Origin of the sequence: Amycolatopsis kentuckyensis, from assembly GCF_041679295.1 — a bacterium.
Lineage (GTDB): Bacteria > Actinomycetota > Actinomycetes > Mycobacteriales > Pseudonocardiaceae > Amycolatopsis > Amycolatopsis kentuckyensis_A.
Genome location: NZ_JBGDMD010000001.1, coordinates 1 through 55051, shown reverse-complemented (window position 1 = coordinate 55051; position 55051 = coordinate 1). Strand labels below are relative to the sequence as shown.

Here is a 55051-nt window from a genome sequence, read left to right as displayed (position 1 = left end):
CTGGCGGCGACCACGGCGGCACCGGCGCTCGCGGCCGGTTCGGTGCAGGCGAACTTGGACGTGCTCACCGCCCAGGACGGCGTGCCGGGCGCCGAAGCGGTGATCCAGGACGGCCACCGGACGCGGGTGGTGCGCAGCGGCGCGGGTGACGTCACGACCGGGAAACCGTTCCCGCGCAACGGTTCGTTCCGGGCGGGCAGCGTCACGAAGTCGTTCGTGGCGACCGTCGTGCTGCAACTGGCCGGCGAGGGCCGGGTGAAGCTGGACGCGCCGGTCGAGCGGTACCTGCCGGGGCTGCTGCCCGACCGGCGGATCACCGTGCGGCAGCTGCTGCAGCACACGAGCGGGATTCCCGATTACCTGCAGGAGTTCGACCTGAGCGACCCGGAGGCGTTGCGGCACCGCGGCGCTTCGCCGGAAGAGCTCGTGACGCTGGCGCTGAAGCACCCGGCGCTGTTCCCGCCCGGGACGAGCTGGTCGTATTCGAACACGAACTACATCGTCGCCGGGATGCTCGCCGAGAAGGTGACGGGGCGCGCGCTGGGCGACCTCATCGCCCAGCGGATCACCCGGCCGCTCGGCCTGCGCGACACGTATTTACCGCGCCGGGGCGACGAGAAGCTGCCGGACCCGCACGCGGTCGGCTACACGCCGGACCTGGTGGATTTCAGCGACTTCGACGCGACGATCGCGGGAGCGGCGGGCGGACTGGTCTCGACGCCGGCGGACCTGGACCGGTTCTACGGCGCGCTGCTGGGCGGTCGCCTGCTGCGCCCGGCCGAGCTGGCGGAGATGAAGCGCACGGTCCCGGCCGACCTGGGTGTGCCCGGCGCCCGCTACGGGCTCGGGGTGGGGAGCATTCCGTTGTCCTGCGGGGAGTTCTGGGGGCACGAGGGCGGGATCATCGGCTTCACGAACCTGGCCGGAGTCGGTCCGGGCGGCCGCCGGGTGACGGTGGTGCTGAACCAGAACCCGACGCCGGCCGAAACGAATGCGCACCTGCTGGCCGCGACCGACGCGGCGGTGTGTTCGTAATTCGCCGTTCGCGAGCGGCGCCCACCGGCAGCGTGCGCCGCTCGCGGCCCGGAACTGTCGGTGCCGGCCGGTAACGTGGAAAACGGGGGGCGCCCCCGCGGCCGGGCTCAGGGCAGCAGGTCCAGGGCCTCGGTCCACGGGCGCCCGACATCCAGGCGGTGCAGCTTCACGCCGGCCTCCGCGAGGAGCTCCTCTACACCGCCGGCCTGATCATGAAGCTGCGAGCAGGCAGCTGTCGCTCGCCTGCACGGAGCGATGCAGGAAAACGTCACGCCCGCGACCATCGAGCAGCTGCACGCAGGGCTTTCCCACGCCTCCGAATGGATACGAACGCTCAGGAACCAAGCGGCCAGTGGAGCCTTCCGCCGTGGCGGGCTCAGGGCAGCAGGTCCAGGGCCTCGGTCCACGGCCGCCCGACATCCAGGCGGTGCAGCGTCACCCCGGCCTCCGCGAGGGTGTCGAGGTGGCGCTGCCACGCCGGGTGGAACACCCGCGTGTCCTGGATCTGGTACGCCACCACGATCGTGATCCCCGGCGCGCCCAGGACGTCGCCGAGCACCGTCAGCGCCTGGTTGTCCGCGATTCCCAGCGCCAGCTTGGCCACCGAGTTCGCCGACGCCGGCGCGAACAGGAACACCGCCGGGTCCGGGTGCGGTCGCGGCTCCCCCGGCAACCGGGAAACACTGCGCACCGGCAGGTCGGTCGACAAAGCCACCTCGGCGAGGCCGCCCGTCGACTCCAGCCAGCGGTGGGCCGTCGGCGTCAACGTGATCGCCGGGCGCCAGCCGCGCTCGGCCGCGGGCCGGACCAGCTCGGCGGCGAACCGGGTGTCCAGCCCGCCGCACGAGCCCGCCACCAGCCCGAGGTCCCTCATGGCTTGCGCAGCACGGCGCAGAACATCGCGTCGGTGCCGTGGCGGTGCGGCCACAGCTGGACGTACGGCCCGTCGCCCAGCTCCGGCACGCCCGGGAACAGCTCGCGCGCGTCCAGCACCTCGGCCTTCAGCCGCCGCGCCGTCTCGCCGATCACGCCTTCGGTCTCGGCCAGGTGCGGCGAGCAGACGACGTAGGTGAGCGCCCCGCCCGGCCGCAGCAGCCCGTACGCCGCGGTGATCAGCTCGCCCTGCAGCTTCGTCAGGTCCGCGACGTCCGACGGCTTGCGGCGCCAGCGCGCCTCCGGCCGCCGCCGCAGGGCGCCGAGCCCGCTGCACGGCGCGTCGACCAGGATCCGGTCGTAGCCCGGCTCCAGCCCGGACTCGCGGCCGTCGGCGACGTGCACCTTCACCGGCAGACCGCTCGTGGCCTTCTCGACGAGCTTCGCGCGGTGCGGAGCCTTTTCGACGGCGTCCACGGTCGCCCCGCTCAACGCCGCCAGCGCGCCCAGCAGCGCGGCCTTGCCGCCGGGACCCGCGCACAGGTCGAGCCAACGCTCGTCGGAGCCCTCGACGGGCACCTTCGTCGCGGCGATCGCGCACAGCTGGCTGCCCTCGTCCTGGACGGCGGCCAGCCGCTCGCGGACCGGCTCGACGTCGGCCGGGTCGCCGGCGCCCGCGGGCAGGCGGACGCCGTAGGGCGAGTACGGCGCCGGGTCGCCGCCGGTGATCGCGGCCAGCTCGTCGGCGCTGATCTCGCCGGGCCGGGCGACCAGGTGCACCTCGGGCCGGGCGTCGTCGGCTTCGAGCGCGGCCTTGAGGCCCGCGCCCTTGTCCCCCAGCGCTTCGGCGAACGACCGGGCGACCCAGCGCGGGTGCGCGGTGCGCAGCGCGTAGGCGCCGATCGGGTCGGTGGCCTCGTCCGGCGCGAGCTCGTCCAGCCACGCCGCTTCATCCTTTTCGGACACCTTGCGCATGATCGCGTTGGCGAACCCGGTGGCCCACGAACCGGCTTCCGCGCGGACGAGGTCCACAGTGGACGTCACGGCGGCGTGCTCGGGGATGCGCGTCCGCAGCAGCTGGTAGGCGCCGAGGCGCAGCGCGTCGAGCACCGCCGGGTCGGTCTGCGAGAGCGGGCGCTCGGCGCAGGCCGCGATGACGGCGTCGAGCAGGCCCTGCGCCCGCGACGCGCCGTAGGCGAGTTCGGTGGCCAGTGCCGCGTCGCGCCCGGTGATCCGCCGCTCGCGCAGCAGGTCGGGCAGGACGAGGTTGGCGTAGGCGTCCTTCGTGCGCACGGCCGCGAGGACGTCGAACGCGGCCTGCCGGGCCGGGTCCACCTCCGGCGGGCGGCGCGGCCCTTCCTTGCGCGGCGCGGGGCGGCCCCGCTGCGGCCGTGACGGACGTCGTTCCCTGTGGTCGTTCACCGGAGGCGTTCTCCCTGCTCGATGCGTGATCCGCGAGCCCAGTCGGTGGCCGCCATCCGTTTCTTGCCAGGCGCCTGGACCTCGCCGAGCCGCAACGGCTTCGTCGCCGTCCCGACCAGCACCCGCTTGCGTTCGACCACGATCTCGCCCGGCGGCGGGCCGGGTTCGTCGAGCACCGTGACCGGGCCGAGCTTCAGCCGTTCCCCGCGGAACTCCGCCCACGCGCCCGGGTCCGGGGTGACCGACCGGATCTGCCGGTCGACCGCCGAGGCCGGGTCGGCGAAGGACACGCGCGCGTCCTCGACCGTCACCTTCGGCGCGTAGCTGGTGCCCTCGGCGGGCTGGTCGCGGGCGACCAGGCTGCCGTCGGCCAGACCGTCCATGGTGGACAGCAGGAGCTTGGCCCCGGACTCCGCGAGCCGCCCGAGCAGGCCGCCGGCGGTGTCGGTCGCGCCGATCGCCTCGGTGACGACGCCGTAGACCGGGCCCGCGTCCAGCTCCTTGACGATCCGGAACGTGGACGCGCCGGTGATCTCGTCGCCGGCGCGGATGGCGGCCTGCACCGGCGCCGCGCCCCGCCACGCGGGCAGCAGCGAGAAGTGCAGGTTCACCCAGCCGAGGCGCGGGATGTCGAGGGCGGCCTGCGGCAGCAACGCGCCGTAGGCGACGACCGGGCAGGCGTCCGGCGCCAGTTCGGTCAGACGCGCGAGGAAGGCCGGGTCGCCGGCGCGCGCGGGCGTCAGCACCTCGATGCCATGCTCGTCGGCGAGGGCGCCGACCGGCGAGCGGACGACGCGGCGGCCGCGGCCGGCCTGCGCGTCCGGGCGGGTGACGACGGCGGCGACCTCGTGGCGGCCGGAGTCGAGCAGGGCGCGCAGCGCGGGGACGGCCGGCTCGGGCGTGCCGGCGAAGACGAGCTTCATCGGCCCACCCCCGGTGGGGAGGGTTCAGGTGGCTGGAACATCGGGCCCGAGTCTAGAAGGCCCCCGTGATCGCGGCGCGCCCGCGCCCGCCGGAAAACCCGGGCGACAGCGCGCGCGAGCCCGGTTAGCGTCGCCGGCATGCCCACTCCGACGTGGCGGCCCCTTGCCGTCGAGGACGCCCAGGCCGCCGCTGACCTGCTCAACGCGATGGAGGCGGCCGACGGGATCGGCGAGAGCTACACGGCCGAGGACACCCGCCAGGAGCTGGTCGACCCGTACACCGACCTCGAGCGCGGCAGTCTCGCGGCCTTCGACGGCGACACGATGATCGGCTACATGAAGATCCGGTTCAAGCCGTCCGCAGAAGACGTCCACCGGGTCTTCCTGGACGGCGGGGTCCACCCGGCCCACCGGCGCCGGGGCATCGGCACCCGGCTCGTCGAGGCCGGGGTGGCCGCGGCGAAGGTCCTCCACGAACTGCACCACCCGGGCCGGCGGCTCGCGGTGGACGTCCACCGCCCCGGGCACATCGCCGGCCTGGCCGAGCTGATGCGTTCGCGGGGCTTCGAGCCGGTCCGGTACTTCCGGCGCATGGAACACCCGCTCGGGGACATCGCCCCGGTGGAAGCCCGGATCGAGCCGTGGTCGGCGGAGACCGACGAAGACTTCCGGCGGGTCCGGAACGCGGCGTTCGAGGACGCCTGGGGCGCGGTGCCGATGCCCGCGGACATGTGGCGGAACAAGATCGTCAACCAGACGTTCCGGCCCGAGGTCAGCTTCCTGCACCGCGACGCCGCCGGCGCTCCGGTGGGCCTGCTGGTGACGATGTCCTGGGACGCCGACACCGCGGCCACCGGGATCCGCGACGCGCACTTCATGATCGTCGGGACGCTGCGCGAGCACCGGAAGCGCGGGGTCGCCACCGCCCTGCTGGCACACGCGTTGCGCACCGCGGCGGAGCGCGGTTACGACCGGGCGAGCCTGGTCGTGGACTCGGCGAGCCCGTCCGGCGCCTCCGGGGTGTTCGAGCGGGCCGGGTTCGTCCCGGAGACGCGCTACATCCGCTGGGCGCTCGAACCCTGAGCCGGCGGTCGCCCGCCGGCCCGGAGCCTCCGCGCTACCAGTTGAACGGCCACACCACCTGGGCCGCGCCCTGGCCGCGGCGGACCGGTTCCGCCGCCGCCAGCCAGCGGCCGTCACGCAGCCGCTCCACGCCCGTCGCCGCGCCGATCTCCGCCGGCGCCGTCGAGAAGCCCTGGCCCCTCGCCTTCAGGTCCGCCGTCTCCGGCTGGTCCAGGAACGCCTGCTCGACCTGGGCGGCCGCCGAGTTCCGCTGCGACGCCCGCGGCGCCGCGATCGCGTCCTCCAGGGACAGCCCGCGGTCGAGGCGGCCCAGGATCACCTGCAGCACCGTCGTGATGATCGACGCGCCACCCGGCGAACCCGTCGCGAAGAACGGGCGGCCGTGGTCGAGGACGATCGTCGGCGCCATCGACGAGCGCGGCCGCTTGCCCGGGCCGGGCAGGTTCGGGTCGGGCACGCCCGGCGTCACGGGCGTGAACGAGAAGTCGGTCAGCTCGTTGTTGAGCAGGAACCCGCGGCCCGGCACGACGATCCCGCTGCCGCCCTCCTGCTCGATGGTCAGCGTGTAGGCGACGACGTTGCCCCACTTGTCGGCGACCGTCAGGTGCGTGGTGTTCTCGCCCTCGTACGGCGTCGGCGCGGCGGTGGTGCCCGCCGCGCACGGAGCGGGGTGCTTCGGGTCGGCCGGCGCGACCGGGCTGGTCGCCGCCTTGTCCTTCGAGATCAGGCACGCCCGCGAGTCGGCGAAGCGCTGGCTCAGCAGCTGCTTGGCCGGGACGTCGACGAACGCCGGGTCGCCGATCCAGCGGTTGCGGTCGGCGAAGGCGAACCGCGTCGACTCCAGGAAGTACTGCAGGTAGTCGGCCTTGCTGGCGTGCTTGAGGTCGAAGTTCTCGAGGATGTTGAGCGCCTCGCCGACGGTGAGCCCGCCCGAGGACGGTGCCGGCATGCCGTAGACGTCCAGGCCCTCGTAGGTCGCGTGGGTCGGGGTGCGCTCGATCGCGCGGTAGGCGGCGAGGTCCGCGGTGGTCAGCTTGCCGGGGCGCACGTTCAGCGTCGAGGCCGGGTCCTTCGGCGGCTGCTGGACGGTCTTCGCGATGTCGGCGCCGATCGGGCCGTCGTAGAGCGCGTCGACGCCGTGGCGCTCGAGCTGCGCGTACGTCGCGGCGAGGTCGGGGTTGCGGAAGACGGTCCCGGGCACCGGCGGGGCGCCGCCGGGCAGATACAGCGACCGCGTCGAGGGGAACGCGGAGAACCGCGCGGCGTTGTTCGCGATCTGCGTCTGGAACGTCGAGTCGACGACGAAACCGTTGCGCGCCAAGTCTTCCGCGGGCTTCAGGGACTTCGCCAGCGAGCGCGTCCCCCACTTGCGCAGGGCCTCGGACCACGTCGCGGGCGTGCCGGGCACGCCGACGCCGAGCCCGCTCGTGACGGCGTCGGCGAACGGCAGCGGCCGGCCGTTCTCGACGAAGAGGTTCGCGTCGGCGGTCTTCGGCGCGGTTTCCCGGCCGTCGAGCGTGTGGACGCGGTGCGTCTTGGCGTCGTAGTAGACGAAGAACCCACCGCCGCCGACGCCGGCGGAGAACGGGTCGGTGACGCCGAGGGCGGCGGCGACCGCGACGGCCGCGTCGACGGCGTTGCCGCCGTCGCGCAGGACCTTCGTGCCGATCGCGGTGGCGTCGGCGTCGATGCTGGCCACGGCGCCCCCGAACCCGACGGCGACCGGGGACTTCGGCGTCGGAGTGGCGGCGACGGCGGGCGCGGCTACGCCGGCGGTGAGCGCGGCGGCAGCGGCCAGGACGAGCGTGGTTCGGCTCCAGTGCGCGGGCATGCGGGCGAGTCTGCCCTTCGGATCAAGCGCCTTCAAGACGCCAAAGGGCGCGGATCGGCCGATTCGCCCGGTTTGCCAATGTTTCACATGTTTCCCCAGACTTCGAAATTGCTTCACATGGAGCAGTGACGTTGCGGTGCTCGCTGTAACAGAATCATGCGGCGCGGCCTGCACACCGCGCATCGCGAGGGCAACCCGAAAGGAACAACCGAAGATGACTGCACCACGGAGGTGGCGCCGCCTGCTCGGCGCCGCTGTCGCGGTCTCGGCCTCCCTGCTGGCCGTGACCGCCCCCGCCGCCTCGGCGGCGCCGGACCCGGACAACCACGAGATGGGCGCATCGATCCGCGCCCACGACGGGGTGGCTTCGGGAGGGCTCCTGCCCGCGTCGGTCGACGCGAGCGTCCCCGGCATCGACGTCAGCTCCTACCAGGGCAACGTCAACTGGGCGTCGTACTGGAGCGCGGGCAAGAAGTTCGCCTACGTCAAGGCGACCGAGGGCACGGGTTACCAGAACGCGTACTTCAGCCAGCAGTACACGGGGTCGTACAACGTGGGCATGATCCGCGGGGCCTACCACTACGGCCGCCCGGACACGTCGGGCGGCGCGGCCCAGGCGGACTACTTCGTCGCCCACGGCGGCGGCTGGTCGAAGGACGGCAAAACGCTCCCGGGCACGCTCGACATCGAGTGGGGCCCGAACAACGCGTGCTACGGCAAGACACCGGCCCAGATGGTGGCGTGGATCAAGGCGTTCAGCGACGAGTACCACGCGAAGACGACCCGCTGGCCGGTGATCTACACGGCAACGAGCTGGTGGAGCCAGTGCACCGGCAACACGGGCGACTTCAGTTCGACGAACCCGCTGTGGGTGGCGCGGTACGCGTCGTCGGCGGGGACGCTGCCGTACAACTGGGGGTTCTACACGTTTTGGCAGTACAGCTCTTCGCCCATTGACCAGGACCAGTTCAGCGCGGACATCACGCGGTTGAAGGTGCTGGCGACCGGCTGATCCCGACTTCCGCGGGTTACGTGAGTGGCGCGGTCGGCGGAAGACTCGACCGCGTCACCCACGCCGTGGAGGGAAACCCGTGCGCCTGACCGCCCTGCTCCCCCTGCTCGCCGCCCTTCCGCTCGTCGCCTTCCCCACCGTTGCCGCCGCCACGACCGGCTGCTTCGACTCGACCGTTCCCCTGACCGTCGAGGAACAGCGCCTGACCGCGACCCTGCCCTCCGGTGGCCCCGCCGTCGGGCCCGAACTCGTGCGGCTGGCCGGGCTCGATCCGTTCGTCGCCGAGGTGAAGCACGACCTCTGCGAAGCACGGACCCCGCGCCGGGCCGAGCGCGTTGTCACGCAGGCCGGGGCTCGGCTGTGGCGGACCGCCGTCGATCGCGCGCAGGGGCGCCGGCCGGATCTCGGCACGCTCGACCGGTTCGACGACCGGCCGCTCTACTGGGCGCGGCTGCAGCTCAGCAGCGCCATCCGGCAGCTGAAGTCGTTCCCCTCCGGGCGGAACGCGCTGCTGACCGCGTTCGACCGCGGCTCGCGCGGCCTCGACGACGTCCGGTTCCCGCTCGGGAACACGCGGCGCGTCCTGGTGAGCGGCTTCGACCCGTTCCAGCTCGACGGCTCGGGCATCACCATCTCGAACCCGGCGGGAGCGTCGGCGTTGCAGCTGGACGGACGTGTCCTCGACACCCCGGCCGGCCCGGCCGTCGTGCAGGCGGTGAGCTTCCCGGTCGTGTGGGGCTACTTCGACGAAGGGATCGTGGAAGCGGCCTACGGAACGGCGTTGCGCGACCGCGCCCGGCGGCCGGACGTGGTCATGACGATCAGCCAGGGCCGCCCGGGCCGGTTCGACATCGAGCGCTGGGCGGGTGCGTGGCGCGGCGGTTTCCCGGACAACAACAACGTTTCCGTGACGGGCGGGGTCCCGCCGGCCGCGGGCTGGCCGCAGCCGGACGTCCAGTTCATCGAGACGACGTTGCCGTACCCGCGGATGCTGACGGTGGCCGGCGCGTACCCGGTCAACTTCAACCAGGCGTTCTGCGTGTGGCCCGCGCAACCGGGCGCGGGAACGCCGGTGTGCCGCTCGGACGCCCCGTTGCCGGGCGAACACGCGCAGGCCGGCGGCGGTGGCAACTACCTGTCCAAAGAGACATAGTGACAGTAGAGACTCAGGATTGACCCTCTGAGCTGCGAAAACCTTCCCGAACCTCTCCAGGAAGTTCACCCGGTCAGGCCAACTCGGCGAAGAACCTGCCATGCCAAACTCAGCCGCCCGGGCAGCCTGAAGTGCGGGCTACATCACGCGCCCTTCCTGCACCACCGTCGCCAGTGACCCTCGACTTTGGGATTGGAGGGTCGCAGGTTCAAATCCTGTCATCCCGACTCGATTTGCGGCTTTGAGCAGCGAAAAAAGCGGGATTCCCACGAGTGCAGGAATCCCGCCGTCTCAGTTTTCGTCTCAGTACAAGTCGTTATACGGCGTCCAGATCGCCACGCGCAGCTCAGGCGGGTCGTCGTCATCCGAGCCGCTGCCAGACGCTTTCGGGGTGAGCCGGACCGTGTTCTGGCCGGCGTTGGGCGGGGTGACGGTGATGCGCTCCATGAGCTCCACTCCCGTGGTGTCCTCGGCGGCCTGGTCGCCGCCGTTGGTGGGGGCTGGGTCGACGCCCGGCCAGTAGTCCGCGACCGCGGAGACGTCGATGCCCGGAGCGATGTCCAGCAGGTACTGCGCGGCGATTGCGCCGTCGGGGATCTCCGGTCGGCCGCTGGCGGTGGCGATCCAGTAGAGCGGCGGCTCGACGCCCTGGGCGGAGAACGCGGCCTTGACCTTCGGCCAGGGTCGAGCGGTTGCAGTAGACGACGGGGTATACGAAGCCGGGGCGTCGTCGCATCACGGCCCAGCCGGGCGCCTGCTCAGGGCTCGCGTTCCCGGGCTCGACATCGAGGGCGTGGCCCGCGTTCGTCGACGCCTTATTGACGATCTCGACCTTGCGCGCGCTTGGAAAGCGGCCCAGTCTGCCGCGGACCGGGGTTCGAGCTTAATCTTGTCGCCGCAGCCAGCGACCATCTCGAGCCGAGAATTCGCCCTAGCGATGTGGGCGGCCGTGACGGCGTCGTACATCGTTCGCATGGCAGCCATGCTGCACGCAAGGTGTCACCTCGACCTGTAACACCGCCGTCGTGCGAGTCGACTTAGATTCACCTGGAGAAGGGACTCGACCATGGACGAGAAGAAAAGGTCACAGGCAGAACACGCGAGACTAATTCGCGAAATGCACGACCTAAATAACGCCATCGGCAGCCTGGAAAATATGGTATCCGATTACCATAAGATGGGCATTAGCTCCATATCAGATCTCCTGCCAGAACTCGCCGACACAATCGATCAAATGGCCTCGGTTATAAGATTTGTAGCCAACTTCTTCTCGTCGAGACATGAAGTTAACTACTCGCTGATCGAAAACATAATTCGATCGTCAAGGTTGCAAAATGGGTTCCGTTCCATGTTACCATTACCCGTACACCTATACCAAGAGCGTGGCATGCAGTTCAATCTCAGCAACCCGCCCGGCGCAGAAACTTCCACACTTCAACCTCCGGCAGGGGACGATCGAATTAGCGTCGACGCGTACCTCGACACCGATGACCAAGACACCATAGATAACGTGCTACGCCACTTGGACGATGTCGTTTTGGCGCTCGGATACGGCAAGCCGGAAGGGATTACAGTCGAGCACGGTTCAATATTTCGACGCTCTTTCTCAAAGGCGAAGGAGACTCTTACTTCGGCGGAGATGAAAGAGCGACTCGAAAAGGTAGAGCGAGCAGTTGAAGTACAAGGACTCCTGCTCCCTCAAGCCGAAGTAGACTTCAAGATATCGCAGGCAATTAGCGGAATTATCGCAAACCTGGCAAACACTCCCTCGGCCTGCATCCGCGCAGGATCCATTCTGCTCATCAAGTATCAGACCAATGACGGTCCGGTGATCCTAACAAGAAATTTGTCAGTTCACGAGATCAGAACCCTCGAACGCTTCCCGGGAATAACAAAGGAACCATCGAAGGCACTCGACTTGCTGGCCACGACGATCCAGTCACTCGAAAGCGAAATCTCAGCCCAAGTTGACAGCCCCGACGCCTAGTACATCAACTTGAATCTGCAGCTAGGCCCAGCTCGGGAGGTGACTCCGGTGCTGCAATACCTCGGTCGGCGAGCGTCGCGCGAAGCTGCCAGATGTACATGCGGGCGGCGAGCTGCCAGCCCTGGAGCACGTTCACCTGGCCTTCGAGCGTCTTCATGTGCTCGGTCATCGCCTTGACGTCGTCCGCGGCGCGCTTGCTGCGCGTCAAGGCGAAGGTCGCGATCCCGCCGAAGATGGCGGCGGCGAGTGTGCCGAGCCCGGACAGCACGGCCAGCACGGTCTGTGCGACATCCACGGGTCAGCCGCCGAGTTCGTCGTCGACGGGACCGTCGTGTCCGCGCGCGACGTCACGTTTGGTCGCGCGGCGCGGGTCGGACGTCTCGGTATGCGCCCCGCCGCCGGCGCCGGTCTGCTCGTCGCCTTCGGCCTGCCCGACGCCTTCTCCGGGCTGCTCCAGCACATCGGCGCCCGGGGCGGGAACTTCGACGTAGTCGAGCCGCAGGAGGACGGCCTCCAGCTCGGAGCCGCTGTCGGCGTGGTTCGGGTGCCCGGCGGCGCGCTGCGCGTACCACGGCATGGTGTGTCCTCCAGAAGGTCAGTGTAGGTGAGACCCGGGCCGCGCCACCTTCCCCGGCGTATCCGACCACCACAGCGGACCTCGCGGCCCGGCCTCGGTCTTACTCGGCGAGCTTCGCGTCGATGCGCGCCGTGATCTCCTCGTCGGAGCCGGTCGCGTCGACGCCGAGCTCGGCGGCCTGCGTGAGTAGTGCCCGCCGCTTCTCGACTCGCTCCGTGATCTCCGGGACGGTGCCGGAGTCGTCGACGCCGAGTTCACGCGCCGCGGCCTGGAGCTTTTCCTTGGCCGTCAGCCTCGCGGGCTCCGCGTCCTCGACGTACGGGCTGCCGTCCGCGTTGACGCGCACGAGTGCCTGCCTGTCGTACGCCTTCGCGATGTCGGCGGGGAGCGGGAGCTCGAAGTTCAGCACCCCGCCGCGCTCGCCGCGGAGGTGGACGACCTCGGTCTCGGTCGACTCGGTCACGATCAGACCGCCTTGGGGAGCAGGAACGGCGTGATCGTGCCAGTGTGCCCGGCGGCGAGGTCGACGTTCAGGCTGCCGTCGGAGGTGCCGAAGCGGCCGGACTCGAACGGGCCGAGCCACGCGGTCTCGCCCGCCGCGACGGCGACGACCAGGTCGCCCTGGCCGGCCGCCATCGCGGGCGGGTACGTGCCTGCCTTGACGGTGACGTTCTTCGACGCCCCCGACGTGTTGGTGACGCGCAGGACCGTCCGGTCGAACTGGGCGGAGGCGATCGTGTGCCCGTTGGTCGGTCCACGTTGGTGCCCGCCGGATCGGCGATGCTGCCGTTCCCGACGAACTTGCTGTAGGTCAGCGCGGTACGTGCCATGGCTGGCGGTTCCTCCTATCAGGCCTGCTGCGCGGTGGCGACCGCGAGGCAGTCGGGGCGGATGACCTTGGCGCCGTACACGGCCAGACCCTTGACGGCGTCGGAGAAATCGTCGTGCGGACGAAACCCTCGGTCTTGTTGATCTGCTCGGCGAACGTGATCGCGGCCGCGGTACCCGCCTGCACGACGTTCTGGCTGGCGCCCGGCGAAACGGTGTTGTTCGACGTCAGGATGTCGAACCCTGCCGCACGACCGATCTGGCCGTTGCGCAGGGCCTGACCGCCGTCGCCCGACTCGTTGACCTTGATGAGCCGCGGGTCGAGCAGAAGACGGGACTCCAGCCACGCGGGCAGGATCACGTACCGGCCGACCTTCGGGACGTTGGACTCGTTGAGGCGCTGGCCCAGCGGAACGAGGATCTTGTCGTAGCAGTCGGTCGGGGTGCCGATGGGCACGGTGATCGTGCCGAGGTTGTTCGCCGCGGCGACCTGCGTGTACAGGCTCGCGATGTACTGGTCGACGGTGTCGGCCAGCGCGTACGCCGCTTCGTCCATCGTCGGCTGGATGATGTTGCCCTGCGCCTGACGCTGGTTGATGTCGTCGACGTCGAAGGCGAAGTACTTCTGCTCGGTGATCGTCAGCACGCGCTGGGCGTCCGACAGGTGCTCGCGGACAATCGGCTGACCGGGGACGTAGTCCTTGACGGTGGGCCGGCCCACGGAGTTGATGCGGACGGTGTCGCCCTGCTGGCTGATCTCGCCCTCGTAATCCTTGTTGATCACGTTGGGCTGACCGAAGACGAGGGTCTTGCGCAGCGCCTTGAGCAGCGCCGCCGACCAGACCTCGGGGATCATGCGGTCGTATACCACGGTTTCCTCCTGCGTGGCTCGAAACTGACGAGCCCGCGGAGTTCGGGCGGCTACCTCCGTCCCCGGTGCGCTACTTCCGGGCCTTGGTGCTTGCGCAGTGATGAGGGTGGCCGGGCGGTGTCACCACGCCCGGCCACCCTGGCTCAGCTGATGCGGCCCTCGGCGGCGGCCTGGGCAAGTTCGTCGGCGTGCTTCACCAGGTCGTCCTGCGACAACTTGGCGATCTCGTCGCGGGTCCAGGTCTTCTTGCCGCCCGCGGCCTGGGTGCGGTCTCCGCCGGACGCTGCCGGCGGTGCGTCGGTCTTCCACTCGGGGAACTCCGCGGCCTTGGCGTCGACGGCGGCCTTGATCGCGGCCTTGATCGCGGCCTTGACCGCGGCCGCGTTGTTCTGGTCGACGTCCTTGAGGACACCGGTGAGGTTCGCCAGGCCGATGAACGTCTCGATCCGCTCCGGCTTGATGCCCGCCGCGGCGGCGAGCGCTTCGGCGGTCGCGGTGTTCGCCGTGGTCCGCGCGCTGGTGAGGATGTCCTCGGCGCGCTTGAGGACGTCTTCGGGCTTGACCGCGGGAGCGCCGTCGCCGGTCTGGTCGCCGAACAGGCCGGCCAGCTTGTCCGCGAACGACTTCTCGAACCCGGTCATACGCTTCTGGATGATCGAGTCCAGCTCGGCCTGCGTGAAGGTCTTGCCGGGCGGCGGGCCGGGCTTCGGCGGCGTGCCCTGCTGGCCGTCCTGCGGCTGCGTGCCCGGCTGCGTCGCGCTCGACAGCGTGCCCGCGGTCGTGCCGTTCTGCGGCTGCCCCGCGCCCGGCTGCGTGCCTGCGGGGTCGGTGGTGGCGGTGCCGGCCTGGCCGCCGTCGGCGGGGCCGTTCGTGGGGGAAGGCTGCGTCATGCCGATGAGGGTCGAGCGGCCGTGTCACCACATAGGACGGCCCCGTCCCGCGGAAAGCGGGGCGGGGCCGTCGATCGGTGGGTTGTGATCAGGAGGGCAGGCGGAGCACGGCGGCGGTCATCTGCGTCGCGCTGTCCCAGTTCAGGTACACGCTGCCGTCCGCCTGCCGGTATTCCGGCCCGAACGGGCCCGCGACGTACGTCGTGCCCGCGGGCACGACGACCTGGCGGGAGGTGACGGCGAGGCCGTCCGGCGCGGCGGCCGGGTTGACGGGGATCGTGCACGTGTGGCTGGCGGCGTCGGCGTTCTTGATGACGACGACCTCGCGGCCGTTGGTCGGGAACGAGTTGCCGTTCGGCGACGCGGCGGCGTCGACAGCGCCGAGGATGAGCTCGGCGCCGGCGCGGGTGAGCGCCTGCGGGGTGAGTGCGGTGCGGGCCATGGCGGGTGTGTCCTCCTAGGACGGTGAGATAGCTACTCCTGCCGAGGGTCGCGCCGCGCTGTCACTCGTCAGACGCGCTCCGGCCAGTGCCAGGTGCCGCCCTGGTGCTCGGTCTCGTCGTTCATGCATCCGCCGTCGGCGAGCGACTGGAACGCCTGGCCGGTCGGGTTGGTGATGTGGAGGCCGACATTGAATGGCTCGGCGGCGTCGACTTCGGTCACGGTCGCGGCGCGGCACTGCGAGGTGTACGCCTGCGTTCCGTCCTCGCGCGGCGGGGTGCCGTAGCTGACGTAGTGGACTGCGCGGCCGATGGTCGGGCGCTGAACGGGAGGGACGCCTTCGGTGAGATTCGACATGCGGTCACGATGCAGTTGCTCTGTCACCCAGAACCGACACATTCATGACTCGGTGCAGACACTCTGAGAGTCTTGCGCAACATGCTTAGATAGGGCCATGACAACGCCCGTCAGAGCGACAACGCGCAATCAGGTGCTTCGCCTAGAGATTGATCTTGGGCAGTACCCAACGTGGCGCACATACGAACGAAGAGTTGACGATCTGAGCGTAGTCGTCAATTACACGACACGCGTCGCTGCCACGTTTTTGCCGGACGGCGCGCGAGCTCGTCGCATCGCCAGAGGCGAAACAATCACACTCGTAAGAACAAGTCTCGCAAGTCCGTGGATCACCGTCTTGGCAGACACCGCGCAACGCTCAGCTCCAATCGGATACAGCGTATCCGCCTTATACTGCCTCCACAAGTTACTACGGATGATTATGGAATGGCAGCGACACAGGGTTGAGCTTGAAGAGCGCCGAACCGAGAGCGCACTCCGACTTCTCACCGATTTCACAGAGCAGTGCGAAGGCGAACAAGTAAACCCTCATAAAAGTCGAGCCTCATGGCGACGCGATATTGCCGATGCCATCAAACCTCAACAGGAGGTTGCGCTCGCAAAAAGACTAGAAGATTTTCCCGAAATTAGTTCCGCCGAATTCATTGACGAGGACGACCCTCGGAGTCACGAGTAGTGGCATATTCGAGCTTTACAAGCGGATTGCCCGATTGATAGCCATGGCGCCACATCTTCGCCTGCACTCGCTCGGCGACGTCGTCGCTCGTGCCGCTCCAAGGGTTAGTGTCGGAGCGTTCGCCGCGCTCGGCGGCTGCCCTGCCAGCATGGAGCGCGGCGCGAGCGAGGGCTGCGGGTGTACTCATCGGAGCCAGTCCTCCCCTCCGGTCCGGAATTTCGCGTCGCGTGCGGCTTGCGAGTCGCCGAGCAGGTCGGCGGCATACGCATCGTACGTGATGCGACCGTGGTTGTCCCACCAGAGTTTCAGCTCGTCAGACGCGTATTTCCTTGCGCGGGAGGAGGTTCCGGTGAACAGACTCAGCGGGTCGACGCCGGCGGCCTGGCCCGCGGCGTTGAGCAGGTGACCGCGCGTCTCGTCCTCGGCGGCGAGGTACCGGTCGTACACGAAGTCGCGGAACGCGGCGCGCGCGAGCTCGTCGAAACCGCGGCCGGTGTAGCCGCGGGCCCGTAGCGACTCGATCGCGCGGTCGCGGTTCTGCTGCTCGACCGACCGCCCGTACGCCTCGGCGGCCGCGCTCTCTTCGTCCCAGCCGGCGTCGATCAGCCGCTCGAAGTGCTCCCACTGCTGCTGTTCGCGCTCGTCGGCGGCGCGCTGCCGCTCGGCGTCCTTCTCCGCGGTCTTCGCGGCCGCGGCTTCGCGGAGTTCGAGTTCACCGATGATCGCGTCCATCGCGTCGAAGTCCTCGGCGTTGGTCGCGTGGGTGAGGTAGGCGTCGAGGTCTTCGTCGGACATCGCGCCGAGGTCGACGGCCTTGGCGTTGACGCGCTCGACGGCCTCGCGCGCGGCCTGCCGCGCCTCGTCGCGGTCAAGGCGGAGCCGGGCCGTGGTGGGCGGCTCGGCGGCGGCCGCGGGGGGCCGGAGCGCGGGGGCGGGCTGCCGCTCGGCGACGGGGCGCGTGGTGGTCGGCGCGACCGGACGTTCGCGGTCGCGGCGTCGGTTCTGCCCGGTGGCCTCGGCGTGCTGGCGGATCGCGGCGGAGTTCGCGCGGATGTCGGCGCGGAGCTTGCGGGAGCGCGCGGCGTTCGAGCCGGCGCAACTCCTGCTGCTGCTTGTAGCCCTCGGGGTTCGACTCGGCCGGAAAAACTCGAGATAGGCCCGGGACGAAGGGGTCGGCGCGGTGAGTGCAGTTCGGGTGCCAGAGCCCACCGGCTCGGGCGGCTGCGACGGTCGCGCCGACGTGGTGCCCGTCGAGCTCCTGTCCGACTGACGTGCCGGTGATGGATAGCAACCGGCCTTCCCACGGTCGGCAGAGCTTGCACTCGCGCGGGCTGTCGGAGATCTTCACGACGTCGCGGCCCTCGGCGACCATTTGGTCGAGCTGGCCCTGTACGACCGCCTGGCCGGCGACGGTACGGCCGGCCATGCGCGCGTAGGTGTCGAGGTGCCACTCGCGGCCAGCGGCGTCCGGGAACCGGTCCTTGCCCTGGGCGAGCAGGCGGTCGACGACCTGGGCAACGGCGTCGCGGCGCACGATCGTGCCGGTCTGCATGAGCAGTTCGGCGTCACGCACGACGCGCTGGTAGAGGTCTTCGTGCGCGCGGATCACGGGCAGGTGGGCGCCGGTGAGCTGACCGACGAACCGGCGGGCGAGGGTGTCGACGAGCTCGGGCCGGGACTGGAGCGGGCGGCCGAGGGTGGCGGCGACACGCTGGCCGATGGTGTACGCCTCGGCGAGCGCCTGCTCGGCGAGGTCGGGCGCGGTGATGTCGAGGCGGCCGGTGATGGCGCGGAGCTCGTCGCGGAGGCCGAGGACTTCGCGGGCCTTGCGTTCGGCCCAGCCGTCTTCGGTGATGCCGCGGACGAGGCGCCGCGCCACGGTGATGATCATGCGCTCGGCGGCGACGTCCCAGACGTCGAGGAGGGTCTTGAGCGTCGCGGCGCCGTCGGCCGGGCTCGCGCCGAGCGGAACCGCGGCGGTCACTGGGCCGGCTCGCCGCTACCCGGCGGTTGCTGCTGGCCGTGGTCCGGCGGGCCGAACGGCTCGCCGCCGGTGAGCGGATCCGGCGCGGCCGGCTTTTCGGCCTTGATTCGCTTTACCTCGTCGTCGACGTCGCGCTGTTCCCACTCCGGGTGCGCCATCTTGACCTTGATCTCGGTCGAGACGGCCTCGGCCTGGGCAAGCAGGTTGATCGTCTCGGCCGCTTCCTTCGGGTCCGCCTGGTCGACCGGCCACTCCAGCGCCGGCCGTCCGTCGGGCTTCGGGCCGCCGAACACGTGCGCACGGATCAGCATGAGGGTTTCCGCGGCCCGGCGGGTTCCCGGCTTCCAGTACTGCCGCTTGCGGCCCTGGGTGCTGTTCGAGCGGCGTTCGCGGCGGGACATTGCGGTACCGGAGAGCTGGCCTTCGACGTGGCGGCCGAACGTCTGCGGCGCGTAGCCGGCGCGGGAGACGATGTTGTCGACGAGCTCGTTCGCGGTGTCGGCGTGCTCCTGCACGCGCAGGGCGAACTGGGCGACGGTGATCGGCGACGGCTTGCCGGCGTCGTCGCCCGGCATGCCGGGCAGCGGGGTGAACGCCTCGGCGTCGACGTCGAATCCCTTCTCGCGGCCGCCGCGGACGAGCTTGCCGAAGAGCTGGCGCGCAACACCGCCCGTCGTCGAGACCGGTTCGAGCATTTCGGCGGACGCGAGGATGCGGCCCTTGCCGAGCCGGATGTCGCGGATCCACGAGTCCCAGACCTCGTCGAGCGCGTCGAGGTCGGTCTCCAGCCCTTGGAGGTCCGAGCGGCCGTGCGGGGTGTGCACGAGCGGCTGCGGCAGGTCGTTCGGGACGTAGTCGACGAGCAGTTCGCTACCGCGGATGGCCTTGGTGTTGACCGGCTCGCCGGACAGACCGGCCGTGACGGGGTGCTCGGTGAGGGGCACGGCGCGGCCGACGTTGGTCGAGCTGCCGAGCCACAGTTCGTGCCGGATCTGGCCGGGCTCGTGGTGTTCCAACCAGCGCAGCGTGTTGTGCGGGTCGTCGTTGAGCACGGTCACGAACGTGACCTCGGCAAGCCGGCCGAAGCGGAACACTGGGATCGCGTCGTCGTCACGGACGACGGTCAGGATCGGGCGGTCCGACAGCTTCTGGTCCCACAGCGGGCGCAGGTAGACACCGCCGAGCGCGGCCGCGGTTTCGGCGCCTTCGAGCAGGGTGTTTGTCCAGCCGATCTCGTCGGCCATGGTCTCCCACGCGTCCGTGACGGCGGTCGACTTGTCGCCCCAGTCGAGCCGCGGCGAGTCGCCGAAGATCAGCTCAGCAGAGGTCCGGGCAATGTCCGCGGCCAACGGCATGTGCATCTGCCGGATCTCGCCCTTGCCGGACTTGGCGGCGTGCCGGGCCCAGTAGCCGCCGGGCGCGGTGTGCGCGGCGGTGGTGCGCAGCCGGTGCAGGTCACCCGACCACCACGCCGACCACGACTCCCAGCGGTGACGCATGGTGTCGTAGTAGTTCTGCGGTGGCGGCCACGCGGAGCCCTCGGCGATCAACACCCGGCGAGAGTGGGCCCGCGGTGTCACGGCTGGTCGTAACGCGTGCGTGGGCGCAAGCGACGTAGGCGGAGCACACGCACCACCGAGGGGACCACCATGATCAGCATCCGGGGCAGGCTGGCACTTGCCGCCGTCGCGCTCGCCGGCGTCGGGGTCGCGGGCTGCTCGCCCGGCACGCCGACCGCTGCTCCGCCGGTCACCGTCGTCAGCACGGTGACGGTCACGGCGACGCCATCCTCGCCCGCGCCGACGTCGGCCCCAGCGCCGACCACCGCGGCGGCGGCCGCGGAGTTCCCGAAGTTCGTGCCCAAGTCGAAGATCGACAAGCGGTACGCGTCGAGCATGGCCGGCGACCAGGTCGTTCAGCTCGCGCCCGGTGTCTACGCCGAGGCTGTGCCCGGCGGCGAGCTCGGAACCCTCGACGACTACAGCGGGCTCACCGGCAATTGCGCTGCGATCAAGCGGTACACGGAGGCGCACCCGAAGGCCGGCGGCTCTACCTGCTGGTGACTGCTCACGCGGCCTGGTCGAGCTCGCTGGCCGCGGACAGCTCGGGCAGCCACGCGCGCCAGACCGGCCTGGCGGCCATGATCCCGTAGCGCTCGGCGTCCGGGCCGTGGTCGTCCTGCTTGACCGGCTGCTCTTCCCCGCGGGCAAGCGCGGTGTCGTCCCAGACGTAGCCGCACATCTCGTCCCACAGGTGCGGGCACGCCTTGTGGTCGATGATGAACCGGCCGCCGCTGATCAGCGACGCGGACGCGCGGATGCCGACGTCGACGCGGTTGTCCGCCGAGCGGATCCCGGGCCAGCCGTCCGAGCGCATCTGGACCCGCAGCGACGCGGCCGACGGGTCGAGGATGACGGGCGGTGCCTCGGGCAGGTGCTCGACCAGCGGCGCCGCCCACTCGGCGAGCCGGCGGGAGATCTGCGCGTCGGTGAGCTGCCCGGCGGCGCGGCCGTCGTGGCGCCACTCGGCGACGACGTGCAGGCGCTCGGGGACGGCGATGCGGCCGTCGGCGATCACGGGGGCGGTGAGGACGATCAGCAGCGCATGCGTCGGGTTCGAGGTGCCGTAGTCCAGGGAGATCCAGCCGCGGCGCCAAGTCGACGGGTGCGGCGCGGCCGCGGTGTCCCTGGCCTCGTCGAGCATGTCGTAGATCGCGCCCTCGGCGGCGACCCAGTGGCCGAGGATGAAGCGCTTGTACCAGAGCCCGGTGAACTCGGCGGCGAGCGCGTCCTTGTACTCCTGGGAGAGGCCGGGGTTGTCGTAGAGACCGAAGTGCCACGTGGCGAGGTTCAGCTCGTCGGCGCGGAGCAGGTACTTTTTCCGCAACCAGTGCGCGGGGTTGTCGGGGTTGGTTGTCGCGAACAGCTTCGCGCCGGGCACGGACAGGCGGCCGAGCAGCTGCGTCCAGAACTCCTCGGGGATGACGGTGGCCTCGTCGACGTACGCGCCGGCCAGGGTGAGGCCGCGGAGGACCTTCTCGGCCTTCTTGTCGTTGGCGCCGATGACGTGGATCAGCCGGCCGAGAATCCGGGCCCGGGGCGCGCCGGCTGTGAAGCTGATGGCGCTCGGGGCCATGTCGGCCATGTCGGCGATGACGTCGAGGACGTTGCGGGCGATGGTGTCGCGGGTGCGGCCGATGACGGCGAGCGGGCCGGGCGGCGCGGTCCGGACGTAGGTGAGCCACCGGACGATGGACGCGATGGTCTTTCCGGACCGGATCGAGCCTTCCCAGATGTTCAGGCGCGCGTTCGCGTCGAGGATGCTGTCCTGCTGCTTGATCGACAGGAACGCCCGGGTGTCGGTCACCCGGCGCCGTTCTGCTCGGCGGCCGCGGCGGCTTCGCGGTCGCGGCGCGCGGCGGCGAGCGACTGCTCGAACTGCTCCAGCAGGCCCGACGCCTGGCCGGCGCCGGCGGTCTCGGCGTCGAGGCGGGCGAGGTTTACGGTCTGCTGTGCGGCGGTGCCGATCGCGCCCATGGTGGCGCGCCAGTCGGCCGGGCCTGCGTCCAGGACGGTCTGCTTGACCTCTTCGCCGAAGTGGTCGACCTTGACCACGTGCAGGTGAACGACCTCGCCGAAGAGGCGGCGGCGTAGCTCGGCGATGTCGTCGAGCAGGCCGGCCTGGAGCTCGATTCGCCGCTTGCCGAGGTCGGCGGCGCGGGCGGCGGTGGCGGCTCGGTCTGCTCGCGGCGGTCTTCCCAGGCGTCGGCGAGGTCGTAGTCGGCGGCGACCCGGTACACGGTGGAGACGGACACGCCGAACTCGCGCGCAATGGCGCGCTGTGTCGGGGTGGGGGTCCGGCGGATCGCGTCGGCGATCGCGTCGCGGACCTCGGGGGCAAGGGGCGGGCCGGGCACGGAGTCAAGGTGACTCCCGACTGTCACCTCTGTCCGCACCGGATGTAGTCACGACCAGCCCTTTCCCCGTCCTCGGAAGTCGACAAATACCCCGTCCGGTTGAGATAGCGTGGAGGTGCGCGACAATTGGTACGCCGTGGCGTATTGTGGCGACATCTAGCAGTTCCCCTCACAAGCAGTCATCGGGAGGTAACCCTCTGCGGTCCCGCACACCCTCGGAAGCTCGAGTTCCCCCAGGTCAGAGGCTCTAGAGGACACGAAGCGCAGTACAGATGCGAAGTTTCACCGCGTCCATCGGGATCCGCATAATCGCCAGATACTCAAATACTTAAATCCTCAAATCATCAGATCCGTAAGTTCCACAAGTTACGTGGATTAGAACTCAGGATCTTACGGATTCTACAGAGAAGTAATTAGCGAAGTTCAGACCGAACGAAGAGCGCCCGACTTGCGCTAACAAGCCGGGCGCGATCGAAACAAACTCCATCGATGCCGCTAAACACGGAAGGTAGTTCGCTTCAATGAGTAAGAGTACAGGCCAGAACGGCAGACGTCACGGCGACGACGGCAGACATTCCCGCTGGTCACGAGCCTGGCGACGCGCAGTGGAGATCATCTCGCATCACGTCAGGCCGACCGCGACCGCGGACCCAGGCCGGCTGCCGGACCGGATCGCCGACCTCCTGTCGGACCCTGGGGCAGGCGAGCGCCTACTCCGGTTCACACGGTGGCTCGTCGTCGGCGCAGTGCTCGTCGTCGCGATCATGGGCGCGGTGCTGATCGTGCACCCGGAGGTGCTTACGGCGTTCGCTAGCCGACTCCACTCCGGTAGCTAAATCCTCCCCCGTCGCCGCTACTACCCGTAAGTAAGTTGTAGCAGGTGACGGCAGGCGGGCCGGCGCGCCGAGGGGGAGGGAGCGCGCCGGCCCGCGGGCTCGACGTTACCGAGGCCGGTACCGCTCCGCGCGCTGCTCCAGTCCCATCGCGCGGAACAAGTTGATCGACGCCGCGGTCAGGTTGCTGTCGGCGGTCCCGGTGGACATGCGCCACAGCAGGTCGGCGAGCGAGACGCCGGCGTGCTTGTTCATCGCGGCCAGGTACCGGGCGAGGTTCGGCGCCCACATGCCGTGCAGGGTCGCGACGGGCTGGCCGAGGTCCTTGCCGATGAGGACGAACTCGGGGCCGCTGTCGTCGATCTCCCAGAACGGGAGCGCGGCCGCTGCGCGGCGCCACTCCTCGGCGAGCTCGGCGATCCGGCGACGTGTCTGCCGGTCGCGGTCGTCGCGTGGTGTGGACATCGGTTCTCCCTGGTGATGTGGTGTCGGGCGGGGTCTTCCCCACCCCGCCCGACACCACATCACCGTAGAACACGTGTTCGACTCACGGCAAGTCGGGCTACTCCGCCGACGGATCGACCGGCGTGGGGTCGGTCGCCGGCGGCTGCTCGGCGGCGCCTCCCCCACTCGGCGTCACGGCCGTGACGGTGGCCTCGAACGTGGTGCCGCTCGCGGTCACGGTCACCTGGTCTCCGACGGCGAGCACGGGCCCGGCGGGCGGCTCGGTGCTCGGTGGGGGCCCGCCGAGGGGCCACTCGACCCGCGGCGGCGTGGGCACGTCGCTCGGCGGCCCGGGCTCGTACTCTGTCGGCGGGTCGACGAGGGGCACCGGGGGCGGGCCGCCGGGCACCGACGCCGGCGGCTCGGCGGGCGGCTGGATCATCCGCAGCGACGCGAGAGTCGCGGCGACGTCGGGCAGCAGGACGGCGCTGAGGCGTTCGGCGGTCGGCGACCGGTCGACGAGGGGCATGGGCACCGGCACGGGCTCGGCGGCTGGCTTGGGGGTGTCGGGCACGGGCGGGGTCTCCTGTTCAGGCGGCGAGGTCAAGGTCGGACAGGCGGGTTTCCGCGGCGTGGTGCGGCGGGAGGCCGGGCAGTGGTAGCAGCAGCTGGCCGGGGCCGAGGACGTGCCTGCCGATGCGGACCGGGCGGTCGAGGGCGAGCGGGGAGATCCAGAGGCCGCGGGCTTTCGCCTTGCGGCGCGTGGTGATCCGGCGCTGGGACTCGTAGAGGGTGTGCGCGGCGCGGCAGTCCGCGCACTTGCATCGCCACTTGGCGTAGCGCGAGTTGGTGCCATGCTCGGGCATCACGGCGGGCGTGGGGTAGCCGAGCTCCCGCGCCACGGCCCTTGCGGGTCGAGGCGGTCCAGGCCGCCCCAGATCCCCCACGGCTCGCCACGCTCGAGGGCGTCGGTCGCACACTGGAGCCGGACGGGACAGGCCCGGCAGATCACGCGGCAGGCATCGGCGGCCGGGCCCTTGGCGTCGATGAAGTCGAACTCGGGGAACAGGTTGCGGGCGCCGGACGCGTGCCACTCGGGCACGATGCGCGGGAGCCGAGGCGGCTCGTCGACGACGGTCACGCGGCCACCCCTTCCCGGGCGAGGTCGAGCGCGAGCGCGACCTCGCCCTCGGCGACGATCCGGCCGAGCTCGTCGAGCAAGCGCGCGGCCTCGCCCTTGCCGAGCTCGTTCATGGTCGTGACCCGGGTGCTGAGCAGGTGCGAGATCAGCGCGAGCCGGTCGATGCGGCCGGTGATGCGCTGGCCCGTGATGACGGTGGCCAGCGCGGTCCGCTGCTGCGGGCTGATGAGGTCGCCCTCCCACGACTTCATGGCCGGACCTCGATCTTCAGCCAGAGGCGCCGCTCCCCCGCGCCCGGGTGGATCACCGGCATGTGCATCGTCATGTATCGCGGTGTGTCGTCCGGGACGAGCTCCAGGCCGATCCAGTCCCGGCGGGAGCCGCGCGAGGCATCGCACGCGGCCTTGAGCGTCGGGCCGAGGTTGTCGGCGTCCCAGCGGCGGTTATCTCCGGGCGCGTACTGGAGGGTGACGGTGAGGTGCGAGCCGGCCTAAACGCTGGCGCGGCGGGCGCCGTCGCGGACTCCGAGGCGGATCGCGGCGGTGCGCTGGCTGTGGTGCCAGCGGTCGTTGGCGGAGAGCGGCGGCTCGAGCGGGCCGCCAGCGCGGCGCCGCATCATCGGGACGTCAACGCTGTAGGTCCTCCGGTTCGAGATCGTCACCCTTCGATCACCCTCCCTTCCATGTGTTGCACTACTGCCGGTCGTCGCGATCTACACGACATGACCACGTACGTGACATCGCCGGAGCTATCAGTCCACCTGGCAGTCGACGGCGCGGACGTCGACGCGGTGGCCGCCGAAATCAGCCGCCTCAAAAAAGCCAGCAGCCCGTTGTGCAGATCCGCTCGAAGACTCGCCAGGGAGAGGCCGCTTCTCTCCTGATCAACCTCAGCCAGTTGAAATGGATCTCCGTCGCACCGGAGGATCCGGCCAACTGGGACGACACGAATCGACCGGTCGTCAAGATCGACTGGGTAGACCTCAACGAGTGGTAGGAGGCAAGATGCCGACGTAGTTGCAGATCACGTTGCCGATCTTCACTGCGGTCATCGGCGGCTTCCTCGGCTTAAGCTTCGGTCGGCTCAATAAGGCACTCGACCGCCGTCAGGAGCGCAAAGACGCCGACGCTAAGCGAGCACCGGACTTCCAGATCACTCCCGAGCTCAGTCGCCAACTCCGACTGACGAACGTGGGCACATACGACGCGACCGGCGTCGTTGTGGACTTGGGTGACTTCCCGAAAGGGTTCGTTCGCGACCTTCCGAACGGCATCGATCTCGCTAAGGGTGCGTCGGTTACGTTCCTGGTTATGGGAACGATGGGCGTTAAACCGCCTGACGATGCCCTCGTGAGCTGTGATCAGCTCGCCTCCCCGAGGCCAGTAGCGCTGCCTCGTCCGGCACCTCGTCGGTAACACCGTGTGGTTCATCCGCGTCCTGCAGGGGGGTGTCCCTATGTGGTTGTCAAGCCGCGGCGGGAGCGGGTTCGGGGTGTCGGTAGTGGGTGCCGTTGCGAAGCATGGCGTAGAGGACGTCGCAGCGGCGGCGGGCCAGGCAGATCAGCGCAGCGTGTGTTTCTTGCCCTCGGCCCGCTTGCGGTCGTAGTAGGCCCTGCTGGTCGGGTCAGACAACGCGGCGAAGGCGGCGAGCAAGAACGCCCGTTTGAGCTGGCGGTTGCCCGTCCGAGCGGGATATTCGCCCTTGATGCTGGTGCCGGAGCTGCGGGTGACCGGGGCGATGCCCGCGTAGGCCGCCAGATGCCCCGAGCTGGCAAAGTTCGAGGCGTCGCCGACCTCGAGCAGGATGCGGGCTGCGGTCCTGACCCCGACGCCGGGCATCGAAGTCAGGACCCCGGCAAGAGGGTGCGCATCAAGTATCCCCTCAACCTGCTCAGCGACCTGTTTCCGTTGCTGGAGAACCGTTTTGAGGCTGTCGGCCAGCCGCGGCAGGACCGTGTCCGCGGCGGCGGTGCCCGGGACGGTGACGGTCTCCTCGCCCAGGGCGGTCATGATCGCCTCGACCAGCTTGTCGCCGAGGCGGGGCGCGTGGACTTTGGCGATGGCGGTGAGTTTGCGGCGGCCGGCCTTGGCGATGCCGACCGGGCCGCCGCAGCGGGAGAGGATCTCCAGCACCGCTGGGTGGCTGATCCGCGGGCCGATGGCGTATTCGAGAGCGGGGTGGATGCCGGTGAGCAGCCCACGGATCCGGTTGCTGATCCGGGTGGCTTCACCGGCCAGGTCGTCGTCGAACCCGACCAGCACCTCCAGCTGCGCCAAGGCTTCGTCGCCGACATCGACCGGGCGCAGGGTGTGCGGCAGGGAGCGGGCGGCATCGGCGATGACGAACGCGTCCCGGGCATCGGTCTTCGCGCGACCCGGATAGAGGTCGGCGATGCGGCGCATGGCCAGGCCAGGCAAATACGCCACCTGGTGCCCGGCGGCGCTGGCGACCGCGACCGGCAACGCCCCGATCGTGGCGGGCTGATCGACCACGCCCAGCAGCGGTCCGTGCGCGACGAGCTTGTCGAACAGGGCCTTCAGTTTGGGTTCGGTGTTGGGCAGCGGGCCGTCACGCAACCGCTTGCCGTCCGGGGCGAGGCCGACCGCATGATGGGCTTCCTTGCCGACGTCCAAGCCGAGGAACACCCCGAAGCTGCTGCTCATCCACCAGCCGTTCGTTCGTCGCGTCGTGGTCACCGGGTTGGGCATCGATGGCCGGCACCCACGTTACGACGAGACCTACCTGGTGGTGGCCGTGTCCCTATTCAGCGGTCGGTCGATGCCACCAGGCCCGGTGCCCCCCCCCCCCCCCCCCGGATCATGCGTGCGACTGGGGGCGTTAGTCATGCCGGGCCTGGTGACCACAACTCCCTGGTCGGGAGCCACGAAAAAGGTAACGGGGTTCCGGGCGTGGCACGGGGAGGATGCGTCGATCGAGGTGCGCGATCCGGGTCGTGCTGTGGGGGTGGGTGGCCATGGAGTGCGCGAAGTAGCCGCAGCGTGCACACGGGACGCCGCCGAGCGGCATGCTGATGGTCTGACTCGTCATCTTCTGCCCACCTGGCTACCGTCCCTGCATGGCAATCGCTGCGTTCGCGGTCTCAGTGCTGGCCCTGCTGGTGGCAGCAATATCGGCCTGGTACAGCCGGAAGTCAGCCAACGCCGCAACCAAATCCGCGGCTGCCGCCGTCAATACCGACAAGCGAGGCCAGGTCGAGGCCGACGCCAAGCGCGTCACCTGGGACGTGTCAGGGACCGCCTCACGGCCCGTCCTATCCAACTACGGCACGCACACGGCGTACGAAGTGGTCATTGACCCCGCGCCCGGACCAGAGTTCCTTGTGAACGGCAAGCCGATGGCGACGTTCAACACCTGGTCATCTGGTGAGTCCAAGCCGTTGGACTTGCGCCCTGTACCGGGGTTTCTGAAGATCTCCTGGACAAATAGCCCCGGCGACACTGAACGGCGCCGGAAGGACATCCAACTCCCGCGAGGCTGAGTGACAGTGGCCATGTTTAAGTAGCTGGTCAGCCAGCGTCGCCGAGGATTGCGCCGAGCAGGAAGCGATCACGAGCGTCGTGCGCACCGCGGTGGCGACGACGTCGACGTCGTGCCCGCCATCGTCGGCGTGCTTCGCGACATCGTGTACGGCCCGCCGGACCGCTAACCTGCGGTGCGCGTCGGCGGCGTGACGGCCTCTGCCTCTGCCAGAGCAGGCCAGCGGCGTCGTCGTAGGTGCGGGTGACGGTGCCGGTCTGGCCGCGGTCGGCGACAGTGGTCTGGTTGCCGTCGTCGTAAGTGTAGCCGACCGTGGCGCCGGAGCCCTGGGTTCGCGTGGTCTCCTGTCCGAAGACGTCGTAGACCCAGGTGGTGGTCCCCGTGCCGTCGGTCATCGAAACCTGGCGGCCGGCCGGGTCGTAACTGTACGTCGCCCCGGCGGTGTGGCCACGAGTAGGCGACGGAGGTCGTCCGGCCGGCAGCGTCGTAGCCGAGGGTGGCGACCCGGACGACGTCCGGGTCGGTGGTGGTGAGGACTCGTCCGGCAACCCGAAGGAACGTAGTCCCGTCGTGGGCTGTCATGTCGTCGTGGCGCAGGCGAACGATCGTGGTGATCGGGATGCCGACCAGCACGGTGAGCGCGCCGGCAACACGCAGGTGCACCGGCATCCCGGGCGTCGTAGCGCTGCTGGGGCGTGTCGCCGTCGAGGCTCTGGTGGCGGCGGTTGTTGTAGGTCTGCCGGTAGTGCACGAGCAGGTCCTGCAGCTCGGTGAGGGTGTCCGCGGATGGCCGGGCGGCGAGCCATTTCTGCAAGGTCTGGTGGACGCGTTCGTATTTGCCTAAGGTCTGCGGGTGGTGTGAGGTGGCGGCGATGCTGGTGATGCCGAGTTCGGCGAGGTGGCGTTCGAGGGCGACCATGCGGCCGCGGTGTTTGCCGGTGAAGGCCAGCCCGTTGTCCGAGAGCAGCCGGACTGGCAGGCCGTAGATGACTGCGGCAACCGCAGACCAGCGCAGACATGCCAGTGCCGCCAAATCCATATCCGAAGCCTTCCTTGACTGCGATATGACGCCCACAAGGAGCCAGCGCACTCGAATTCAGCACGCCTGGCACGGCCGGACCGAACACAGTCGCCAAACCATCACTTTTGTCAACATCTTACAACTTCCCACCAAGACTAGGCCAGGACGGTGATCTTTCTACCACCGGCTCGAAACTGGCATACACTGCAACCGGGAGGGGCCAAATCAATGCATTCTGCGGTTCTAGCACCGCAGATCGACCAGAGCAATCTAAATTTATACTCGCAATAGATATTCAAGGTGTACCCCTCTCGTAGCCCAGAGCCAGCGGGGAAATGGAGAAAGCCTTGCAGGAAACCCGCCTTATCCGGAGACGCAGGTCAAGAGTTACTCGCTTCTCTATCGCAGCCACCTTGATTATGGCAACGCTAAGCATCAATTCAGAACCCGCCTCGGCCGCCATTGAAGACAGCGGGCCTGACACTCTCTCAATCATGACAGGCAAGATGCCTGATCGACCAGACACCTGCATACAGAAATCTCGCGAGCTACGCAACGCCGGAAAGCCCGGTAATTTCACATGCACTCGACCACCGAGCACGGAGTTCTCACAAAGCCACTCCGCAAAGACGTCAGCTGCAGGACCTGGCAGCCACCTCTGCCAACTTCTTGGCGACAACATGTTCGGGCAGCTCAAGAAGCGAGAGCAGTGCGTCAAGCTCAATCAGGGCATCCTGATCTTCGAGAAGGATAAACCTGTCGGAGAATATGATTTCCATATCACAATATATTCGGCGACGAATAACACCAGCCTTCGGTCAACCATGAGCTTCTATATCACCCCATACGCCGCCACCGGCACCGCCGCAGCGAAGCTATGGCGCGTAAACGGCTCATCTTCTTGCGAGGGTGACTGCACAACGCAAGGAAGTTTTGGCTACACCACGCTTTTTATGAATCAAACCGCGCAGGGAGATTTTATCGTCGATTCCTTACTGTCGCCGACAGGTGGGCCACAAGTACGCGAAGGCGCTCCTGACGTGAATTACTTTGTCGGATCACTTGGAGAAGCCCCCAATTTCTTCAGCGATGGCCTCGTCATCCCGATTCGCTGCGACAACATCTTGAAAGGTAACATCGGACCCGGGTGCGTATACCGCGGAAATGGCCTCTTGGTTTACCAGCCGACCGAACTACCTGAGCTCGTAGATCATATTCAGTACGCCCAGAGTATCGGAATCGCGGGAAGCCCGGCGGCCGGCCCACTACATCGCGAGACCAACGAGATAAGAAGGCAGCAAAATCGCGATAAGGCATGCCCTACCAGCTTGCCAAGGCCTGCCGGAAAAGACTGTGACGAGTACGCTTTCGCAAGCACTAAAGAAGGTGCCGCAAGCGGCGGCCCTTATGACATCAGAATGATCGACAGTACGCAAAACCAGCTTGGTGGCACCCAGCTAAACTCGATGTACCTGCAGCAACGTATGCTCGACAACGACAACTTCTACGTTGTCTTTCAGGAACCATAGATCAGCATACGAGCGGGGCGGCTTCCATGAGTCTAAGACTGAACGCCGAGGACAACGTACACGTCAGCTACCACCAGCTGCAGATCGTCGACCGCGGAATCGTCGATGATGGCGCAGCGCTCTCGTGGAAAAGTAACGGCCTTATAGATGTTCACCGAATCGGCCTTGCCACGGTCGCTTGCGGCGTGCACACAGGATATGTCTCGGTCCGAGTTGAACTGCACGATGACGAGCCGCCCGTATCGGTCGACGAGTGGGACGACGTCGTGGAAGTCTCTCTAACGGCGCCCCGCGGTCAGCTTCGCATAGTTGGCTTGATGTCGGACATTAGCCACGAGCTGCCGGTGATGAGCCATCGTGGGCCCGGTAATTATCGCCTGCGGGTACACGCTCGCGGCAGAGATGAAGCCGCCTACCCAACGGTCAGCGATGGGTCGTCAGTGCCGCCCGAAATTCTGCTCGTGCAGAGCTGGCCACATGGTGCATCGGCGCAGCACGTGCATAAGACCACAGATCGATATGGAGCCGAGTTGCGCAAATTCGCAAGTTGACCGCCCTTGGGCCGGCTGGCGGACTGAGCAATGCCGGTCCGCCAGCCATGGCACCCGCCGTGACGAACCGCGGCCTGCGGAGACCCACGCTGCTCGACGGCCTTGAACTACAGCTCGCTCAGCCGTCGCTGGGCGGCATCGTGCTCGGTAGCGCGGGCCACCCGGCACTGGTGAGCCATCGTGGCCGCGTGGACCTCTTGCTGATGAACGAGAATGCGCTCGGTGGAACCCTGGCGGCGCCAGGACAGGTACAGCGCGACGCCGCCGCCGCTGCCCACCCCGATGCTCAACCCGATCTTCAGGCCGTCCAGCCGCACGGTCACGTGCGCGGCGCCGGTGAGCGCCGCCCTCGCGCCCAAGCTCGCCGAACTCCGGGCCGCTGTCAGCACCCACCGCAGCATCTGAACCACAGATTCCTCTGCCCGTTCGCATTTCCACGCGGTCATGGACGACAACCTGGTCCACTTATCGTCGCCGTTACCTGAGGCCTCCGCGAGGACCCCGCCCGCTACTTCCGGCTACGCATCAAGCGATGGTCAACGCGACGCGCCCCCATAGAAGACGCCGGCCGCGTTGCTGGAACGCCTTACCCGCTTCCCGGCGCGAGACGCTCGACTTCCCGTGCCCGGTAACGATCGGCGACCAATTCCGCGACAGTTCGTATGGGTGAGGACATCCGTTACCCCCGCTGGTTGCGGCGGATCTACTTGCAGGCGGCAGTCTGACCAGCCCCATAGGCGGCCTGGGCCTTCGTGAAGCCGTCACCCGCCGACGATGACAGCTGCTGCTTCAACCCCGAGCAAGAGAACGACGTGAAGCTCAAGTAGTTCTCCGCCGACTTGACCGCCTGCGCGTTCCAGTCCACCGACAGACTGTCGACGGCCTGCGTCGCCACAATCTTCGGGAACCCGTCGCCGGCCGACGAGGACAGCTGCCGGATCAGCCCGTTGCGCGAGAACGCGGTGAAGCTCAAGTAGCTCTGGGCGGAGGCGCGGGCCTGCTCGACCTGCGGCGGGAACTCGGGTGCTTCGCTCGTAGTGGGTGCCGGCGGCTCGACCGGAGCAGCGGCCGCGGCCGAAGCGGCGGCGTCGTTCAGGTTGGGGCTGGTCGTCTGAATGTGATCGGGCGCGGCGACCGAGCTGGTCAGGGCAGCGGCGGGCATCCCGTTGGCGGCGTCGTTGACCGCCTTGCCGAAGGCCGCGGTCCAGAGCACGCAGATCACCAGCCCGATCGCCGACAGCACCACGGCGGTGATGGCCAGCCCCTTGTTGCTCGCCTGGCCCCGGTTGGCGCGCAGCGTCCCGACGATGCCGAAGATCAGCCCGAGGATCGTCAGCGGCCACGCGACGATCCCGATGATCGGGATGAACGCGAAGATCAACCCGATCAGACCGAGGACGAACCCGGCCGTGCCGAGGCCGTTCCTGGGTTGGTTCGCCACCGGCATCGGCACCGACAGCGGCATGGGGGCATAAGACACGGGGCTGCCTCTTTCAGTCCAGCGGCGACGCAACGGAACGCGTCACGCTCTGTGGCATTCGTCGACATCCGCATCCCGTGCGTAACAGTGCCCGAAAGCCGCTTCCGGTCACGGAAAGGAATCAGCCGACGATGATCCCGATCATTTCCGCTGGTGACCGCAGTGAGCGACTGACTCACTGCTGTTACCTAGGGTAAGAAATTGAAACTTCAAGTTCACTCGTTCGGAGCAGGTGGAGACGTAGGACGACGTCGCGCCGAGCTCAGGTACGACATGAGCGCTCACTGTCACTGGCTGGCGGCGAGCCTGCGAGACGACGACCCACCCTCACCTCCGGAGCTGCGGAAAACGCGAGCGTCGGGAGCGCCGCGGGCTAAATGACACGTTGACTGCGTTGATTGGATGAACCGCTCAGAGCGCGCCGTCATGACCCAACGGCCGCGACATCCGTCCAGCGTGATCCCACCGCACCCGCCCCCGCGTTACGTGACCGCACCACCCGCCGGCACGGCCGACCTGCTGGCGCAGTGGATGAACAGCAAGAAGCCGACAACCACGACTGCCCGCCCCGACCACCGCAGTCAGCGACGTCGCGCTGCTCGACTCCGTGGAAACCCTGTCCCGGCAGGTGTGGGCGGAGAGCTACGTGGAGCGGTTCACCGACGCCGACCGCCACTTCCGGCGCGGCACTACCCTGGCGGAGAGCTCGGCGGTGCGGACAAGGTGTCGCAGTACATCGGCTACACCCCAAGCACGGCACCACCGGCAACGACTGCCTGCCAGCGGTGTACGCGAGCTTCCAAGCGGGATGTCGAGTTAGTAGTTCAGGGCACCGGCGTGAGGCTGACGTGGTCCCACCGCAGCTCGCCTTCGCATTCCCGGGCCGGTTTCGGGTGATCGACCACGACGTCGAAGACGAGCGTGTCGCCCGCGCCGATGGCGGGCAGCTTGCCGGGCAATTGGAGGGCGAACGGGGACGAATCCGACCTCTGCGAGATGCGCGTTTCCCCTACTCGGGCTTCGATGCGGACGGTGCCACAGTTGGTGTTCTGGGAGATCGTTCCGCCCACTGCGAACTTGGCGGTGGGCACGAGGGGGTAGGAATCGATCCGGAGTTCGGTGTGCAACGACCGCACGCCACTCATCAGCCACCACGCCTTCGCGTCGGACTGCTCTGCGCCTGCGAACTGCGAAGGTACGTCGAGCGGAACCCAGGCGTCGGGGTAGGCGAAATGGTCCCCGGACACGTACTTCAGGTGCGGGACGCGCGGTGGTTCCGCAGAGCCGGACGTCGTCGACGGCGCGGATGGGTCACCACTGTGACTGTCCGGCAGGTTCGTGAAGAACACCGCCGCCGCGACAGCGGCCACCGAGACGCCGCCGAACGCCGCGGCGTACCGGCGTCGCCGCCCGGGCGCGACCGGGACGGCTTCAACGGGCGCCGACTTCCGTGCGCTCGGCGGTTCTGGATTCCGGGCAATGTACACATCCCCCGTCAGCTGATCATTCCGCGTCGGCGACTGCGTCGGGGAGACCGCCCGTACTCGCTCGTAGACGTAGGCGTACAGCTCAGCGACGTCGACCAGCCCGTCGCCGTCGAGGTCGGCCTCGCCAGTCCGCAGGCCTTCGGCGATCACCCTCGTGAACACAGACGGCTCCTGTACCCCGGACACCGACCGGGCGGTCCGCGTCTCGTAGGCGTACCCGAGGTGCGTCGAGGCCGTCATCACCGCGCAGCCCCGGCCGGAGCCGGCCAGCTGGTCGAGCACGTCCACCCTCGGGTCGGCCTTCGGCCTGGTGCCCGGCGGGAACGCGCCACCATAGCAGCAGTCCAGCCACAACACGACCCGGCGGGCCGGGCTGCGGTCGATCAACCGCCGAACGAACGCAGCCCCGACACCAGTGGATTCGAGCAGGTCCCGTTCCGTGTCGGCCACCGCCAGGTGCAGGTCACCGCCCTCGTCCTTGACACCGTGACCCGAGAAATACAGGAGGAGCAGGTCGTCGCGGCCCGCGCGGGCAAAGAACCGCTCGATTTCGACGCGCACGTCCCGGACCGACGCGTTTTCGCTGACCGCTACCGCGAAACCACCGATGCGGTCGTCGCCGAGGACCTCGTGCAGCGCCGCGACGTCATGCAACGGGGCCTGCAGTTCACGGAAAGTCGTGTCTACGTAGCTATCGGTGGCAATCAGCAATGCCTTGCGGGATCCGGGCACTGGGGGATCATAAGCGGCCCGGCGCCGACGGCGGGGCGCTATCCTCGCATCGTGCCGACGTATTCCCTCGAAGTGTGCGACGACGATCCGACGGTGCGCGATCACCTCCACCGGCGATTGCGCGAGGAGCTACTCGGCCTCGACGTCGATCAAGTCGGTTTCGCCGCCGACTGCGAGCTGCCGCCGGGTGCCAAGGCGGATCCGGCCGGGATCACCGCGGTCGTCGTTTCCCTGGCCACCTCGCCAGTCCTGTTGCAGCTTGCCGGCGCGCTGCGGGACTGGGCGAAACGTTCGGCCGGGCGCAGGATCATCGTCCGCGACGGCGACCGAGCCCTCGAAATCACCGGCTCCTCCGCCGAGGAGCACCGCCGGATCATCGAGAAATTCTTCGCGGAGAAGCAGCTGGAGGACTGACGGCTCCTGCGACGCCCCAAAGACCAGCCGCCGCAGCCGTGTTCGAACACCATGTACGGCATTCCTGAGGACCAGTCCGCGCCGTTTGAAGTCGGTAACGCCGCTGGCCAGCCGCCGAGCCACGGAGGTCGACCATCCGACTAGCCTGCCGTGACCCAATCTAGACCCGCACCACTTGTTATTCTCATTCCACACTGCGAGTACACGACGTTATACATCGCTCGCCTGGCCTAACGGCGGCCACCCAGGAGGATTACATAAGGGCTGTTATCGGCGCGGCCCAGCTGCCTGGAACCCAACCACCAGCCGCGCTCCCTGGCGCCCGCCAGGGAGCCTGCGGATTAAAAGGGGCGACCATGAACCTGGAGGGCACCGAAGGTGGATGCTGGGGATTCAGCGGCGTGGACGGCGGCGGTCGTGGCCATCGTCGCGGCTGTGCTTTCGACGGGCTCGACGGGCATCGCGATCTGGCAGGCGAAGTCAGCGAAACGAAGCGCTGACATCGCCGAGGAGGACCTTGCCGAGAGCAGGAAACAAACCGCGGCGGCGGAGCAAGCGGCTGCCGCTGCCGAACAGCAGGTCGCTGAAGCACGACGTCAGAACGAGATCACCGAGGAACAACTTCATCTTGCCCGCGAAGAGCTTGAAGCCGGACGTCATCGCGACCGGCAGACACAGGCTGCCAGACACGTCGCAACAGTGCACGAGGTCCGAGTCGCGGCCGAGGCGTTGCAAGACGAACTCCGCAGTGGCGTCGCGGCTGTCATCGAGTACCAAGTCCAGGTCAGACGGCCAGGCCTGGTCCTCGGCATAATACCGCCTCTCCTTCTCGGTCGCGCCGAGTCTGAGTGGGACACTGCGGTGAACAAGATCCGCGTGGATAAGCCTTCGTCGCCGACGCTCATGACCGCGATCGACGCCTTCGACAAGTACGCGAAGAGTGTCAGCAAGGCGATCTGGAATGCTCAGGAGAAAGCTACGGACTACGGGTTGTCCAACGCCGCAGAGGCGGCTTTGGTGCGCCTGGTTGATGGCGCCGGGGACCAGCATGAGGCTTTAAAGCGGGCTTGTGACGAGTTCTTCGCCGCCAACGGCGTCGCCCCGGGCGACCTCACGGCCCCCTAAGCAGGCGTCCCGTCAGCCGCTGGGGTCGCCCTCCTGCGCGCGATGCAGGTAACAGTCACGTCGTCGGGTCCACGACGAGCAAGCTCAGCAGCGGTCAGGTCGGAACAAAGGTTGGTCATGTGCATGGAGTCGCAGACGCCTTGCTCTCATCCGCGAATTCACCCGCGCCCAGGTAAACCTACGCCCGCCGCGCTCGAGAAGCAGCAAGCCCTGGGAAAGCTGCCTGTAGGGTCTCGTCCATGCTTTACCGTCTGCGTCCGCCATCCAACCTCACGTGGTGCAACCTTCCCGGCAACACGATCGAGCTCAGTCGCCGGCATCCGGAGGCCGACTTCGACAGGCTGCCTTGGGCACCGACCGAAGCACGCGTCTTCAGCGAAGACCTTCTGCGAATCGCCGTTCGTCACGGCGTTTCGTCCAACTCAGGCCTAGTTGTGGACGTCCGTTACACCTTGGACCTCGGAAGAGCCGACGAGCTGCGCAGTGGTCAGCTCGCTCTCGACGAAGCGCAGGCGAATCTCCGTACGAGCGCGAGTATGCAGATGATCGAGCAGATGTTCCCTGGACATATTGAGTCAGGAGTCCAGCTCGACGAGGAGGTCCGAGCCAGCACCGAGAAGATCGCCCGAGAGGCCGAAGAGGACCTGGCCGATGTACTAGCAGCGCCCGTGCGCCAGCAACTGGTCGAGCACTGGCAGCGGCTGGGCGGGCACTACCCGGACTGACCCGGCGACCGCGCTAAGCTCCTCAACTTGCGAGCGTTCGCGGCGCGAGCCGAGGCAGGAGCGACCTCCGCGAGCAATGCAGCCAGCGCGGCCGGGTCCACCCCGCCGCCGGCGGCGAAGGTGAACTGGCTCGACTCGCCCAGACGCTGCCAACTACCTCGACCGCCGGTCGGTAGAGTGCCGACAGGGATGCGAATACTGTGGCAGTTCGCGTTGCGTTCGGCGCCGTGACCACCAGTTCGATCCGGTTACGGCGCCGCTCAGAACGCCAGCCAGGATGATGTTGGTTAGGATCGATGTTACGGCTACGACCGTAATCACTAGTGGAACTGCCACGATTACTAGCAGTAAAGCCGTGTTGCGGCTGGCTTCTCTGTTGGTGAGCACCAAACGTGCCAAATTCGACCACGGTCGAGTGTGGTCTGCCTGACGGGTTGGGTGACCACACTGTGAGCAACCGCTGACATCGTCGGTCTCACAATCACGGTAGTTCACAGGGTCCTTCTTCGGCTTGTCGGTATCGGCGCCGAGGGAGCGCGCCCCAGGCCGGCGCCTGACTTGTACCCTTCGGCTACTCTGCATGTTCACGTTGTAGCGAGGTGTGGTGTTGTCCGGCTATCCATCGCGGACAACTGCGCGTCCAGTGGGGTACGGGGGTCGACAGTGGTCGGCAGCGAGCGGAGCAACAAGGGCGGTGCTCGCCCGAAGATCAACGAGCCTGACCTCACTGAGAGGTTCGGCCCAGAAGCGGTCCAGTTGACCGCGCTGTTATACGAGATGCGACATGAAGCAAGCTTGAGCAACGTGGCAGTCGCCCAGCGCTGGGCCGACACGGAACCTGACGAGTGCCGTAAGTTCAGCGTGCTGTCGGGCGCAGGACAAGTAAATCCTAAACGCCTCAGCGAGGTCATGCAGTGGCAGCGAGGAATTCTTCCCGCCGGACTTATCAGGGCATACCTATACCTCTGGCAAGAAAAGCTAGGCAAGACCGACGAGCAAGCTCGAATCCCAGCCGATCGAATGACGTCGCTGTGCGCCACTATTCACCGCACCAAACCTTCAGAGCAGACTCGCAAATCGCGAGGACGGCAAGTCGATGCCACATCGCTATATGAACGCATTGCAGGACTACAGGCAGAACTGTTGCAAACAGAAAGGGCCCGCGCGGCAGCCATTCAGGAGCGAGACGGCTTTCAGAAGATAGTCCTAGTCCTGCTGCACGTAACCGTCGATCTGCAACACAGGCTGGATATCGCCACCTTTGATCACAGCTCTTACATGTTAACCGGAATTGGCCACGAAGGCCGCGCAACTCAGGCAGCAGAACTTGTCGCCTCCTCGAGAGAAGAGCATGCAGCCACAGAAGGTGTTGCCCAACGAATACGGCATCAGATCGACCTCGCACGCAGGAAAGCGATCGAGGCCGAGATGATTGCTAAAGCTCTACGCGAACACAGCGATGATCTAAGAGTACAACTGAAAGAGATCACCAATGATCCCGTTGAGGATATTTCCTCAACCGAAGCTACCCCCGACAACACGCTAGAAGCCCCAGTCGAAAATGGCTCTCCCGATCAGCTGAACGCTTGGCTTGATCAAACCAGTCAACTGCTACAAAACCACACCGATGATCTTGCCGCGATCCGGCGAACGGCCCAGTGGCCGGACGCTGTCGACCGGCATCAGCCCGCCAGCCAGGCACACATGCGGACAGTCATCGAGACCGCGGGTTCCACCAACGAAGCCACAGCGGCAGCCCACGACCAAGTCCGCCCGGATAACTCGGATAACTGGTCATCCAGCGAATTTGACGTCGAGCCCCCCTCCGAATCGACCGGGAAGCAGGTTGAAGAGGACAGTGACCTTCAGGTCGGAGTGCATGAAATCTGGCCGACGTTCTCCGGGCAGCCGATCGCCGGCCAGCCCTACACCGCGTGGGCGCAGCCGCAGACAGCTAAGCTGAACGACAAGTACACCTTCGACACGTTCGTCATCGGCGCGTCCAACCGCTTCGCGCACGCGGCCGCGGTCGCCGTCGCCGAAGCGCCGGCCCGCGGGTACAACCCGCTCTTCATCTGGGGTGAGTCCGGGCTCGGCAAGACGCACCTGCTGCACGCGGTCGGCCACTACGCGCAACGGCTCTTCCCCGGCATGCACGTCCGGTACGTCTCGACTGAAGAGTTCACGAACGACTTCGTCAACTCGCTGCGCGACGACCGCAAGGTCGAGTTCCAGCGCCGCTACCGCAACATCGACATCCTGCTCGTCGACGACATCCAGTTCCTGGAAGGCAGAGAGGGTACGCAGGAAGAGTTCCTCCACACCTTCAACACTCTCCACAACGCGAACAAGCAGATCGTCGTCAGCTCCGACCGCCCGCCGAAGCGCCTCGAGACGCTGGAAGACCGGCTGCGGACGCGGTTCGAGTGGGGCCTCATCACCGACATCCAGCCGCCCGAACTGGAGACGCGCACCGCGATCCTCCGGAAGAAGGCCGCGCAGGACAGGCTGGCGGTGCCCGGCGAGGTACTGGAGTTCCTTGCCGAGATGGTTGGACCCAATATCCGTGAGCTGGAGGGCGCGCTGCTCCGGGTCACCGCATTCGCGGCACTCAACCAGCGGCCGGTAGACGTGCACCTAGCCGAGACCGTCCTAGAAGATCGACAGAAACGGAACTGAGTTGGGCGAGCAGTCCACGACTCGGCCACCAGCATCGACGGCGCAGTGACCGGCTCCGGAACACGTGGCCAGTGGTAGCAGGTCGATCCACACCGGCTCGTCCCACCTGGCCAGGCACTGCAGGCCCCGCCCCGAGGCGATGATGAATCTGAATCTCATCAGGCAGGAAGCAGCGCCGTAGTATTGCCGAGCTGGGCGAAAACGTCGCCGTGGCGCTGGACGCGGTCGAGGACGTCGTCGGCCGTGAACGTCAGCTGCGCTACGTGTGTGCACTGCTCAACTTCGGCCCAGGTGACCGGTGTCGATGCGGTCGGACGGTCGCGGCCGCGCAAGGAGTAGGGGGCGACGGTGGTCTTGGCCGGGTTGTTCTGAGACCAGTCGATGAACACCCGGCCGTTCCTCTGGTTCTTCGCCATGACCGCGGTGACCGACGGCGGCGTCTCGCGAGCCAGTTGCTGAGCGAGTTTCTTGGCGTAGGCTGACGGCGCCGCCGGGTCGTCACTGGTCACCGCGCAGTACAGCTGCATCCCCTTCGACCCGGAGGTCTTGGCGAACGCGGTAAGCCCGTCGGCGTCGAGCAGCTCACGCAGCCGTTCAGCGACCCGGCAGCAGTCCACGATCGACGTCCCGGGACCAGGGTCGAGGTCGAACACCAGCCGATCCGGCGGGCACCGTCCACAGTCGGGATCTACGCGCCATTGCGGGACGTGCAGTTCGAGCGCGGCCATGTTCGCTGCCCACACCAACGCTGGCAGTTCCTCCAGCAGCGCGTACTCGATGACGCCCCCGCCGCGGCCGGAGTGGGTGCCCGTGCTGGGCAGCCGGACCGTGGGCAGCCATGGCGTCGGACTCGGTTTCGGACACGTGCGGGTCGAGATCGGACAGGCCCGGCCGCCGGATGCGCAGGATCACGAACCCGCGTGCGCGCAGCTCCGCCGCCTCGTTCTGGAACCGCACGTCCGGGACGACCACGGGGCCGTGGACCCGGCGGATGCGGTCGGTCAGGGCCGTGATCCACACGTCCGGCCCGAGGGTGTCTCGCGCGCTCACGCCGAGCCGCTGAAGGAACCGGCGGGCCTCGGGGTTGTAGTCCTTCGCCCGCTCCCAGCCGAGCCGGTCGACCGCGTCGGCGAGCCGGTCTCCCTCGTGCAGGATCGGACTCGTGGCGTAGGCCATGGCCTTGAGCGGGTCGGCGAAGGCCAACCGCGTGTACCCGTAGTTCTGGACGAGCACGGTGGCGGCGGTGTCCTTGCCTGATCTCATCCGGCCGACGATGCCGACCGACCTTCGTGTCATCTGCCCCCCTTTTGTCGACTGCTTCTGAGGTGTTCAGTGGCGGTGACGGCCTCCCAGGGGACATCCGGCAACCGTTACCCGTTCGGCCGTATCCGTTACCAACTTGTGACGGTCGTTTGAGCTGGGAGTGAGGATCAAAGGGGGAACCGTCCCGCTCGATGGGGTGAAACTTCCCCGGCCGAATGTCTGAATAAATCACTACGTGTAGGCGTCCGCGCGGCTCGATTAGGCGACTGTGCCCGGCGCTGTCCGGCGACTACGCTTGCCTGCGATAAGGCGCGCGGCGCGGCGCGTTGGTGGGGGCGTCCCCGAAGGAATGCTATTGGAGACGGTCTACGAAATACTGTCAGTTGGCGCAATACTGCTTGGCGCGCTATTTCTTACGTACAAATACGATGCTGAAATGGAGATGAGCTTCAAGACGTGGCTTACCGTCAAGGCGGGACGTAAAACGCCGGGAGTGGACGCGACGCCGAAGGTTACGAAGGAGACTTTGGAACCTGACAAAGAGCCGCCGGAAGAGGCAAACAAGGTTAGTAACGAGTAGCGAAATAGGCCGGTCTGATAATGATTAGAATTGTCAGACCGGCCTATTCTTAGAGCTTCAGAGCCGTGAGCGTGCGCGGACCCGCAATACCGTCGGCGACGAGCCCGGCCCGGCGCTGGAACTCACGCACCACGCTTTCCGTACCGGCCCCGTAGACGCCGTCCGCCGTGAGATGCGGGTCCGGGGCGCCGTTGGGGACGTTCTTCTCGAAGAACTGCTGCTTGCCCTCCCCGACGCCGTCGGGGAAGCGGATGAACGTCAGCGATGTGCGAGTAGTAGTTGATCACCTCGCCCTTCGTGTACCCGTCGGCATAGAGCGGTTTGTCGAGGTTGGACAGGGTCAGACGCCGGTTTCCGGCCTGCACCGTGACTTTCTTCCTCGGGGTGGCCGTCGGTGCTGCGGTCGGCGCGGCAGCCGCCCCGACCGGGGCAGGGGTGCCCGCCAGGTCTGGTGCCGCCGCCGTCTCGGCCGATGCCAGCACAGGACCGGGTGCGACGACCTCGTCGGGGACGCGGTCCTCGCGTAGACCGCGCCAGGCGGTGTGCCGGACGCGGCCGGCGCTGGTGAAGGTGCGGAACACGACTTCGCCGACGAGCTCGGGTTCGACCCAGCGGGCCCGGGCGACGTCCGCTCGGGGCGGCGCGACCGCGAACGGATGCGTCCGTCGCTCCAGGGGCTCAAGGCGGGCTTGCAGACGGGAGCGGTCGGCCTCGCTGAACCCTGTCCCCACGTCTCCGATGTAGACCAGGTCGCCGGTGTCGGGGTCGGGGGCGCCGAGCGCGAGGCCGCCCATCCGGCCGGCGATGCGGCCCTGGCCCGGACGGTAGCCGCAGACGATGACCTCGGTGGTGCGGATCAGCGGGTGCTTACGCCAGCCGTCGCTGCGCCGGCCCGGCTGGTACGTCCCGCTGCGGCGCTTCGCGACCAGGCCCTCATAACCGGCGGCCGACGCATGTTCAAGCAGGTTGGCGGGGGTGCGGCGTTCGGCGTCCAGCTCGGTGAACGTGAACGCCCGTACCACCGACACCCGGTACGGGTCGGGCATCGGCAGCGCGGCCAAGCGGGCGCGGCGCTCGTCGTAGGGCTCGGCGAGCAGGGATTGACCGGCCAGGTGCAGCAGGTCGAACAGGATGAGCCGGACTTCGATGTCGGATGCGAACGGGTCGTCGCGGCGGATGGAGCTGCGGTGGGTCTGGTATCGGCCGCGGCGTTCCTGCATCCGTTCGAAGTCGATCCGGCCGGCCGGGCTGTAGGCCACGACCTCGCCGTCCAGCACGGCGTCCTGCCCGCCCAGCGCGGGAGCAAGGACGGTGGCCAGGTCGGCGAACTCGTCGGTGAAGTCGATGCCGTTGCGGCTGGTCAGCACGGTCGTGCCGTCGGCGGCGATGCGCATGCAGGCGCGGTAGCCGTCCAGCTTGTACTCGTACGCCCACTCCGGCCCCGAGGGGAGCCTGCCGCCGTCGGGTGTCGCGAGCATGGGCTCGATCCAGGCCGGCACCCCGCCGGCCGGGTCGCCTTGTGTCGCCATGACCGCCTCCGTCCCGGCCACCTGCTCCCGATGATTGACAGGCTGTGCGTCGTCGCAGGTCACCACGGTAACCCGGATAGAGCAGCCGCACCCTCGGCTGCCGTAACCGGCCGCGCGACCTTGTCATCCCACCGCCCTTCAGTTCACCAGCGGAAACTGGCGCCAAGCAGTGCTGGGCGCGGTGATCGAGCATCCCCCGACCGGGTGTTCATGATCTGCAATCTCGTCACCGACCACCCTGCTCCCGGTTTCACCGACGTGCGCGGCTGTCGGGGCCGCGCGCGGGGACCGGTGTCCACGACGGCTGGGGAGCCGCCGGACGCCACCAGGGGAAACGGTGTGCCGGGCTCGCGTAGGGGGCGAGCCCGGCACACTCGCCCAGCCTGCCGCCGACGCCGCACTCGCGGCGGCGTTCCTGGTCCGGACCACGGCTCGGGGCTCTCGGCGGCGCGTCGAGTGCGTAACAGCGAGGGACGGCGGGTCGACATGGGCTCTGCGGCATCCGCCGCGGGCCCGGGACCGGCGGCAGCTTCCCTCCCCCGAGACTGCCGCCGACCCCGGCCATTTTCCAGCCCCGCCGCGACTGCACGGCACGCCTCACGTCGCACGACGCCGTGTCTCCCCGAGCAGCCGGACGTTGAGCCCACAGCATCCGGTTCCCTCCGCCCGCCCTAATGCCGCACGCGACCCATGCCACCTCCGAAGGAGAACCTGCTACCGATGATGATCGAAGCGCGATGATCCCGTCGAACGAGCCGGAGGTGGGACACATGAAGGGCGAACGGCTAGTGCGGCTGGTCGCCGCCAGCCGCGAAGTCCATGTCTCTGCCGAGCCAGGCAGCGAAGTCGTGCGCTACTCGGGGATCAGCGTCGTGCGTGTGGACGACGGGCGGGCGGCCGGTGGGCCAGACCTGGGTGCCGCTCGGCGCCTCGCCCAGCTTCGCCGACGACGAGACCGTGATCGCGGCCTTGCGCGAGGCAGTGCAGTGGCGCCTGGCCGGCGCTTCACCACCTCGGCTCAACACGGCGGCGCCAGAGGAACCGGATACCGACCTTCGCAATTCCCGATATAGGCCAGAAAACCCGGACCACTCGACGACCTACACTCCGACGAACTGACTCCAACCACGACCTCACACCGGCAAGCAACGGGGGACGCGTGACCAACTTTCCCGACACGGCAGCTCCCGACGCGTTGCAGCCGCCGTTCAGCGATGGCGGGCACGCGGCAAACCGCCGCAGCCGCCCTCAAGCTGGTCGCGTCCATCGTGGCTCCGGTCCTTCCCGCAGCACCACGCGTTCCTCAGCGCGCTGCCCGAGCCGATCGACCGCGCCGAAGCCGCCCGCCACACCGCGCACGCCAGGACCGCCGAGGGCGCCGAGCAGGCCTTCCTGGCCGCGATGATCTGGGGCTACGGACCGGTCGGGTACGGGCCCTGGCGAACAGCCCGCGTACTGACCGACAACACCCGCGCCGCCGAACGATTGGCCGAGGTGGCACGCATCGCCCAAGACCACGGCGGAGCCGCAGCCTTCCGCGACCTCGCCGACAAGCGGCTGCGCTACCTGGGCGTGGCCTTCGGCACCAAGTACCTGCGGTTCGTCACCGCCGCCGAATTCTCCCAGCACCCCAGCACTCCGATCCTCGACGCCGTCGTCCGCCGCTGGCTGATCACCCACGCACATACGCGCCTGAACATCGACGACTGGCGACCCTCGACATACGACCGCTACCTCGCGCTGCTGACGTCATGGGCGACACAACTCGACCTGACCGCGGACAAGGTGGAGGAACTGATCTTCCGCTCAGCCATCAGCCAGGCCGGGTCCGCCCTGTGGGGCGAGGAATGGTTGAGGGCTGAGCCGGCGCCGCCGCAGCAGGCCGCCAGCCAGGCGCACGCCACGCTCCTCGAACTCGATCGGCTCTTCGAGACCGCCGACCCTCAGTCCGCCGCCGACGCCCGAGCGCACCTGGACGAACTGGCCACCATCATCCGCGACCGCTGGGACGCACCGGCCACCCCGCACGGCACCGGGCAGCTATCTGCCGATCATCCGGAGTGAAGGGCAGGCCGCGGCGGTGACAGCCGAAGCCGGGCAGCACGACAGTGCTGGCACAGCAGTGGACGAGGCGGGCGCGGGGCGGTGGCCGAGGCCACGCATGCAGTGCACCGCCGACCTCGACAACACCGGAGCCCCGCTCCCCCAGCGTCCGCGGGCACGCCCACAACCGTGGCTCGCCGCGACCGCGAACGACGGTGAACGCCGGGCTGGGTGGGATCCGTGGAAGTTCGACGACGATCGCGCCGCGCGCATGCGCTACGGCGACCTCTGCCAGGTCTGCGGCGCACCGCGGACGGACGTCGTGTACGTGCTGGCGCCGGCGAACCAGATCGGCACGTTGGTCGAGATGTACGGCGGCGCCGTGTGCTCGCTCAAGTGCGCGCGCCTGACCGCGGCCGTGTGCCCGCACTACACCACAGCCGGCTCCCCGACCCTCATCTACGCCGTCCCCCGTCACGAACGCGTCGACCTCGTCGGCTGCGACCTGGCCAACGACGACGAATACGACATCGCCGGTCTCACCCCCGCGGCCTCGGTCTCGACCGGCCGCGCGCCGGAGGACGCCACCGGAACTTCGGGGGACGCGGGCACGGCGACAAACGGGTCCGCCGCCACGCCGACCTCGATGGGGCCCGCGGCATTCCGGTGCCGGGACTGCCGCAGCGACCTGGCGCACGACCCCGAACTGCACGACCAGCTCCTCTGCACCAACCCGCAATGCTTCGCCGCAGGATCGCCGGTGGCGCTCTGGCGAGCGCAACGAGCCCGCGTTCGCCGCGGCGAGGACCGCCCCGCCCCCCGGAGCCGGTTGGCCGCGGCCACTTGTCGAGGGTCGTCCGCACCCGTGGGTGACGCCGGTGTCGAACGGGAAGCCCTGGTGGCGGCTGCTGGACGGCGCCCGCCAAGCCCTGGCCCAGGACGCCTCGCTGTGCCAAGTCTGCGGCGAACCGCTGCCCACCAGAGCCCTGGTCGTCCTCGACGGCGCCAGAGTGGTCTCCGACACCGCGTTGCACCCGCGCTGCCTCGCAGTCGCCGATGCGGTGTGCCCGCACCTGGCGCGTTCAGCGACCCGCTACACCTACGCCGAGGTGACCCGCCTCGACCTGCTCGCCGACGGCCGCCCGCTGACGCCGCCGCGTCCCGACGCCGTCGAGGACGACGACGTCCTCTGGGTCGCGACGTGGACCGCGCCGACGCACTGAGCTGAGAACGCGATGCTCTCACCCGACCCGCCCGATCAGCGGTCGCTCCACGGGTACGCGGCGCTGAACTGGTCGAACGCGGTGTTTAGCTCCGTATCGCGGGCGACGTGATCCACGACGATCGAGGATGCGGCGACGACGCCGGCAGCGTCGAGGACTCCGGCGACCGCGTGCACGATCGCCGCGTACCGTCCTGGCGGCACGTCGATCGGCAACCGAACCCGAATCTCGCGCGATTCCACTCGCTCAACAGTGCCTGTCGTCCGCCGGCGACACCAAGCCTCGACCGGGTGATCTCGCGGGTGACGCGCGCTGGCTGTCAGCGAGCTCCAGTACGTCGGCCCCCGTAACAGCACGGCCAGTACCCGGGTCAGAACCGCTTGACCGTGCAGTCCGGACCCGGCATGTCTTCGCTGTACAACTTCGTGTCCGTTCCGACCCATACAGTCACCGGGGATCGGCTGGTCCAGGTGGCTTCTGCCAGCGTGAACGGAGTGCAGTTTTGCGCTGCCTCGTCCGCGACCTGCGCGACTACCGCGGCGCCAGCCTGCCGGGGATCGCGAACTCGCCGCCAGAGCCCACGTGACCTAGCGCGGCGACCCACTGCGATTCGCTGAACCGCGTGGGCGTGTCGGAGCGCGTGTCACAGCTCGAACACGGGTCTACTTGTAGGGCCGACCTGTTCTGCTGCCTCGTACTGCAGTCGAGGGAGCACTCCGAGCCTCGGCTTCATCGAGCTTCCGCTCGATGGTGCTTCGGAGAGGAAAGGAAGGCGGTTGGTCTTGACTTCACGTCGGGATCGACGGCGTGACAGCTGGAAGTGCCGGGTCACCGTCACGATCACGGGTTCCGTGACGGTGCCCGGGTTGGTGGCCGCCTTGGTGCCGGTACTCATAGGCCTCGCGAACCTGTACCCGCGCTAGTCGGTCACCTGGCTGTCCGCGCTCGGCGAAGTTCGCTCATCGAGCGGGCTTCGCCGAGCCTTTGCCCTTTTGACGCGTACGCGTCAATGCCACCATAGACGCCTTCATGATCAACGCCGGTAACTCGATCGGCTCGGCGAGGCGCATGACACAGCGCGGATCGGTCTCCGGCATTCGGGACGATCTCGGCTGACGCTCGTCGCGTTGCTCCAGCGCGTCGAGGACGCTCTGGTGGCGAACTGGAACGTCACCGTCGAGCGCCCGAAGGAGCTGCTGCTCGCGCTCCCGCGCGTCGACACCAGCCCGGCACTGGGCGTCAACGGCGACGGCCAGCTCGCCATCAGCTTCGACGCGACCGGCGGCTGGATGCTCACCGGGCCCGGATCAGCGGGATGGTGCAGGTGGACAACGTGTACGCGCCGTTCGACGCGGCCGGGGCCGCCGAAGTCGCCGAGATCACCGTGCAGGTCAACCGCGACCCCAGGAACCCGTTCCCTCTCCGGTAGACGAAACTGTGCCGATGCCGTCTGAGCATTCTCGCGACGCAGCACGGCGACGACTGCGCCGGGCGAAGCGCAACGTCCAGCAGCTGCTATTGACCGCATTTTTCACCGCCGTCATGGTCGGGGTCGGCCTCGTCGTGAACAGCATGACGACCGGCGGTTCACCCTCCGAATCGCCTCCTGCCTGGATCGCCCTCAGCGGAGTCCTTGCCGTGGCGGCAGGAAGCGGCGCACTGACGTTCTGGAGAGCAGAGGCACGTTCGCGCCGGGAGGAAGGCGAGGTGACGTACCGAGACAGAATCACCGAGGTCAAGGACCACCTCACCCGCACCAGCACACTGCTTCGCGCACTCGAAGACGACCTGGCCACTCGAACGAAGCTGCTCGAACAGGCCGAGGCGGACGCCGACCGGTACGAGAAACTGGCGTCGCTCAACGCGGAGCAAGCGAAGGCTGTCGAAGACCTCGTAGGCAGGCAGTTCCAGCGGCAAGGGCGAGCGAACGCGATCTACTGGTGGGCTGCCCTCGTGATCGCCTTCATCTCCGGCATCGTCGTCAACGCGGTCACGCCCACCGTGCTGTCCTGGTTCTCGTAGCGCCGCCGCGTCACGCGTACCCGGCGTACGGCTCCCGGACGGGGGAGCGGCGGCCGTAGCCGGCGTCGCGGCGGTTTACGGCGGCCCGTTGCCGCCGCTAGTGGCCAAGCACGACCTGGTCCTGGTCGCCGTCCCAGCCCGCCGTGAGGTTCAGCCACGCGCCGAACGCGGCGCCGACGTCCTCCGGAGCAATCGCGCGCGCCTGGACGAAGTGGTCGAAGTCGGGGAAGTCGCCGCTGTGGCACCCCGGGCACACCGTGTCGGCGGCCGGGTCGGGGCTGCTCGGCGTGCTCATGGGCTCGACGGTAACCCGGGCCCCCGCCGGGCAGGCTATGGTGAGCGGGTGACCGCGGCCGCGCACCACGAGCCCGGCGAGCTGGATTCGCCCGGGCGATCTGGGCTGCCCTCCTGCCGGAGGAGCGCGACGCCTTCGACGCCGCGTACCAGGTAGCGCTGGCCGATGCGGGGGAGACTCGCAGCCTGAAGGCCGTCGTCGCGACGCTGGAGAACTGGCGGGCCATCGCCCGGCAGACACAAGCCGACCCGGCCGCGCACCGCGCGATGCTCCAGCAGGCCGAGCGCACCCTCGCTACCGGCGAGGCCCCCGCTGGCGCTGTGTCGCTCGCCGACATGCGGGCGCTGTTCCGCCGGTAGAACCCTGTTGGCGTACCGCATCGAGACGGACCCGCGCGTCCTCGACCAGATCCACGCGCTCCCCGACGACGTCGTGCCCGAGCTGGCCGCCGTGTACGACCTCCTCGAGCTGGTGCCGCTGAGCGGCCCGCCGTACAACCTCGCCAAGCCCAAGAGTCCGATGCGGCAGCTGCCCTTCGCGGATGGCCGCGAACTGGTCACCTACCTGGTGCTGGAGGACCAGGAGCGCGTCGACGTTCTCGACGTCACCTGGCTCGGCTGAGGTCCCAGGGCGTTTCATCGGGCGAGCTGGCAGATTGTGCGCCATGAACAGCGTGCCCGAACCGAGCCTGCTCCAAGACGGCGCCTGGATCGCCACGATCCTCAGCGGCTTGTCCATCGTGGCCGGCGTGATCGTGTGGATCTACAAGCAGTTCCGCGGATGGCAAGAGCATCGGCGGGCCATCCGGCATCGCAACTGGCACGGCTACATCCTCCTGGGCTCGGTGTCGAGCTGGTACGTCCGGACCGCCGATGACCCCAAGACCCCGACCGGCCGGATCGTGCTGGACGTGCTCGACGGTCCTGACGGCACTCCGAACGCCAACCGCGCGCACTCGCTGCGCCTGCAGATCGCGGCGGATGGCATCATCGCCCGAGCGCCAACGCCGGGGGAGGACGCCTTCCTGAGGGCGCTGGGCCGCAAACGCGGCGGAGGCAACGACCCGGAGGGGTTCCCGGTGCGCTGACCGCACCGTCACTCGCTCGGCTGAGTTCCGCGGCTGCCCGATCGGCGACCTCGTCGTCGGCGATCCGCGAAAGTAGCCAGTTTTCGACGGCTTCGGTGGTGTTCGACATCGCGGCGGCCTCCCCTGGCGGTGCTGCGATAGCGAGCCGTTTGGCCGTACCTGCGCGGCCCAACTTGACAGAGAAGTCGAGATCTCTCAATATTCGAACACAAGTTCTATCCGAGCTTCTGGGTCGCCCGTGGCTTCATCCCGCGGGTGTCTCCGGTGCGTGTTCGTGGTGCTGGAGGTGCAGCGTGGCGCTAGCGGAGGCGGTGGCTGGGCTCGCCGCGCTCCCCGGCGTTCGGACTGCCGCGCAGCTAGCCACCCCCAGCTCGGAGACGCCCGACGCGCCCGGCGGGACGCTGCCGGTCTCCCCCGCGCTGGCCGGGCTGCTGCCGGCAGGCGGCCTACGCCGTGGGACCACCGTGACGGTCGCCGGGTCGGCCGCCTTGGTCATCGCGCTGCTAGCCGAGGCGACCCGGGCCGGGTCGTGGGCCGCGATCACCGGCATACCCGACCTCGGTGTCGCCGCCGCCGCAGAACTCGGCGTCGACCTCGACTGCCTCGCCCTGATTCCCGACCCCGGCACCGAGCTCGTCGCCGTCCTCTCCGCCTTGATCGATGGCTTCGACCTGGTCGTGCTCGGCCCCGTCGCCCCCCATGGCGTACAGCCGCAGCTCGCGCGCCGGCTGGCCGGACGCGTCCGCAACCGCGGCGCCGTCCTGTTGAGCACCACACCCTGGCCCGGCGCCGACCTCGAACTGACCGTGTCCCAGCGCCGCTGGCACGGCATCAACGCTGGCGGCTCCGGCTACCTGCACTCCCGCGAACTCGTCGCCACCTGCCGCGGCCGCGGCGCCGCCGCGCGCCCCGGACCGCCGCGCTGCTGCTACCCGGGCCAGGCGGCGGCGTCGCCCCCGGCGAGCCCCGTACCGCGCGGCGGCTGGCCGAGGTGGCCGGGTGAGCGGCGACGCGGTCCGGTTGCTGGTGCTGTGGTGCCCAGACTGGCCGGTCGTCGCCGCCGGCGCCGCTGCCGGGACCCCGCCCCTGGCTCCGGCCGCGGTGTTCTCCGCCAATCGCGTCGTCACCTGCTCCGCGGCGGCGCGCCGCAGCGGGATCGTGCGCGGGATGCGCCGCCGCGATGCCCAGGCCCGGTGCCCGGAGCTGGTGGTGCACCAGCACAACCCGGACCGCGATGCCCGGCTGTTCGAACCCGTCGCCGCCGCCGTCGAGGCCCATGCGGTCGGGGTCGAGGTGGTCCGGCCGGGATCGTCGCGGTCCCGGTCGCCGGCGCGGCGAGTTACTTCGGTGGCGAAGAAGCCCTCGCCGAGCTGCAGCTCACCGAGGTCGAAGCCCACGCCGGCGTCGAGTGCCAGGCCGGGGTCGCCGACGGCCTGTTCGCCGCGACCCTCGCCACCCGTCGCGCCGCCTTCGTCCCGCCCGGAGGCACCGCAGCCTTTCTGGCGCCGTTGTCGGTCGCCGAGCTGGACCAGCCAGGCGACGAGCGCGGTGAGCTGGTCGGGCTGCTGCAGCGCCTCGGGCTGCGCACCCTCGGCGCGTTCGCCGCGCTCACCGAACGCGAGGTCGCCGGCCGCTTCCCCCTGGACGCAATCACCGCGCACCGGATCGCCCGGGGTTTCGCGCAGCGGCCGCCGGTGCGCCGCGCGCTCCCGCCAGACCTAGCGATCACCGAAACGTTCGAGCATCCGCTGGAGCGGGTCGACGAGGCCGCGTTCGTCGCCAAAACCCTCGGCGAGCGGTTCTTCGCCGGACTCGCCCGGCACGGGCTTGCCTGCACCCGGCTGGCGATCACCGCGCTCACCGACGCCGGGGAGGAACGGGTGCGGGTGTGGCGGTGCGCCGAGCCGCTGACCGCCCGCACCACCGCGGACCGGGTCCGGTGGCAGTGCGAGGGCTGGCTCACCGTCCGCGTCCGCGACCGCCCCAGCGCCGGGATCGTGCGACTCACGCTCGATCCCGAGGAGGTCGTCGGCGGGAACGCGCTGCAGCTGCAGCTGGGATCGATGGGCCAGGACGCCGACGCCGCCGAGCGCGCCGACCGGGCGCTGGTCCGGATCCAGGGCCTGCTCGGGCCGGACGCGGTGTACACGCCTTTGCTGGACGGCGGCCGCGGACCGGCCGAGCGCGTCCGGCTCGTCCCGTGGGGCGAACCACGACACCCCACTCTCGAAGACCGGCCGTGGCCGGGACGCCTGCCAACCCCGTCACCGGCGCTCGTACCGTCCTGCCCGGCATCGGTGTCCGTGCTCGACGCAGCAGGCGACGTCGTCCGCTGTAACGAGCGCGGCGAACTCACCCACTCGCCGGCCACGATCGTGATCGGCGACGGGCCTCCGCGCCGGGTCCTCGCGTCGGCCGGGCCGTGGCCGGTTCGAGCCGTTTCACCTAGCCGGAGCAGGCCGGCGATCGTGCGGGTCCAGGTGGTGGTGGAAGGAACCGACGACGACGACGCGTTACTGCTCAGGGCCGACGCCGCCTCGAATCCGCGATGGACAGTAGAAGGCGACTACCAGTAGCTATCCGGACCACGACGCCACCCCGAATACCGTTCACCTCAGTCCGCCCCACGTCGCGTCGCCGCGAAGGTCGCATCCGAAGCTGCGGCAGCATTGAAGTTGGTCTTGACTTCAGCTTGTTGGCGCGCGAGGCGGCGGCATGACCGTATCCCGACGCGAAACGATCTTTGGTTGAGCCAAGAATTTTCGCCGCGTGGCAGGGAACCGAGGGGCGGTCACACCAGCTTTGCGACCAAGACAACGGCGACGATTGCGAGGGTCAGCACGGCCACCCCCAGCGCGGCCCGGATCCATGGGGTCCACGAGTCGCCGGCGATCGTGGGTTGAAAGAACTGCAGCACGGCCACCACGATCGCGGCCAACGCGGTGCCCGTGAAGGCGCCGAGCGTGGTCTGATTCGTCGCTTCCGGGGGTTGAGGCTGGTCGTCACGCGAGGCGTCGCCCGTTGTGCCGGTCATTGGGCACCTCCGGCCTTCGACACGTTCTCGGCCTTCTTCTTCACCGCTTTGCGCGTCTTGCGCTGCAGGCGTTGGCGGTCCCGGGTACCGAATGGCGACCTGAGTGCCCGGTGGTGAATGGTGCGCCGTCCGGCAGGGTGGCGGTGGTCGAGAACCTTCACAGGGCGTTGAATGAGTACTCCCGCCTGGTCGAGTTCGCGGTAGCCGCGCTCCGCGGTGCGCTCGCTGATCCCGTACCACTTGGCCATCCGCTCCAGGGCGACGCTGAAGGTGGGGGTGGTCGGGGTCTGAGTGTCGTGGAGGAGGACCAGGAACATCGCTTTGCCGGGCAAGGTGAGCTTCTCGCTCAGGCCGCTAGTCCAGTATTCGTGGGGGACGACGAAGAAGCCTGGCCCGTCCTCCTCGGAGTCTTCGCCGGCGCGAACCCAGGGGGTTCCATCGCCGGTCTCATTGAGCGGGCTGATGAGGGTTCGGCGCCCGTCCTGCTCCCGGGTCAGCAGGTTCCCCGCAACGATCCTCAGCTGGTGCCGCCGCTACAACCTGTCGGTGCGTCCCGCCGGCCCCAACATGCAGTACAGCGAACTCTGCCCGGCCGGGGCGATTCCACCCGAGCTGCGGCCCGTGCTCACCGGTGGCCGCCCGTGGAAGCGCCTGATCGCGTTCGTCCACCTCCGTGACCATCCCACGCTGCCCGCCGCTGCAGCCGCGCTCGCGATCAATCCGAAGACCCTTGCCAGCTACATCAGGCGACTCGAGCGGGAACTCGGCCAGCAGCTCGTGCACCGCTCCGGTGAGCGGGGCGCGATCACCCCGCTCACCGACAAAGGCCACGCGTTGGCGACCACCATAGCCACCGTTCTCACGCAAGCACCCCGCCTAGCTTCGAAGGCGCTTCCGGAGCTCTGCTAGGGCAGATAGCACGGTCCTGTGAATTCCGCTCCCTGTACTTGTCTTACACCGGAGTTTAGTCGAGGTTGAGGACCACAGCAGTGTTTCCACCGGAAACGGCCCTTCGTGACCTGCGTCGACATCGCGGAGGAAAGCGGGCATCATAAGGGCTATCGTGTCCGTGGCGCTCCTGACCATCGCCCTGGCAGCCAGCGCAGCAGCGCGGGCCGCGGCCGCGGACCCCGCCGGTCGGCGGCCCGGACTTTCTGGCAGTCGTCGAATGGGCCCGGTCGTCGCTGACGGTCGTCAACGACAGGCTCGTGTTGGGCGATGACGACGCCGGGCGAGCAAAGCAGTGGATTTACGCCAATAACCACTACACCCGCACCGCGACCGGGCAGTGCCTGATCACGCCCCAGCGTGATCGACTCAATCCTGGTCGCGCTCTCCGCCTACAACGTCGACGACACCCACCAGCATTGGGCCCGAAAGTCCAGCGACGTCAACCGATATGCATACGCCGCCGCCGGGCGTTACCTGAACGCGGAGGACTTCAGGCGTCGTTGGTGCGGCCAGTGGGCGGGTCTGGCGCATTGAGGCTAAGAGTTACTGCTTCATCGTGGCGGCCGAGAAGATCCAACTGCTGACAAAGATGCGCCAGTTCGCTTCGGTAACGTGCTTCGTATAGCTGTGGATCTTTTTCAGTGCAGGCTCTGTACACCACCACTGCTTCACGTTCGGCGATGAGTGCGCCCTCGATGTCATTTACTTCCCGTCGGTAGATCCCGAGGTTTTTCAAACCCCCGGCAAGGTCGGGGCGATATTGATCAGGCACGAGGTCAGCCAGCCCACGGTAGATCGTGACTGACTCTTCAGTCGCCTCCAGGGCTTCCCTATACCGGCCCACCGCATGCAGGATTATCCCGAGCCCATTCAAAGAGGCGGCGAGGTCGGGGCGATACCGATCAGGCACGATCGCGGCCAGCCCACGGTAGATCGTGACCGACTCTTCAGCGGCCTCCAGGGCTTCCCTATACCGCCCCAGCGCCCACAGGTTGAGCCCGAGCCCCTTTAAAGAGTCGGCGAGGTCGGGGCGATACCGATCAGGCACGATCGCGGCCAGCCCACGGTAGATCGTGACCGACTCTTCAGCGGCCTCCAGGGCTTCCTGATACCGCCCCAGCGCACGCAGGCACCACCCGAGGTTGCTGAGGGAGTTGGCGAGGTCTGCGCGATACCGATCAGGCACGATCTCGGCCAGCCCACGACGGATCGTGACCGACTCTTCAGTCGCCTCCAGGGCTTCCCGATACTGCTGCCCCTCCCACAGGAGGGCCCCGAGGCTGCTGAGGGAGTTGGCGAGGTCTGCGTAATACCGATCAGGCTCGACGTCGACCAGCCCACGACGGATCGTGACGGCCTCTTCAGTCGCCTCCAGGGCTTCCCGATACCGCCCCACCTTCTCCAGACAGGCCTTGAGGTTACTCAGGGAGTGGGCGAGGTCTGCGCAATACCGATCAGGCTCGACGTCGACCAGCCCACGGTAGATCGTGACGGCCTCTTCAGTCG

Annotated in this window: 60 protein-coding genes and 5 pseudogenes (1 of these 65 cut by a window edge); 25 read left to right on the top strand and 40 right to left on the bottom strand. The window is 68.4% G+C overall.

Features of this window, described 5'->3' with window-relative positions:
* Positions 1–1035, top strand: partial view of a serine hydrolase domain-containing protein gene (locus tag ACERZO_RS00325; RefSeq protein WP_372659944.1) — the 3' portion only. The gene continues 48 nt to the left of window position 1, outside the view; the window shows 1035 of its 1083 coding nt (coding positions 49–1083); the start codon falls outside the window, past its left edge; the stop codon is at positions 1033–1035.
* Positions 1036–1411: 376 nt separating this feature from the next.
* Here ACERZO_RS00325 and ACERZO_RS00320 read toward each other — a convergent pair whose 3' ends face one another.
* Genes ACERZO_RS00320 through fmt form a run of 3 tightly spaced genes read right to left on the bottom strand, consistent with a single transcriptional unit; the run spans position 1412 to position 4253 of the window.
* A complete protein-coding gene (locus ACERZO_RS00320; protein WP_372659942.1) occupies positions 1412–1909 on the bottom strand; it encodes a flavoprotein in 498 nt (165 codons plus the stop codon).
* Entirely contained in the window at positions 1906–3330 is a 1425-nt protein-coding gene (locus ACERZO_RS00315; protein ID WP_372659940.1) for an RsmB/NOP family class I SAM-dependent RNA methyltransferase, read from the bottom strand. The genes ACERZO_RS00320 and ACERZO_RS00315 overlap by 4 nt, the downstream gene beginning before the upstream one ends.
* The gene (gene fmt / locus ACERZO_RS00310; RefSeq protein ID WP_372659938.1) at positions 3327–4253 is read right to left on the bottom strand and encodes a methionyl-tRNA formyltransferase; all 927 of its coding nucleotides are present in this window, start codon (positions 4251–4253) and stop codon (positions 3327–3329) included. The genes ACERZO_RS00315 and fmt overlap by 4 nt, the downstream gene beginning before the upstream one ends.
* A 138-nt stretch (positions 4254–4391) precedes the next feature.
* Between fmt and ACERZO_RS00305 the strand changes: the two genes are divergently transcribed.
* Complete coding sequence (locus ACERZO_RS00305) at positions 4392–5336, top strand: GNAT family N-acetyltransferase (protein WP_372659936.1); 945 nt, start codon at positions 4392–4394, stop codon at positions 5334–5336.
* Between the two features lie 34 nt (positions 5337–5370).
* Here the strand turns inward: ACERZO_RS00305 and ggt are convergent, their stop codons facing one another.
* Positions 5371–7167: a gamma-glutamyltransferase gene (gene ggt / locus ACERZO_RS00300; RefSeq protein ID WP_372659934.1), complete on the bottom strand. Its 1797-nt coding sequence runs from the start codon at positions 7165–7167 to the stop codon at positions 5371–5373.
* Positions 7168–7381: 214 nt separating this feature from the next.
* Between ggt and ACERZO_RS00295 the strand changes: the two genes are divergently transcribed.
* Complete coding sequence (locus ACERZO_RS00295; protein WP_372659932.1) at positions 7382–8179, top strand: lysozyme; 798 nt, start codon at positions 7382–7384, stop codon at positions 8177–8179.
* A gap of 79 nt (positions 8180–8258) precedes the next feature.
* Positions 8259–9329: pseudogene (locus ACERZO_RS00290) on the top strand (hypothetical protein); the annotation flags it as partial.
* A gap of 306 nt (positions 9330–9635) precedes the next feature.
* Here the strand turns inward: ACERZO_RS00290 and ACERZO_RS00285 are convergent.
* A complete protein-coding gene (locus ACERZO_RS00285) occupies positions 9636–9779 on the bottom strand; it encodes a hypothetical protein (RefSeq protein WP_372659930.1) in 144 nt (47 codons plus the stop codon).
* A 619-nt stretch (positions 9780–10398) separates the two neighbouring features.
* Between ACERZO_RS00285 and ACERZO_RS00280 the strand changes: the two genes are divergently transcribed.
* A complete protein-coding gene (locus ACERZO_RS00280; RefSeq protein ID WP_372659928.1) occupies positions 10399–11319 on the top strand; it encodes a hypothetical protein in 921 nt (306 codons plus the stop codon).
* A 4-nt stretch (positions 11320–11323) separates the two neighbouring features.
* On the opposite strand, the gene ACERZO_RS00275 is transcribed toward ACERZO_RS00280, so the two are convergent.
* The 11 genes from ACERZO_RS00275 to ACERZO_RS00225 all read right to left on the bottom strand — a co-directional run bounded on the left by ACERZO_RS00275 (position 11324) and on the right by ACERZO_RS00225 (position 19496).
* Positions 11324–11614 (bottom strand): hypothetical protein, encoded by a 291-nt coding sequence (locus ACERZO_RS00275; protein WP_372659926.1) that lies wholly within the window; start codon positions 11612–11614, stop codon positions 11324–11326.
* Positions 11615–11617: 3 nt separating this feature from the next.
* Entirely contained in the window at positions 11618–11896 is a 279-nt protein-coding gene (locus ACERZO_RS00270) for a hypothetical protein (RefSeq protein WP_372659924.1), read from the bottom strand.
* Between the two features lie 100 nt (positions 11897–11996).
* Positions 11997–12359 carry a hypothetical protein gene (locus tag ACERZO_RS00265; protein ID WP_372659922.1) on the bottom strand — a complete coding sequence of 121 codons (363 nt, stop codon included), beginning with the start codon at positions 12357–12359 and terminating at the stop codon, positions 11997–11999.
* 2 nt (positions 12360–12361) lie between these two features.
* On the bottom strand, positions 12362–12532 hold the full coding sequence (locus tag ACERZO_RS00260) for a hypothetical protein (protein ID WP_372659920.1): 171 nt from the start codon (positions 12530–12532) through the stop codon (positions 12362–12364).
* A 175-nt stretch (positions 12533–12707) separates the two neighbouring features.
* The gene (locus tag ACERZO_RS00255) at positions 12708–13595 is read right to left on the bottom strand and encodes a phage major capsid protein (protein WP_372659918.1); all 888 of its coding nucleotides are present in this window, start codon (positions 13593–13595) and stop codon (positions 12708–12710) included.
* Positions 13596–13738: 143 nt separating this feature from the next.
* Positions 13739–14485 (bottom strand): hypothetical protein, encoded by a 747-nt coding sequence (locus ACERZO_RS00250; RefSeq protein WP_372659916.1) that lies wholly within the window; start codon positions 14483–14485, stop codon positions 13739–13741.
* Between the two features lie 88 nt (positions 14486–14573).
* The gene (locus ACERZO_RS00245) at positions 14574–14927 is read right to left on the bottom strand and encodes a hypothetical protein (protein WP_372659914.1); all 354 of its coding nucleotides are present in this window, start codon (positions 14925–14927) and stop codon (positions 14574–14576) included.
* A 68-nt stretch (positions 14928–14995) separates the two neighbouring features.
* Complete coding sequence (locus ACERZO_RS00240) at positions 14996–15283, bottom strand: hypothetical protein (protein ID WP_372659912.1); 288 nt, start codon at positions 15281–15283, stop codon at positions 14996–14998.
* 859 nt (positions 15284–16142) lie between these two features.
* Positions 16143–16754 (bottom strand): hypothetical protein, encoded by a 612-nt coding sequence (locus tag ACERZO_RS00235; RefSeq protein ID WP_372659910.1) that lies wholly within the window; start codon positions 16752–16754, stop codon positions 16143–16145.
* Positions 16755–16827: 73 nt separating this feature from the next.
* A complete protein-coding gene (locus tag ACERZO_RS00230) occupies positions 16828–17943 on the bottom strand; it encodes a phage minor capsid protein (protein WP_372659908.1) in 1116 nt (371 codons plus the stop codon).
* Entirely contained in the window at positions 17940–19496 is a 1557-nt protein-coding gene (locus ACERZO_RS00225; RefSeq protein ID WP_372659906.1) for a phage portal protein, read from the bottom strand. Before ACERZO_RS00225 ends, ACERZO_RS00230 begins: the two co-directional genes overlap by 4 nt.
* A gap of 96 nt (positions 19497–19592) precedes the next feature.
* Here ACERZO_RS00225 and ACERZO_RS00220 point away from each other — a divergent pair, with 96 nt between their 5' ends.
* Positions 19593–20006 carry a hypothetical protein gene (locus tag ACERZO_RS00220; RefSeq protein WP_372659904.1) on the top strand — a complete coding sequence of 138 codons (414 nt, stop codon included), beginning with the start codon at positions 19593–19595 and terminating at the stop codon, positions 20004–20006.
* 4 nt (positions 20007–20010) lie between these two features.
* Here ACERZO_RS00220 and ACERZO_RS00215 read toward each other — a convergent pair whose 3' ends face one another.
* The 9 genes from ACERZO_RS00215 to ACERZO_RS00175 form a co-directional block, all read right to left on the bottom strand.
* Positions 20011–21309: a PBSX family phage terminase large subunit gene (locus tag ACERZO_RS00215; protein WP_372659902.1), complete on the bottom strand. Its 1299-nt coding sequence runs from the start codon at positions 21307–21309 to the stop codon at positions 20011–20013.
* Complete coding sequence (locus ACERZO_RS00210) at positions 21306–21557, bottom strand: hypothetical protein (RefSeq protein WP_372662970.1); 252 nt, start codon at positions 21555–21557, stop codon at positions 21306–21308. Before ACERZO_RS00210 ends, ACERZO_RS00215 begins: the two co-directional genes overlap by 4 nt.
* Positions 21443–21859, bottom strand: coding sequence for a helix-turn-helix domain-containing protein (locus ACERZO_RS00205; RefSeq protein ID WP_372659900.1), 417 nt, complete (start codon positions 21857–21859; stop codon positions 21443–21445). The genes ACERZO_RS00210 and ACERZO_RS00205 overlap by 115 nt, the downstream gene beginning before the upstream one ends.
* A 941-nt stretch (positions 21860–22800) precedes the next feature.
* Entirely contained in the window at positions 22801–23157 is a 357-nt protein-coding gene (locus ACERZO_RS00200) for a hypothetical protein (protein ID WP_372659898.1), read from the bottom strand.
* 97 nt (positions 23158–23254) lie between these two features.
* Positions 23255–23710, bottom strand: coding sequence for a hypothetical protein (locus tag ACERZO_RS00195; RefSeq protein ID WP_372659896.1), 456 nt, complete (start codon positions 23708–23710; stop codon positions 23255–23257).
* A gap of 16 nt (positions 23711–23726) precedes the next feature.
* Positions 23727–24002: a hypothetical protein gene (locus ACERZO_RS00190; RefSeq protein ID WP_372659894.1), complete on the bottom strand. Its 276-nt coding sequence runs from the start codon at positions 24000–24002 to the stop codon at positions 23727–23729.
* Entirely contained in the window at positions 24002–24277 is a 276-nt protein-coding gene (locus ACERZO_RS00185; protein WP_372659892.1) for a WhiB family transcriptional regulator, read from the bottom strand. Before ACERZO_RS00185 ends, ACERZO_RS00190 begins: the two co-directional genes overlap by 1 nt.
* Positions 24274–24528: a hypothetical protein gene (locus ACERZO_RS00180; RefSeq protein WP_372659890.1), complete on the bottom strand. Its 255-nt coding sequence runs from the start codon at positions 24526–24528 to the stop codon at positions 24274–24276. Before ACERZO_RS00180 ends, ACERZO_RS00185 begins: the two co-directional genes overlap by 4 nt.
* A 239-nt stretch (positions 24529–24767) precedes the next feature.
* On the bottom strand, positions 24768–24938 hold the full coding sequence (locus ACERZO_RS00175; RefSeq protein ID WP_372659888.1) for a hypothetical protein: 171 nt from the start codon (positions 24936–24938) through the stop codon (positions 24768–24770).
* 173 nt (positions 24939–25111) lie between these two features.
* On the opposite strand from ACERZO_RS00175, the gene ACERZO_RS00170 reads away from it, so the two are divergent.
* Positions 25112–25273: a hypothetical protein gene (locus ACERZO_RS00170; RefSeq protein ID WP_372659886.1), complete on the top strand. Its 162-nt coding sequence runs from the start codon at positions 25112–25114 to the stop codon at positions 25271–25273.
* 20 nt (positions 25274–25293) lie between these two features.
* The gene (locus ACERZO_RS00165) at positions 25294–25692 is read left to right on the top strand and encodes a hypothetical protein (protein WP_372659884.1); all 399 of its coding nucleotides are present in this window, start codon (positions 25294–25296) and stop codon (positions 25690–25692) included.
* 49 nt (positions 25693–25741) lie between these two features.
* On the opposite strand, the pseudogene ACERZO_RS00160 reads toward ACERZO_RS00165, so the two are convergent.
* Positions 25742–26940, bottom strand: a pseudogene (locus ACERZO_RS00160) (IS110 family transposase).
* A gap of 413 nt (positions 26941–27353) precedes the next feature.
* On the opposite strand from ACERZO_RS00160, the gene ACERZO_RS00155 reads away from it, so the two are divergent.
* Positions 27354–27776, top strand: coding sequence for a hypothetical protein (locus ACERZO_RS00155; RefSeq protein ID WP_372659882.1), 423 nt, complete (start codon positions 27354–27356; stop codon positions 27774–27776).
* Between the two features lie 28 nt (positions 27777–27804).
* Here the strand turns inward: ACERZO_RS00155 and ACERZO_RS00150 are convergent, their stop codons facing one another.
* Together ACERZO_RS00150 and ACERZO_RS00145 are read right to left on the bottom strand one after the other, a co-directional pair.
* Positions 27805–28170, bottom strand: coding sequence for a hypothetical protein (locus ACERZO_RS00150; RefSeq protein WP_372659880.1), 366 nt, complete (start codon positions 28168–28170; stop codon positions 27805–27807).
* The gene (locus tag ACERZO_RS00145) at positions 28167–28694 is read right to left on the bottom strand and encodes an integrase core domain-containing protein (protein WP_372662845.1); all 528 of its coding nucleotides are present in this window, start codon (positions 28692–28694) and stop codon (positions 28167–28169) included. Before ACERZO_RS00145 ends, ACERZO_RS00150 begins: the two co-directional genes overlap by 4 nt.
* 596 nt (positions 28695–29290) lie before the next feature.
* On the opposite strand from ACERZO_RS00145, the gene ACERZO_RS00140 reads away from it, so the two are divergent.
* Both ACERZO_RS00140 and ACERZO_RS00135 read left to right on the top strand, forming a co-directional pair.
* Positions 29291–30325 carry a NucA/NucB deoxyribonuclease domain-containing protein gene (locus ACERZO_RS00140; RefSeq protein ID WP_372659878.1) on the top strand — a complete coding sequence of 345 codons (1035 nt, stop codon included), beginning with the start codon at positions 29291–29293 and terminating at the stop codon, positions 30323–30325.
* A 26-nt stretch (positions 30326–30351) separates the two neighbouring features.
* Positions 30352–30876, top strand: a complete 525-nt coding sequence (locus ACERZO_RS00135) for a hypothetical protein (protein ID WP_372659876.1) — start codon at positions 30352–30354, stop codon at positions 30874–30876.
* Positions 30877–30983: 107 nt separating this feature from the next.
* Here ACERZO_RS00135 and ACERZO_RS00130 read toward each other — a convergent pair whose 3' ends face one another.
* From ACERZO_RS00130 to ACERZO_RS00120, 3 genes are all read right to left on the bottom strand, one after another.
* A complete protein-coding gene (locus ACERZO_RS00130; RefSeq protein WP_372659874.1) occupies positions 30984–31322 on the bottom strand; it encodes a hypothetical protein in 339 nt (112 codons plus the stop codon).
* A gap of 257 nt (positions 31323–31579) precedes the next feature.
* Positions 31580–32356, bottom strand: a complete 777-nt coding sequence (locus ACERZO_RS00125) for an Ltp family lipoprotein (protein ID WP_372659872.1) — start codon at positions 32354–32356, stop codon at positions 31580–31582.
* A gap of 824 nt (positions 32357–33180) precedes the next feature.
* Positions 33181–34686 carry a caspase family protein gene (locus ACERZO_RS00120; RefSeq protein WP_372659870.1) on the bottom strand — a complete coding sequence of 502 codons (1506 nt, stop codon included), beginning with the start codon at positions 34684–34686 and terminating at the stop codon, positions 33181–33183.
* Here ACERZO_RS00120 and ACERZO_RS00115 point away from each other — a divergent pair.
* The 4 genes and pseudogenes from ACERZO_RS00115 to dnaA form a co-directional block, all read left to right on the top strand.
* On the top strand, positions 34669–34989 hold the full coding sequence (locus tag ACERZO_RS00115) for a hypothetical protein (RefSeq protein ID WP_372659868.1): 321 nt from the start codon (positions 34669–34671) through the stop codon (positions 34987–34989). The two genes, ACERZO_RS00120 and ACERZO_RS00115, sit on opposite strands and share 18 nt — an antisense overlap.
* Before the next feature lie 417 nt (positions 34990–35406).
* Entirely contained in the window at positions 35407–36114 is a 708-nt protein-coding gene (locus ACERZO_RS00110) for a hypothetical protein (RefSeq protein WP_372659866.1), read from the top strand.
* Positions 36115–36353: 239 nt separating this feature from the next.
* On the top strand, positions 36354–36839 hold the full coding sequence (locus ACERZO_RS00105) for a hypothetical protein (RefSeq protein WP_372659864.1): 486 nt from the start codon (positions 36354–36356) through the stop codon (positions 36837–36839).
* 777 nt (positions 36840–37616) lie between these two features.
* A pseudogene (gene dnaA, locus ACERZO_RS00100) lies at positions 37617–39500 on the top strand (chromosomal replication initiator protein DnaA); the annotation flags it as partial.
* Positions 39501–39676: 176 nt separating this feature from the next.
* On the opposite strand, the pseudogene ACERZO_RS00095 reads toward dnaA, so the two are convergent.
* Positions 39677–40378 (bottom strand): annotated as a pseudogene (locus ACERZO_RS00095) (DNA polymerase domain-containing protein); the annotation flags it as partial.
* Between the two features lie 758 nt (positions 40379–41136).
* On the opposite strand from ACERZO_RS00095, the gene ACERZO_RS00090 reads away from it, so the two are divergent.
* Positions 41137–41361, top strand: a complete 225-nt coding sequence (locus ACERZO_RS00090; RefSeq protein WP_372659862.1) for a hypothetical protein — start codon at positions 41137–41139, stop codon at positions 41359–41361.
* Between the two features lie 49 nt (positions 41362–41410).
* Here ACERZO_RS00090 and ACERZO_RS00085 read toward each other — a convergent pair whose 3' ends face one another.
* Positions 41411–41491: a peptidoglycan-binding protein gene (locus ACERZO_RS00085; protein ID WP_372662842.1), complete on the bottom strand. Its 81-nt coding sequence runs from the start codon at positions 41489–41491 to the stop codon at positions 41411–41413.
* Complete coding sequence (gene ligD / locus ACERZO_RS00080; protein ID WP_372659860.1) at positions 41484–42953, bottom strand: non-homologous end-joining DNA ligase; 1470 nt, start codon at positions 42951–42953, stop codon at positions 41484–41486. Before ligD ends, ACERZO_RS00085 begins: the two co-directional genes overlap by 8 nt.
* Positions 42954–43766: 813 nt before the next feature.
* Between ligD and ACERZO_RS00075 the strand changes: the two genes are divergently transcribed.
* From ACERZO_RS00075 to ACERZO_RS00065, 3 genes and pseudogenes are all read left to right on the top strand, one after another.
* Entirely contained in the window at positions 43767–44009 is a 243-nt protein-coding gene (locus ACERZO_RS00075; RefSeq protein WP_372659858.1) for a hypothetical protein, read from the top strand.
* Positions 44010–44141: 132 nt separating this feature from the next.
* Positions 44142–44954: pseudogene (locus tag ACERZO_RS00070) on the top strand (8-oxoguanine DNA glycosylase OGG fold protein); the annotation flags it as partial.
* 857 nt (positions 44955–45811) lie between these two features.
* Complete coding sequence (locus tag ACERZO_RS00065; protein ID WP_372659856.1) at positions 45812–46156, top strand: hypothetical protein; 345 nt, start codon at positions 45812–45814, stop codon at positions 46154–46156.
* Between the two features lie 35 nt (positions 46157–46191).
* Here the strand turns inward: ACERZO_RS00065 and ACERZO_RS00060 are convergent, their stop codons facing one another.
* Positions 46192–46398, bottom strand: a complete 207-nt coding sequence (locus ACERZO_RS00060) for a hypothetical protein (RefSeq protein ID WP_372659854.1) — start codon at positions 46396–46398, stop codon at positions 46192–46194.
* Between the two features lie 1201 nt (positions 46399–47599).
* On the opposite strand from ACERZO_RS00060, the gene ACERZO_RS00055 reads away from it, so the two are divergent.
* Positions 47600–48178 carry a hypothetical protein gene (locus ACERZO_RS00055; protein WP_372659852.1) on the top strand — a complete coding sequence of 193 codons (579 nt, stop codon included), beginning with the start codon at positions 47600–47602 and terminating at the stop codon, positions 48176–48178.
* Positions 48179–48275: 97 nt separating this feature from the next.
* Here the strand turns inward: ACERZO_RS00055 and ACERZO_RS00050 are convergent, their stop codons facing one another.
* Positions 48276–48473, bottom strand: a complete 198-nt coding sequence (locus ACERZO_RS00050) for a hypothetical protein (RefSeq protein WP_372659850.1) — start codon at positions 48471–48473, stop codon at positions 48276–48278.
* 98 nt (positions 48474–48571) lie between these two features.
* Here ACERZO_RS00050 and ACERZO_RS00045 point away from each other — a divergent pair, with 98 nt between their 5' ends.
* Genes ACERZO_RS00045 through ACERZO_RS00035 form a run of 3 tightly spaced genes read left to right on the top strand, consistent with a single transcriptional unit; the run spans position 48572 to position 49560 of the window.
* A complete protein-coding gene (locus ACERZO_RS00045; protein ID WP_372662839.1) occupies positions 48572–48832 on the top strand; it encodes a DUF6247 family protein in 261 nt (86 codons plus the stop codon).
* A gap of 7 nt (positions 48833–48839) precedes the next feature.
* Positions 48840–49094: a hypothetical protein gene (locus ACERZO_RS00040; protein WP_372659848.1), complete on the top strand. Its 255-nt coding sequence runs from the start codon at positions 48840–48842 to the stop codon at positions 49092–49094.
* 43 nt (positions 49095–49137) lie between these two features.
* Complete coding sequence (locus ACERZO_RS00035) at positions 49138–49560, top strand: hypothetical protein (RefSeq protein WP_372659846.1); 423 nt, start codon at positions 49138–49140, stop codon at positions 49558–49560.
* Positions 49561–50063: 503 nt separating this feature from the next.
* Here the strand turns inward: ACERZO_RS00035 and ACERZO_RS00030 are convergent.
* Positions 50064–50387, bottom strand: a complete 324-nt coding sequence (locus ACERZO_RS00030) for a hypothetical protein (protein WP_372659844.1) — start codon at positions 50385–50387, stop codon at positions 50064–50066.
* 172 nt (positions 50388–50559) lie between these two features.
* Between ACERZO_RS00030 and ACERZO_RS00025 the strand changes: the two genes are divergently transcribed.
* Positions 50560–51282, top strand: coding sequence for a Y-family DNA polymerase (locus ACERZO_RS00025; RefSeq protein WP_372659842.1), 723 nt, complete (start codon positions 50560–50562; stop codon positions 51280–51282).
* Positions 51283–52351: 1069 nt separating this feature from the next.
* On the opposite strand, the gene ACERZO_RS00020 is transcribed toward ACERZO_RS00025, so the two are convergent.
* Complete coding sequence (locus tag ACERZO_RS00020) at positions 52352–52594, bottom strand: hypothetical protein (RefSeq protein ID WP_372659840.1); 243 nt, start codon at positions 52592–52594, stop codon at positions 52352–52354.
* Positions 52591–52926 carry a hypothetical protein gene (locus tag ACERZO_RS00015; RefSeq protein ID WP_372659838.1) on the bottom strand — a complete coding sequence of 112 codons (336 nt, stop codon included), beginning with the start codon at positions 52924–52926 and terminating at the stop codon, positions 52591–52593. The genes ACERZO_RS00020 and ACERZO_RS00015 overlap by 4 nt, the downstream gene beginning before the upstream one ends.
* A 214-nt stretch (positions 52927–53140) precedes the next feature.
* Between ACERZO_RS00015 and ACERZO_RS00010 the strand changes: the two genes are divergently transcribed.
* The gene (locus ACERZO_RS00010; RefSeq protein WP_372659836.1) at positions 53141–53503 is read left to right on the top strand and encodes a LysR family transcriptional regulator; all 363 of its coding nucleotides are present in this window, start codon (positions 53141–53143) and stop codon (positions 53501–53503) included.
* A 532-nt stretch (positions 53504–54035) separates the two neighbouring features.
* On the opposite strand, the gene ACERZO_RS00005 is transcribed toward ACERZO_RS00010, so the two are convergent.
* Positions 54036–55051 (bottom strand): tetratricopeptide repeat protein (locus ACERZO_RS00005; protein WP_372659834.1); only part of this gene is annotated, 1016 nt, incomplete at its 5' end.

Coding starts and splice junctions, on each gene's coding strand:
- ACERZO_RS00135 (WP_372659876.1), top strand. CDS start 30,352: ATGAGTCTAAGACTGAACGCCGAGGACAACGTACACGTCAGCTACCAC.
- ACERZO_RS00220 (WP_372659904.1), top strand. CDS start 19,593: ATGATCAGCATCCGGGGCAGGCTGGCACTTGCCGCCGTCGCGCTCGCC.
- ACERZO_RS00055 (WP_372659852.1), top strand. CDS start 47,600: ATGCCGTCTGAGCATTCTCGCGACGCAGCACGGCGACGACTGCGCCGG.
- ACERZO_RS00190 (WP_372659894.1), bottom strand. CDS start 24,002: ATGCCCGAGCATGGCACCAACTCGCGCTACGCCAAGTGGCGATGCAAG.
- ACERZO_RS00245 (WP_372659914.1), bottom strand. CDS start 14,927: ATGGCCCGCACCGCACTCACCCCGCAGGCGCTCACCCGCGCCGGCGCC.
- fmt (WP_372659938.1), bottom strand. CDS start 4,253: ATGAAGCTCGTCTTCGCCGGCACGCCCGAGCCGGCCGTCCCCGCGCTG.
- ACERZO_RS00320 (WP_372659942.1), bottom strand. CDS start 1,909: ATGAGGGACCTCGGGCTGGTGGCGGGCTCGTGCGGCGGGCTGGACACC.
- ACERZO_RS00155 (WP_372659882.1), top strand. CDS start 27,354: ATGGCAATCGCTGCGTTCGCGGTCTCAGTGCTGGCCCTGCTGGTGGCA.
- ACERZO_RS00285 (WP_372659930.1), bottom strand. CDS start 9,779: ATGGAGCGCATCACCGTCACCCCGCCCAACGCCGGCCAGAACACGGTC.
- ACERZO_RS00130 (WP_372659874.1), bottom strand. CDS start 31,322: ATGACCGCGTGGAAATGCGAACGGGCAGAGGAATCTGTGGTTCAGATG.
- ACERZO_RS00295 (WP_372659932.1), top strand. CDS start 7,382: ATGACTGCACCACGGAGGTGGCGCCGCCTGCTCGGCGCCGCTGTCGCG.
- ACERZO_RS00150 (WP_372659880.1), bottom strand. CDS start 28,170: ATGACCGACGGCACGGGGACCACCACCTGGGTCTACGACGTCTTCGGA.
- ACERZO_RS00250 (WP_372659916.1), bottom strand. CDS start 14,485: ATGACGCAGCCTTCCCCCACGAACGGCCCCGCCGACGGCGGCCAGGCC.
- ACERZO_RS00270 (WP_372659924.1), bottom strand. CDS start 11,896: ATGCCGTGGTACGCGCAGCGCGCCGCCGGGCACCCGAACCACGCCGAC.
- ACERZO_RS00050 (WP_372659850.1), bottom strand. CDS start 48,473: ATGAGCACGCCGAGCAGCCCCGACCCGGCCGCCGACACGGTGTGCCCG.
- ACERZO_RS00105 (WP_372659864.1), top strand. CDS start 36,354: ATGCTTTACCGTCTGCGTCCGCCATCCAACCTCACGTGGTGCAACCTT.
- ACERZO_RS00260 (WP_372659920.1), bottom strand. CDS start 12,532: ATGGCGGCCGGCCAGGGCGACCTGGTCGTCGCCGTCGCGGCGGGCGAG.
- ACERZO_RS00200 (WP_372659898.1), bottom strand. CDS start 23,157: ATGTCCACACCACGCGACGACCGCGACCGGCAGACACGTCGCCGGATC.
- ACERZO_RS00035 (WP_372659846.1), top strand. CDS start 49,138: ATGAACAGCGTGCCCGAACCGAGCCTGCTCCAAGACGGCGCCTGGATC.
- ACERZO_RS00020 (WP_372659840.1), bottom strand. CDS start 52,594: ATGACCGGCACAACGGGCGACGCCTCGCGTGACGACCAGCCTCAACCC.
- ACERZO_RS00280 (WP_372659928.1), top strand. CDS start 10,399: ATGGACGAGAAGAAAAGGTCACAGGCAGAACACGCGAGACTAATTCGC.
- ACERZO_RS00180 (WP_372659890.1), bottom strand. CDS start 24,528: ATGAAGTCGTGGGAGGGCGACCTCATCAGCCCGCAGCAGCGGACCGCG.
- ACERZO_RS00235 (WP_372659910.1), bottom strand. CDS start 16,754: ATGTCCGACGAAGACCTCGACGCCTACCTCACCCACGCGACCAACGCC.
- ACERZO_RS00145 (WP_372662845.1), bottom strand. CDS start 28,694: ATGGTCGCCCTCGAACGCCACCTCGCCGAACTCGGCATCACCAGCATC.
- ACERZO_RS00140 (WP_372659878.1), top strand. CDS start 29,291: ATGACAGGCAAGATGCCTGATCGACCAGACACCTGCATACAGAAATCT.
- ggt (WP_372659934.1), bottom strand. CDS start 7,167: ATGCCCGCGCACTGGAGCCGAACCACGCTCGTCCTGGCCGCTGCCGCC.
- ACERZO_RS00305 (WP_372659936.1), top strand. CDS start 4,392: ATGCCCACTCCGACGTGGCGGCCCCTTGCCGTCGAGGACGCCCAGGCC.
- ACERZO_RS00240 (WP_372659912.1), bottom strand. CDS start 15,283: ATGTCGAATCTCACCGAAGGCGTCCCTCCCGTTCAGCGCCCGACCATC.